This window comes from Streptomyces sp. NPDC044704 (assembly GCF_056433525.1).
The window spans coordinates 419,045-475,032 of record NZ_JBWKGY010000005.1 but is presented as its reverse complement, the minus strand read 5'-3'; the positions used below and the strand labels follow the sequence as shown (position 1 = coordinate 475,032).

At 73.1% G+C, this 55,988-nt stretch carries 55 protein-coding genes (2 of these 55 running past the window's edge); 23 read left to right on the top strand and 32 right to left on the bottom strand.

Features of this window, described 5'->3' with window-relative positions; all coding sequences use genetic code 11:
• The 3 genes in view from AC07B0_RS16085 to AC07B0_RS16075 are tightly spaced (at most 14 nt apart) and all read left to right on the top strand, a layout consistent with a single transcriptional unit that may run on beyond the window.
• Positions 1-288, top strand: the final stretch of a protein-coding gene (locus tag AC07B0_RS16085) for a transketolase family protein (RefSeq protein WP_356872825.1). The gene continues 702 nt to the left of window position 1, outside the view; the window shows 288 of its 990 coding nt (coding positions 703-990); its start codon lies beyond the left edge, outside the window; the stop codon is at positions 286-288.
• A complete protein-coding gene (locus AC07B0_RS16080) occupies positions 285-1,433 on the top strand; it encodes a DMT family transporter (RefSeq protein ID WP_469382881.1) in 1,149 nt (382 codons plus the stop codon). Before AC07B0_RS16085 ends, AC07B0_RS16080 begins: the two co-directional genes overlap by 4 nt.
• A gap of 14 nt (positions 1,434-1,447) precedes the next feature.
• Positions 1,448-2,728 (top strand): aspartate kinase, encoded by a 1,281-nt coding sequence (locus AC07B0_RS16075; RefSeq protein WP_469382879.1) that lies wholly within the window; start codon positions 1,448-1,450, stop codon positions 2,726-2,728.
• A gap of 171 nt (positions 2,729-2,899) precedes the next feature.
• Here AC07B0_RS16075 and AC07B0_RS16070 read toward each other — a convergent pair whose 3' ends face one another.
• The 3 genes from AC07B0_RS16070 to AC07B0_RS16060 form a co-directional block, all read right to left on the bottom strand.
• Positions 2,900-3,493 (bottom strand): HD domain-containing protein, encoded by a 594-nt coding sequence (locus AC07B0_RS16070; RefSeq protein ID WP_478898440.1) that lies wholly within the window; start codon positions 3,491-3,493, stop codon positions 2,900-2,902.
• Positions 3,494-3,529: 36 nt separating this feature from the next.
• Positions 3,530-4,873, bottom strand: coding sequence for a cytosine deaminase (gene codA, locus AC07B0_RS16065; protein WP_356872833.1), 1,344 nt, complete (start codon positions 4,871-4,873; stop codon positions 3,530-3,532).
• A gap of 63 nt (positions 4,874-4,936) precedes the next feature.
• Entirely contained in the window at positions 4,937-5,104 is a 168-nt protein-coding gene (locus AC07B0_RS16060; RefSeq protein ID WP_356872835.1) for a hypothetical protein, read from the bottom strand.
• 109 nt (positions 5,105-5,213) lie between these two features.
• Here AC07B0_RS16060 and AC07B0_RS16055 point away from each other — a divergent pair, with 109 nt between their 5' ends.
• Together AC07B0_RS16055 and AC07B0_RS16050 are read left to right on the top strand one after the other, a co-directional pair.
• A complete protein-coding gene (locus AC07B0_RS16055; protein ID WP_356872836.1) occupies positions 5,214-7,037 on the top strand; it encodes a S9 family peptidase in 1,824 nt (607 codons plus the stop codon).
• 102 nt (positions 7,038-7,139) lie between these two features.
• Positions 7,140-7,967, top strand: a complete 828-nt coding sequence (locus tag AC07B0_RS16050; protein ID WP_478898438.1) for an SURF1 family protein — start codon at positions 7,140-7,142, stop codon at positions 7,965-7,967.
• Here the strand turns inward: AC07B0_RS16050 and AC07B0_RS16045 are convergent.
• From AC07B0_RS16045 to AC07B0_RS16015, 7 genes are all read right to left on the bottom strand, one after another.
• A complete protein-coding gene (locus AC07B0_RS16045; protein ID WP_478898436.1) occupies positions 7,945-9,090 on the bottom strand; it encodes a hypothetical protein in 1,146 nt (381 codons plus the stop codon). The genes AC07B0_RS16050 and AC07B0_RS16045 overlap by 23 nt on opposite strands.
• Positions 9,087-9,821 (bottom strand): SigE family RNA polymerase sigma factor, encoded by a 735-nt coding sequence (locus AC07B0_RS16040; RefSeq protein ID WP_467295771.1) that lies wholly within the window; start codon positions 9,819-9,821, stop codon positions 9,087-9,089. Before AC07B0_RS16040 ends, AC07B0_RS16045 begins: the two co-directional genes overlap by 4 nt.
• Positions 9,822-10,002: 181 nt before the next feature.
• Positions 10,003-11,076, bottom strand: coding sequence for an aspartate-semialdehyde dehydrogenase (locus AC07B0_RS16035; RefSeq protein WP_356872844.1), 1,074 nt, complete (start codon positions 11,074-11,076; stop codon positions 10,003-10,005).
• The gene (locus AC07B0_RS16030) at positions 11,073-12,347 is read right to left on the bottom strand and encodes an aspartate kinase (RefSeq protein WP_356872846.1); all 1,275 of its coding nucleotides are present in this window, start codon (positions 12,345-12,347) and stop codon (positions 11,073-11,075) included. The genes AC07B0_RS16035 and AC07B0_RS16030 overlap by 4 nt, the downstream gene beginning before the upstream one ends.
• Before the next feature lie 133 nt (positions 12,348-12,480).
• Positions 12,481-13,128, bottom strand: a complete 648-nt coding sequence (locus AC07B0_RS16025) for a DUF5063 domain-containing protein (RefSeq protein ID WP_356872848.1) — start codon at positions 13,126-13,128, stop codon at positions 12,481-12,483.
• Entirely contained in the window at positions 13,121-13,720 is a 600-nt protein-coding gene (recR, locus tag AC07B0_RS16020; RefSeq protein WP_356872850.1) for a recombination mediator RecR, read from the bottom strand. The genes AC07B0_RS16025 and recR overlap by 8 nt, the downstream gene beginning before the upstream one ends.
• Positions 13,721-13,783: 63 nt before the next feature.
• Positions 13,784-14,128: a YbaB/EbfC family nucleoid-associated protein gene (locus AC07B0_RS16015; RefSeq protein ID WP_356872852.1), complete on the bottom strand. Its 345-nt coding sequence runs from the start codon at positions 14,126-14,128 to the stop codon at positions 13,784-13,786.
• A gap of 256 nt (positions 14,129-14,384) precedes the next feature.
• Here AC07B0_RS16015 and AC07B0_RS16010 point away from each other — a divergent pair, with 256 nt between their 5' ends.
• The gene (locus AC07B0_RS16010; protein WP_467295702.1) at positions 14,385-15,116 is read left to right on the top strand and encodes an SLATT domain-containing protein; all 732 of its coding nucleotides are present in this window, start codon (positions 14,385-14,387) and stop codon (positions 15,114-15,116) included.
• A 652-nt stretch (positions 15,117-15,768) separates the two neighbouring features.
• On the opposite strand, the gene AC07B0_RS16005 is transcribed toward AC07B0_RS16010, so the two are convergent.
• From AC07B0_RS16005 to AC07B0_RS15995, 3 genes are all read right to left on the bottom strand, one after another.
• A complete protein-coding gene (locus tag AC07B0_RS16005; RefSeq protein ID WP_356884248.1) occupies positions 15,769-16,419 on the bottom strand; it encodes a hypothetical protein in 651 nt (216 codons plus the stop codon).
• Positions 16,420-16,542: 123 nt separating this feature from the next.
• Positions 16,543-17,208 carry a GntR family transcriptional regulator gene (locus AC07B0_RS16000; protein WP_356884250.1) on the bottom strand — a complete coding sequence of 222 codons (666 nt, stop codon included), beginning with the start codon at positions 17,206-17,208 and terminating at the stop codon, positions 16,543-16,545.
• Positions 17,209-17,316: 108 nt separating this feature from the next.
• Positions 17,317-18,669 (bottom strand): aminotransferase class III-fold pyridoxal phosphate-dependent enzyme, encoded by a 1,353-nt coding sequence (locus AC07B0_RS15995; RefSeq protein WP_478898434.1) that lies wholly within the window; start codon positions 18,667-18,669, stop codon positions 17,317-17,319.
• A gap of 194 nt (positions 18,670-18,863) precedes the next feature.
• On the opposite strand from AC07B0_RS15995, the gene AC07B0_RS15990 reads away from it, so the two are divergent.
• From AC07B0_RS15990 to AC07B0_RS15970, 5 genes are all read left to right on the top strand, one after another.
• A complete protein-coding gene (locus AC07B0_RS15990; protein ID WP_356884254.1) occupies positions 18,864-19,493 on the top strand; it encodes a type 1 glutamine amidotransferase family protein in 630 nt (209 codons plus the stop codon).
• Positions 19,486-19,992 (top strand): MarR family winged helix-turn-helix transcriptional regulator, encoded by a 507-nt coding sequence (locus AC07B0_RS15985; protein ID WP_478898432.1) that lies wholly within the window; start codon positions 19,486-19,488, stop codon positions 19,990-19,992. Before AC07B0_RS15990 ends, AC07B0_RS15985 begins: the two co-directional genes overlap by 8 nt.
• A 596-nt stretch (positions 19,993-20,588) precedes the next feature.
• Complete coding sequence (locus tag AC07B0_RS15980; protein ID WP_478898430.1) at positions 20,589-22,184, top strand: serine/threonine-protein kinase; 1,596 nt, start codon at positions 20,589-20,591, stop codon at positions 22,182-22,184.
• Positions 22,185-22,265: 81 nt separating this feature from the next.
• Positions 22,266-22,676, top strand: coding sequence for a nuclear transport factor 2 family protein (locus tag AC07B0_RS15975; protein ID WP_478898428.1), 411 nt, complete (start codon positions 22,266-22,268; stop codon positions 22,674-22,676).
• A gap of 5 nt (positions 22,677-22,681) precedes the next feature.
• Positions 22,682-23,356: a LysE family translocator gene (locus AC07B0_RS15970; RefSeq protein WP_478898426.1), complete on the top strand. Its 675-nt coding sequence runs from the start codon at positions 22,682-22,684 to the stop codon at positions 23,354-23,356.
• 32 nt (positions 23,357-23,388) lie between these two features.
• Here the strand turns inward: AC07B0_RS15970 and AC07B0_RS15965 are convergent, their stop codons facing one another.
• Positions 23,389-23,868, bottom strand: coding sequence for an HIT family protein (locus AC07B0_RS15965; protein ID WP_467295713.1), 480 nt, complete (start codon positions 23,866-23,868; stop codon positions 23,389-23,391).
• Positions 23,869-24,087: 219 nt separating this feature from the next.
• On the opposite strand from AC07B0_RS15965, the gene AC07B0_RS15960 reads away from it, so the two are divergent.
• The 7 genes from AC07B0_RS15960 to AC07B0_RS15930 all read left to right on the top strand — a co-directional run bounded on the left by AC07B0_RS15960 (position 24,088) and on the right by AC07B0_RS15930 (position 32,611).
• Entirely contained in the window at positions 24,088-25,083 is a 996-nt protein-coding gene (locus AC07B0_RS15960; protein ID WP_478898424.1) for an alpha/beta hydrolase, read from the top strand.
• A complete protein-coding gene (locus AC07B0_RS15955) occupies positions 25,076-26,335 on the top strand; it encodes an acyltransferase family protein (protein ID WP_478898422.1) in 1,260 nt (419 codons plus the stop codon). Before AC07B0_RS15960 ends, AC07B0_RS15955 begins: the two co-directional genes overlap by 8 nt.
• A gap of 507 nt (positions 26,336-26,842) precedes the next feature.
• Positions 26,843-28,162 carry a sensor histidine kinase gene (locus AC07B0_RS15950; RefSeq protein WP_478898420.1) on the top strand — a complete coding sequence of 440 codons (1,320 nt, stop codon included), beginning with the start codon at positions 26,843-26,845 and terminating at the stop codon, positions 28,160-28,162.
• Entirely contained in the window at positions 28,159-28,830 is a 672-nt protein-coding gene (locus AC07B0_RS15945; RefSeq protein ID WP_478898418.1) for a response regulator, read from the top strand. The genes AC07B0_RS15950 and AC07B0_RS15945 overlap by 4 nt, the downstream gene beginning before the upstream one ends.
• 87 nt (positions 28,831-28,917) lie before the next feature.
• Complete coding sequence (locus AC07B0_RS15940; protein WP_356881808.1) at positions 28,918-30,243, top strand: sensor histidine kinase; 1,326 nt, start codon at positions 28,918-28,920, stop codon at positions 30,241-30,243.
• The gene (locus AC07B0_RS15935) at positions 30,240-30,899 is read left to right on the top strand and encodes a response regulator transcription factor (protein WP_356881810.1); all 660 of its coding nucleotides are present in this window, start codon (positions 30,240-30,242) and stop codon (positions 30,897-30,899) included. Before AC07B0_RS15940 ends, AC07B0_RS15935 begins: the two co-directional genes overlap by 4 nt.
• Positions 30,900-31,393: 494 nt before the next feature.
• Positions 31,394-32,611, top strand: coding sequence for a cytochrome P450 (locus AC07B0_RS15930; protein WP_478898416.1), 1,218 nt, complete (start codon positions 31,394-31,396; stop codon positions 32,609-32,611).
• 50 nt (positions 32,612-32,661) lie between these two features.
• Here the strand turns inward: AC07B0_RS15930 and AC07B0_RS15925 are convergent, their stop codons facing one another.
• Positions 32,662-33,252 (bottom strand): hypothetical protein, encoded by a 591-nt coding sequence (locus AC07B0_RS15925; RefSeq protein WP_478864137.1) that lies wholly within the window; start codon positions 33,250-33,252, stop codon positions 32,662-32,664.
• 183 nt (positions 33,253-33,435) lie between these two features.
• Positions 33,436-33,840: an Mth938-like domain-containing protein gene (locus AC07B0_RS15920; protein WP_478898414.1), complete on the bottom strand. Its 405-nt coding sequence runs from the start codon at positions 33,838-33,840 to the stop codon at positions 33,436-33,438.
• A gap of 127 nt (positions 33,841-33,967) precedes the next feature.
• On the opposite strand from AC07B0_RS15920, the gene AC07B0_RS15915 reads away from it, so the two are divergent.
• Positions 33,968-34,342, top strand: a complete 375-nt coding sequence (locus AC07B0_RS15915) for a VOC family protein (protein ID WP_356881820.1) — start codon at positions 33,968-33,970, stop codon at positions 34,340-34,342.
• A 133-nt stretch (positions 34,343-34,475) separates the two neighbouring features.
• Here the strand turns inward: AC07B0_RS15915 and AC07B0_RS15910 are convergent, their stop codons facing one another.
• Positions 34,476-35,288, bottom strand: a complete 813-nt coding sequence (locus tag AC07B0_RS15910) for a diacylglycerol kinase family protein (protein WP_356881886.1) — start codon at positions 35,286-35,288, stop codon at positions 34,476-34,478.
• A gap of 184 nt (positions 35,289-35,472) precedes the next feature.
• Between AC07B0_RS15910 and AC07B0_RS15905 the strand changes: the two genes are divergently transcribed.
• Both AC07B0_RS15905 and AC07B0_RS15900 read left to right on the top strand, forming a co-directional pair.
• A complete protein-coding gene (locus AC07B0_RS15905; RefSeq protein WP_356881822.1) occupies positions 35,473-36,756 on the top strand; it encodes an adenylosuccinate synthase in 1,284 nt (427 codons plus the stop codon).
• Between the two features lie 263 nt (positions 36,757-37,019).
• On the top strand, positions 37,020-37,613 hold the full coding sequence (locus AC07B0_RS15900; RefSeq protein WP_478864134.1) for a hypothetical protein: 594 nt from the start codon (positions 37,020-37,022) through the stop codon (positions 37,611-37,613).
• A 45-nt stretch (positions 37,614-37,658) separates the two neighbouring features.
• On the opposite strand, the gene AC07B0_RS15895 is transcribed toward AC07B0_RS15900, so the two are convergent.
• On the bottom strand, positions 37,659-38,150 hold the full coding sequence (locus tag AC07B0_RS15895) for a hypothetical protein (protein ID WP_478898412.1): 492 nt from the start codon (positions 38,148-38,150) through the stop codon (positions 37,659-37,661).
• 181 nt (positions 38,151-38,331) lie between these two features.
• Positions 38,332-39,099, bottom strand: a complete 768-nt coding sequence (locus AC07B0_RS15890; protein ID WP_478898410.1) for a hypothetical protein — start codon at positions 39,097-39,099, stop codon at positions 38,332-38,334.
• A 184-nt stretch (positions 39,100-39,283) separates the two neighbouring features.
• Between AC07B0_RS15890 and AC07B0_RS15885 the strand changes: the two genes are divergently transcribed.
• Complete coding sequence (locus AC07B0_RS15885) at positions 39,284-39,814, top strand: carboxymuconolactone decarboxylase family protein (protein WP_356881830.1); 531 nt, start codon at positions 39,284-39,286, stop codon at positions 39,812-39,814.
• Between the two features lie 996 nt (positions 39,815-40,810).
• Here the strand turns inward: AC07B0_RS15885 and AC07B0_RS15880 are convergent.
• From AC07B0_RS15880 to AC07B0_RS15860, 5 genes are all read right to left on the bottom strand, one after another.
• Complete coding sequence (locus tag AC07B0_RS15880) at positions 40,811-41,692, bottom strand: alpha/beta hydrolase family protein (protein ID WP_478898408.1); 882 nt, start codon at positions 41,690-41,692, stop codon at positions 40,811-40,813.
• Between the two features lie 172 nt (positions 41,693-41,864).
• The gene (kynU, locus tag AC07B0_RS15875; protein ID WP_356881834.1) at positions 41,865-43,097 is read right to left on the bottom strand and encodes a kynureninase; all 1,233 of its coding nucleotides are present in this window, start codon (positions 43,095-43,097) and stop codon (positions 41,865-41,867) included.
• Positions 43,090-43,938, bottom strand: a complete 849-nt coding sequence (locus AC07B0_RS15870) for a tryptophan 2,3-dioxygenase family protein (RefSeq protein ID WP_356881836.1) — start codon at positions 43,936-43,938, stop codon at positions 43,090-43,092. The genes kynU and AC07B0_RS15870 overlap by 8 nt, the downstream gene beginning before the upstream one ends.
• A gap of 128 nt (positions 43,939-44,066) precedes the next feature.
• Positions 44,067-44,480 (bottom strand): DUF3151 domain-containing protein, encoded by a 414-nt coding sequence (locus AC07B0_RS15865; RefSeq protein ID WP_356881838.1) that lies wholly within the window; start codon positions 44,478-44,480, stop codon positions 44,067-44,069.
• Between the two features lie 55 nt (positions 44,481-44,535).
• Positions 44,536-45,696 carry a CE1758 family FMN-dependent luciferase-like monooxygenase gene (locus tag AC07B0_RS15860; RefSeq protein ID WP_356881888.1) on the bottom strand — a complete coding sequence of 387 codons (1,161 nt, stop codon included), beginning with the start codon at positions 45,694-45,696 and terminating at the stop codon, positions 44,536-44,538.
• Between the two features lie 538 nt (positions 45,697-46,234).
• Between AC07B0_RS15860 and AC07B0_RS15855 the strand changes: the two genes are divergently transcribed.
• Positions 46,235-47,332, top strand: coding sequence for an IS701 family transposase (locus AC07B0_RS15855; RefSeq protein WP_356881840.1), 1,098 nt, complete (start codon positions 46,235-46,237; stop codon positions 47,330-47,332).
• 60 nt (positions 47,333-47,392) lie between these two features.
• On the opposite strand, the gene AC07B0_RS15850 is transcribed toward AC07B0_RS15855, so the two are convergent.
• From AC07B0_RS15850 to AC07B0_RS15815, 8 genes are all read right to left on the bottom strand, one after another.
• A complete protein-coding gene (locus tag AC07B0_RS15850) occupies positions 47,393-49,333 on the bottom strand; it encodes a helix-turn-helix domain-containing protein (RefSeq protein ID WP_356881842.1) in 1,941 nt (646 codons plus the stop codon).
• A 107-nt stretch (positions 49,334-49,440) separates the two neighbouring features.
• Positions 49,441-50,211: an AfsR/SARP family transcriptional regulator gene (locus AC07B0_RS15845; protein WP_478898405.1), complete on the bottom strand. Its 771-nt coding sequence runs from the start codon at positions 50,209-50,211 to the stop codon at positions 49,441-49,443.
• Positions 50,212-50,381: 170 nt separating this feature from the next.
• Complete coding sequence (locus AC07B0_RS15840; RefSeq protein ID WP_356881846.1) at positions 50,382-51,104, bottom strand: ScbR family autoregulator-binding transcription factor; 723 nt, start codon at positions 51,102-51,104, stop codon at positions 50,382-50,384.
• A gap of 207 nt (positions 51,105-51,311) precedes the next feature.
• Complete coding sequence (gene fbaA, locus AC07B0_RS15835; RefSeq protein ID WP_356881848.1) at positions 51,312-52,334, bottom strand: class II fructose-bisphosphate aldolase; 1,023 nt, start codon at positions 52,332-52,334, stop codon at positions 51,312-51,314.
• A gap of 276 nt (positions 52,335-52,610) precedes the next feature.
• On the bottom strand, positions 52,611-53,150 hold the full coding sequence (gene pyrE / locus AC07B0_RS15830) for an orotate phosphoribosyltransferase (protein WP_356881850.1): 540 nt from the start codon (positions 53,148-53,150) through the stop codon (positions 52,611-52,613).
• 21 nt (positions 53,151-53,171) lie between these two features.
• A complete protein-coding gene (locus AC07B0_RS15825) occupies positions 53,172-53,960 on the bottom strand; it encodes an aldose epimerase family protein (protein WP_356881852.1) in 789 nt (262 codons plus the stop codon).
• 19 nt (positions 53,961-53,979) lie between these two features.
• Positions 53,980-54,855 (bottom strand): SRPBCC family protein, encoded by an 876-nt coding sequence (locus tag AC07B0_RS15820; protein ID WP_469382830.1) that lies wholly within the window; start codon positions 54,853-54,855, stop codon positions 53,980-53,982.
• A gap of 58 nt (positions 54,856-54,913) precedes the next feature.
• Positions 54,914-55,988: the 3' portion of a polyamine aminopropyltransferase gene (locus tag AC07B0_RS15815; protein ID WP_356881855.1), read on the bottom strand. Its footprint extends 566 nt past the window's final position; only the last 1,075 of its 1,641 coding nucleotides appear in the window; its start codon lies off the right edge, out of view — the gene reads right to left on this strand; its stop codon occupies positions 54,914-54,916.

Genomic DNA, 55,988 nt, shown 5'->3' with positions numbered 1-55,988 from the left:
AGCGCCGGACACCTGAACATGCACACGGTCAAGCCCCTCGACCGGGCAGCCCTCCTCGACGCGAGCGCCGTCGCGGAGGTCGTCGTCACCATCGAGGACCACCGCGCCGTCGGCGGCCTCGGCGGGGCCGTCTGCGAGGTCGTCGCCGAGATCGGCGGCCCGCCCGTGCGGCGGATCGGCGTCCCCGACATCCACTACGACCTCGTCGGCGGCGAGCAGTACCTGCTGGACCACGCCGGGATCAACGTCAGCAACGCGATCACCCAGGCACTGGACGTCCTGGCATGACGAACGCCGACGCGCACGTTCCCGCATCGGCCGCGTCCCGGCGTCCCATGCTCGCCGTACTGGCCGGAGCCGGCTTCATCGCCGCGTCCGCGCCCATGGTCCGGCTCGCCGACACGACCGCGGGCATGGCCGCCTTCTTCCGCTGCGCCCTCGCCGTACCGGTCCTCTGGGCCCTGATGGTCGCCGACCGCAAGCGGGCCGGCCGCCGGCCGCTCCCCCGCAAGGCGCGCTGGCTCGCCCGTCTCGCGGGCCTCGCGCTCGCGGGCGACCTCATGATGTGGAGCCACACCATCAACGCCGTCGGCGCCGGCCTGGCCACCGTCCTCGGCAACCTCCAGGTGCTGTTCGTCGCCCTCATCGCCTGGGCGGTGCTCGGCGAACGGCCCGCCCGGTCCCTGATGATCGCCCTGCCGCCGATGCTGGTGGGCGTGGCGCTCATCGCCGGAGTGTTCGGCAGCGACACCTACGGTGCCAGCCCGGCACTCGGAGTGCTCCTCGGCACCGGCACGTCCCTCTTCTACGCCGGCTACATCCTGATCCTGCGCGCCGCCGGGAAGACCACCGCGAAGAGCGGCGACGTCGGAATCATCGCGCCCCTCTACGAAGCGACCCTCGGCGCGGCCGTCGGCGCCGGGGTCGTCTCCCTCCTCATCGGCGACGCCCACATCGAGTCACCGTGGCCGTCCCTGGGCTGGCTGCTCCTGCTGGCCCTGTCCTCCCAGGTGGTCGGCTGGCTGCTGATATCCCGTTCCCTGTCCGCCCTGCCCGCCGCGCTGACCAGCACCCTGCTCCTCGTCCAGCCCGTCGGCGCGGTCGCGCTCGGCGCGGCCGTCTTCGGCGAGGACCCCTCCGCCGAGCAGCTCGTCGGCGTCGCGATCCTGCTGGCCGGGGTTCTGATGGCGACCCGGGGCAGCGCGGGCCCGTCCGCACGCGGAGCGCGTACCCGGCGCGCACGGCGCGGCGCCGGGGCCACCCGGACCACGGCTCCCGCGGCGGCGCCGGACGCCCCGCCCGCGCCGGAGCCCGCGCCGGAACCCGCATCAGCGGCCGCGGCGCCTCCGGCCGGCCTTCCCGTACAGCGCGAACGTCCCCAGCTCCCCGACGACGCCGCGGCGCAGCCCAGCGGTGTCGCCTCGACGGCCTGAGAAGGAGAAGCCCGGTGCACAGCCCAGTAGCACCCGTACCCGCGCCCGAGCAGACGATCCGCGTCCTGAAGTTCGGCGGCACCTCGATGGGCACCACACCCGCGCGCATGCGGACGGTGGCCGAGCGGATCGCCCGCATCCACGCCGCGGGACACCCGGTCGTCGTCGTGGTCTCGGCACGCGGCTCCACCACCGACGAACTCGTGGCGGACGCACGGTCGACCTCGACCGCGCCGGCGGCCCGGGAGATGGACCAACTGCTCTCCACCGGCGAGGTCGCCTCGGCGGCCCTCCTCGCCATCGCCCTGCACGGCATGGACGTACCCGCCACCTCCCTGACGGGCGCACAGGCCGGGATCGCCGCCTTCGGCCACCACGGGGACGGCCGCATCTCCGACATCGAGTGCACCCGGCTCCGTGACGTGCTCCGCAGCGGAACGGTCGCGGTCGTCGCCGGCTTCCAGGCCGTCGACGCCGCGGGCAACGTGGTCACCCTCGGCCGCGGCGGATCCGACACGACGGCCGTCGCGCTCGCCGCCGCGCTCGGGGCGACGACCTGCGAGATCTACACCGACGTGGACGGCGTCTACAACGCCGATCCGCGGATCGCCCCGGACGCCCGGCTGCTGCGCACGATCGGCAGCGGCGTCATGGCCGAGATGGCCTACTCCGGGGCGCGCGTGCTCCACCCGCGGTCCGTCGAACTCGCGGCGCGGGCGGGCGTGAGCATCCACGTGCGTTCGGCGTTCTCCGACGCGCCCGGCACCACCGTCATTTCCGATGAAACTGGAGGAGAAGTGCTCGAGAACGCCCAGCCCGTCACCGGCATCGCCCATGACACCGACGTGGCCCGCGTGGTGATCCACCCGGGCAGCCTGGCCCACCGCGGGCTGGAGCTCTTCGCCGCCCTCGCCGAGGCCTCCGTCGCCGTGGACCTCGTCGCCCGCGTCGGCGACCGGGACATCGGCTACGGATGGGACTTCACCATCGCGCGCGGCCACGTGGAGGCGCTCCGCGAGGTGCTCGCCCGGCTGGAGTGCGAGGCCGACATCCACGAGCGCGTCGCGAAGGTGTCCCTCGTCGGAGCCGGCCTGCTGAGCCAGCCCCGGACCACGGGCCGCATGCTGGCCGCGCTGGGCGAGGCGGGCATCGAGGCCTACTCGGTGTCGACCTCCCAGGTCCGTACGTCGTTCACGCTGGCCAAGGCCCACTGCGGGCGGGCCGTGGACCTGCTGCACCGCGAGTTCCAGCTGGACCGGCCCCTGGAAGCGGTCGAGCACGCCGTAGCCGTGTAGCCCGGGCGGCCGCGGTGACCTCCTCCCGGCGCTCCGACACCGCACGATGAAGGCCCAGGTCGGTGACCTGGGCCTTCGCCATGGGCCGTCGCGATGGGTTTTCGCCCTGGGCCTTCGCCCCGGGCCTTCGCGACGGGCCGGGGCCGGGGCGGATCGGGTCCGGCCGGGGCCTCAGTGGTCCAGGGGGTTCGCCGCGATGCGCTTCGCCGCGCCGCCGGCGACGTAGGCCGCGGCGGCGCACTGCGGCTTGCGCACGGCCTGGTCCTCGACCAGCCCGAGGAAGGCCGCGCCGAAACCGAGGCGCGGGTACGCGGCCAGCAGCCCGGCCGTGAACCCCGGGTCGAAGTCGGTGACGCGCAGCCCCGAGACGTCGGCGCTGGTGCCCACCTGGAGGAGGTGGCTCTCGGCGTCCTCGGCGGCGTCGACGTCGTCCCGCATGTGCAGGACGATCACCTCTTCCGCCCGTGCCCGCCGGGCCGGCGCCCAGCCCAGCCCGGCCGTGAACATCCGGGCCACGTGCCCGCCCGCCTCCTCGAAGGGCAGGGTGTGGCTGTCGAACGGCGCGGTCAGGCCCAGGTCGTGCAGCAGGGCGCTGACGTAGAGGAGTTCCGCGTCGTACGCGATGCCGTGCACGCGCGCGTGCTCGGCGGCGAAGGCGTAGGAGCGGACGGAGTGGTTGAGCAGGGCCGCGTCCGCGTACTCCGAGGCGATCTCGAAGGCGGAACGGGCCGGGCCGGAGTCAAGGTTGTGAAGGGTCCACGTCATGGCCGCACCCTAGGCGGTGTCGTCGACGTCGTGTCGTCACCCGTGCGCCCGGGGTGCCTGGGGTGTCCGGGGTGCCTGGGGTGCCCGGGTGAAGTCCACTTCCGACGGGGGCTCCCCCGGCCAGTTCAGCCGGGCCGGCTGCGGCCGGGTCTCGGCGAGGACGCTGCCGCGCGAGACGACGTACCGGGGCCGGACCTGACGGCGGACGGCTTCCTCGGGCGTCGGGGCGGGAAGCAGCACGAAGGACGCGGGGGCGCCCTCCCGGATCCCGTACTCGGAGGCGTCGAGCCCCAGGACCCGCGCCGCACGGTCCGTCACCATCGAGAAGGCGAGCGGGATCTCGTCCGCGCCGGTCAGCTGGGCGGCGTAGACGCCGACGAGGGCGGTCTGGAGCGGGTTGGCCGTGCCCAGCGCGTTCCAGGGGTCCATCACGTCGTCGTGGCCGAAGGCGACGTTGACCCCGGCCGCCAGCATCTCCTTGACCTGGGTGAGGCCGCGCCGCTTGGGATAGGCGTCGAACCGGCCCTGGAGGTTGAGGTTGGCGAACGGGTTGGCGACGAGGCTGATGCCCGAACGCGACAGCAGCCGCTGGAGCTTGAAGGCGTAGGCGCCGTTGTAGGAGCCCATGGCGGTCGTGTGCGAGGCGGTCGCGCGGTCGCGCAGGCCCGAGCGCAGGGCCAGGGTCGCCAGCGTCTCCACGAAACGGGACTGCTCGTCGTCGATCTCGTCGCAGTGGACGTCGACGCGCAGCCCGTGTTCCTCGGCCAGCGAGAAGGCGGTCCGCAGCGAGGCGATCCCGTCCTCGCGGGTGTCCTCGAAGTGCGGGATCGCGCCGACCACGTCCGCGCCGCGGGCCACCGCCTCGCGCAACAGCGCCGCACCGCCCGGGAAGGAGACGATGCCCTCCTGGGGGAAGGCGACGATCTGCACGGTCATGACGTCCCGGACCCGGTCGCGGACCTCCAGCAGCGCGTCGAGCGCGGTGAGGGAGGGGTCGGTGACGTCGCAGTGGGTGCGTACGTGCAGCACGCCGTTGGCGGCCTGCCAGCGCAGCACCTCGGTCGCCCGGCCGATCACGTCCTCGCGGCTCAGGGTCTTCTTGCGCTCGCTCCAGCAGGCGATGCCCTCCCAGAGGGTGCCGGAGGCGTTCGCGCGCGGCTGCCCGGCCGTCAGGGCGGTGTCCAGGTGGATGTGGGGCTCGACGAAGGGGGCGGTGAGCAGACCGCCGTGCGCCTCGATCAGCACGCCGGTCGCGGGCGGTTCCTTCTGGTCGTCGTACGGGACCACGCGCGCGATCCGGCCGTCCTCACCGACCTCCACGTCGGAGAGGCCGTCACCTGGTGTGTGGAGCAGCCGGGCACCCCGGACGATCATCCGCATGCGGCCAGCGTACGCACGCGTCGTCGTGTTTCACGTGAAACAAGCATGCGGGAGCGGAGGGCTTCAGCCACGCTTCGCCTGGGCCTTCTGCTGCATGCCCCGCGTCTTCGCGGCGATCGACTGGACGTCCCTGACCGCCGCCTTGGCACGTGCCTCGGCCGCCGTGTTCTTCGCCATCGCACGCTCGGAATCCTGGTGGCCGTGGTGACCGGTGCGCGCCTTCTTCGCCATGATCAACACCCTCTCGAAAGCGATCGGCGTACGCCCACCACCTTGCGCCCGTTCCAGCCGCTCGGCATCTCGACGCGTCACCACCGCCGGTACGGCAAGAATGGAGGGCATGACCAGCGACAGCGACCTGACCCCCGGCGACGCCCACGGAACGCGAGAGATGCCCGACTGGGAGAAGCGGTTCCGGGCCCCGCGCGTCGGCCTGCCCGACTGGGCCGAGGACGCCCCGGACCGCTCGCTCTTCGTCTCGAACGCGACCGGCACCTACGAGCTCTACGCCTGGGACCGCGCCACCGGCTCCCAGCGGCAGGCCACGGACCGGCCCAACGGCACCACCGACGGCACCCTCTCCCCCGACGGCGAGTGGATCTGGTGGTTCTCCGACACCGACGGCGACGAGTTCGGCACCTGGGTCCGGCAGCCCTTCGCGGGCGGCCCCGACGAACCCGCCACCCCCGGCCTGGAGCCCTCCTATCCCGCGGGCCTCGCCATCGGCCGGGACGGCACCGCCGTGGTCGGCCGGTCCACGGACGAGGACGGATCGACGATCCACGTCGTACGGCCCGACGGCAGCGCCCCCGCCGTCATCTACCGGCACCGCGAATCGGCCGGCGTCGGCGACCTCTCCCGCGACGGCACCCTGATCGCCATCGAGCACACCGAGCACGGCGACGCCATGCACTCGGCGCTGCGCGTGGTCACCCTCGACGGAGCCACCGTCGCCGAGCTCGACGACTCGCGGGACGGCACGCAGGAGCTGGGCCTGGAGGTCCTCGGCTTCGCACCCGTCGCCGGGGACACCCGCCTCCTCGTCGGCCACCAGCGGCGCGGCCGCTGGGAACCGATGGTCTGGAACGTGACCACCGGCACCCAGGAGGACCTCGCGATCGATCTGCCCGGCGACGTCAGCGCCGAGTGGTACCCGGACGGGTCCGCCCTGCTCATCGCGCACAGCTTCGAGGCGCGCAGTGAGCTGTGGCGCTACGACCTGGCCGCGCGGGAACTCGTCCGGGTGGACACGCCCCCGGGATCGGTGTCCGGAGCGACGGCCCGCCCGGACGGCACCGTCGAGTACCAGTGGTCCTCGGCCGCCGAACCGGCCTCCGTACGCTCCACCGCGGGCGGCGTCGTCCTCGACCCGCCCGGCTTCCGGCCGCCCGGCTCTGTCGCGGTGGAGGACGTGTGGGTGGAGGGCCCCGGCGGGCGGATCCACGCCCTCGCCCAGCGCCCCGTCGGCCACGGCGACGGACCCTTCCCCACCGTGTTCGAGATCCACGGCGGGCCCACCTGGCACGACAGCGACTCCTTCCTCGCCACCCCGGCCGCCTGGCTGGACCACGGCTTCGCGGTGGTCCGCGTCAACTACCGCGGCTCCACCGGCTACGGCCGGGAATGGACCGACGCCCTCAAGCACCGCGTCGGCCTGATCGAGCTGGAGGACATCGCCGCCGTCCGGGAATGGGCCGTGACCTCCGGCCTCGCCGACCCGGCCCGCCTCGTCCTGTCCGGCGGTTCCTGGGGCGGGTACCTGACCCTGCTCGGGCTCGGCACCCAGCCCGACGCCTGGGCCGTGGGCCTGGCGGGCGTACCCGTCGCGGACTACGTCACGGCCTACCACGACGAGATGGAAGCCCTGAAGTCCCTCGACCGCACCCTCTTCGGCGGCACCCCGGAGGAAGTCCCCGAGCGTTTCGAGGCCTCCTCCCCGCTGACGTACGTCGACGCCGTCAAGGCTCCCGTCCACATCGCCGCCGGGGTCAACGACCCGCGCTGCCCGATCCGCCAGATCGACAACTACGTCGACCGCCTCGCCGCCCGCGGCGCGGTCCACGAGGTGTACCGCTACGACGCGGGACACGGCTCGCTGGTCGTCGAGGAGCGCATCAAGCAGGTCCGCATGGACCTGGAGTTCGCCCTGAAGCACCTCGGGTGAGGAGCTCCGCCTGAGGGGCTCCCCGCCCCCGGGGCCGCCGGGACCGGGTCCGGCCCGAGCCCCGGGGGCCGGGCGGGACCCGGCCCCCCGTACCGTGGTGGCGTGCACCGGTTTCTCCTGACCCCGCGCTGGTGGGGGATCAACGTCTTCGTCGCGCTCGCCATCCCCTTCTGCCTGTTCATGGGGTCCTGGCAGCTCGGCCGCTTCGAGGACCGCGTCGGCAGCCACCGGGAGGCGACCGCGGAGCGGCCCGCCGACCAGGCGCCCGCCCCGCTGGACTCGCTGCTGCCGGTGGACACGGAGACCTCCGGACGCCTGGCGTCCACCGCCGGGGAGTACGGCCGCCAGCTCCTGGTCCCCGAGCGCAGGCTTGACGGCCGCGACGGCTTCTACGTACTGACCCTGCTGCGCACCGACTCCGGCAAGAGCGTCCCCGTAGTACGGGGCTGGCTGCCGGGGGCGGCGGACCCGGCGAAGGCCCCCGCACCGCCGGCCGGCCGGGTCGAGGTGACCGGCGCCCTGCAGTCCTCGGAGAACTCCGGGACCAAGGGCGTGCACTCCCAGGGCGGGCTGCCGGAAGGGCAGCTCGGGGTGATCGGGTCGGCCACGCTGGTCAACCTGGTGTCCGACCCCCTCTACGACGCCTGGCTGACGGTGCAGACGCCCGTGGGCGGGATGGCGCCGGTGCCCGCGAAGGCGCCGAACAACACCGGTCTGGACCTGAAGGCCTTCCAGAACCTCGGCTACACCGGCGAGTGGTTCGTCTTCGTCGCCTTCGTGCTCTTCATGTGGTTCCGGCTGTACCGCCGCGAGGTGGAGACCCTGCGGGACGCCGAGGCCGGCCTGCTGCCGCAGGAAGCCGCGGCCTCGGACGCCGCCGCCCCCGACGTGCCGGCCACCGCCTCCGCTACGGCGCGGCCTGCGGAATGATGCCCGTCCGGTAGACCGTCCCGCCGCAGGCCGCCGGGATCGTGGTCTGCGTGACCGGGGCCCCCGCCACCGGCGTGCCGGGCGTGTGGGACACCTCCACGCCGGCCGGGTCCGGTGCCGTCGTACCGCTCAGCGGGTCCACCGCCGCGTCCGTACCGGCCGCCGCCCGCTCCTGGTCCGCCGCGCCCGCCGGGGCCTGCGCCGGGCCGCCCTGTTCCGCGGGCTTGGCGGAGGGGCCGGGAGTCGCGGCCGGGCAGGACTGCGCCGAGGGCACCCAGGCGAAGCGCACCTCGTAGGCGGCGTTCGGCTGGAGCACCACCATCGGCGTCTCGGCCGACGGGTCGGGGAGCAGCCCGCTCGCCGGGTCCCCCTCCGTGTGGGACGTCACCGCCACCGCGGGCCCCTGCGCCGGCGGGGTCGTGGCCAGCGAGGCCGCCGTCACCGTGTCCGGGCCGGTGACCGTGCACCCGCGCGCCGAGACGTTGGTGACCTGGAAGCTGCCGTACACCTTGCCGTCGCTCTCGGGGGCGCGGGCGCTGCCCCGCACACCCAGTTGCTCGCCGGTGCAGGCGGGCGCGCCGGGAGCCGCCACCGGGGGCTGCTGGGCCGGGCCCGGGCCGGTGCCCGTCGTCGCGCCGGCGGTGGCTCCGGTACCGTCCGGGCCGGCCGTGACGCCACCGGACGGGGAGCCGCCTGCCTGGGGGGCCGGCCGGTCTCCGGTGCCGTCCTGCGGGGCCTGGCCGACGGACCGGGTCGACTCAGGCTGGGCCCCGGCTCCGGCGCCGTTGTGGCGCGGCTCCGAGGGGTCTCCGCTCTTGCCCTTCTGCGCCTCGCCGTGCCCGGCCATGGCCGGGCGGTCGGTGGTGGTTCCCTGCTCGCCGCCGAGGTGCAGGGCCGCCGGAATCGCGGTCCCTGCCAGCAGGGCCGCCGCGGCCGCCGCGACGAGGGCCTGCCGTTTGCGGGCCCGGCGGGCCGGCACGGCGTGGCGCAGCCGCTCCAGCGCGCCCTCGGCGGGTTCCAGGCCCTGTACGGCCCCGGCCAGCAGGCTGCGTAGCGCCTGTTCCTCACCGGCCGGCCCGGCCTGCCCGGCCGGGTCCGTGGGATTGTTCCGGTCGTCCGTCATGACTGCGCAGCCTCCATCGCCACCCTCAGCGCGGCAATGCCCCGCGAACCGTACGCCTTGACCGAGCCGAGCGATATGCCGAGCGTCTCGGCCACCTGGACCTCCGTCATGTCCGCGAAGTAGCGCAGCACCAGGACCTCGCGCTGGCGGCGCTGGAGTCCGCGCATCGACTTGATCAGGTCGTCGCGCTCCAGCTGGTCGTACGCGCCCTCCTCCGCGCTCGCCATGTCCGGCATGGGCTTCGACAGCAGCTTCAGCCCGAGGATGCGGCGGCGCAGCGCGGAGCGCGAGAGGTTCACGACGGTCTGGCGGAGATAGGCCAGGGTCTTGTCCCGATCCCGGACCCTGTTGCGGGCCGAGTGCACGCGGATGAAGGCCTCCTGGACCACGTCCTCGCAGGAGGCCGTGTCGTCGAGGAGCAGGGCCGCCAGGCCGAGGAGCGAGCGGTAGTGGGCCTGGTAGGTCTCGGTGAGGTGGTCGACCGTGGTCCCGGCTACGACCGGCTGCGCGGCGGCCGCCTCGGCTCCCGCGGCTCCCGCGGCAGCCGTGTCCGCCGCGCCGTCACGCGGCGAGGGCACGCGGCCGCCCGGGGTCGGCAGGGCGGAGGGCGTGGCGGGCGGGGCGCCGGCGGGCGGGACGGGAACGATCACGGGGAAGCCGCCGGGTGTGCCGGTGCGCCGCCGCGACGGGACGATTCCGGTGCGTGCGGGTACGACGGCGAAGTCGAGCAATGCCTCTGCCACGCCCGTATGACACGCGTCCCCCCGTCAGGGTTGTACGCGTGGGGCAGAGTCCTTCGCGATTTTCCCGTTGCCCTCATGCGTACCCGCTCTTCCCGGTTGCCCCGTTTGTCCAGGCGGCAGTCGGGCCATCACCTTGATCAAGGGATCGCCACCGATCCTACAAAGCGATTTACGCGAATTCACCTGCGATCAGTTCCGAGATCTGGGCGGCGTTCAGGGCGGCGCCCTTGCGCAGGTTGTCGGCGCACACGAAGAACTCCAGCGAGCGGGTGTCGTCGAGCGAGCGCCGCACCCGTCCCACCCAGGCCGGATCCGTTCCGGCCGCGTCCGCCGGGGTCGGGAACTCCCCCGCCGCCGGCTCGTCGACGAGGACCACCCCGGGCGCGGCCTCCAGGATCTCCCGGGCGTGCACCGCGTCCACCTCCCGCTCGAAGCGGGCCCGTACGGTCAGGGAATGCGCGGTGACGACGGGAACCTGTACGCAGGTCACCGCGACCGGCAGCGCCTCCAGGTCCAGGATCCGCCGGGTCTCCGCCCGTACGGCCAGCTCGTGCGAGGACCAGCCGTCCTCGCGCAGCTCACCGGACCAGGGCACGACGTTCAGCGCGAGCGGGGCCGCGAAGGGGCCGGTGTCCTCACCGACGGCCCGGCGGACGTCCCCGGGCTGCTCCCCGAGGGAGCTTCCGGCGACGAGCGCCAGCTGGCGGCGCAGGGCCTCGGTGCCGGCCCGGCCGGCCGCGCTGGCGGCCTGGTACGAGGAGACGGCCAGGTCGGCCAGCCCGTACTCGGCGTGCAGCGCGCCCAGCGCGGCGATCATCGCGGCGGTCACGCAGTCGGGGCCGGCGACGATGCCGCGCGGCCGGATCCGTACGGCGCGGCCGTTCACCTCGGGCACCACCAGGGGCACCTCGGGGTCGTCCCGGAAGGCGGCGGACTGGTCCACCACGACGGCGCCGCGCGCGGTCACCACGGGGGCCCAGCGCGCCGAGACCTCGTCCGGGGTCAGGAAGAGCACGACGTCGCCCGGCCCGAGGCCGTCGAAGGCGTCCTCGGTGAGGGCGATCACCTCGGTCTCCTCCCCGCGCACGGCCAGCACGCGGCCGGCCGAGCGGGAGGAGGCGATCAGGCGTATGTCGCCCCAGACGTCCGCCCGCTGGGACAGGATCTGGAGCAGGACCGAACCGACCGCTCCGGTCGCCCCGACCACGGCGAGCGCCGGGCCGGAGGACCGGGGCTGGTTCATCGTCCGGTGCCGCCGTAGACGACGGCTTCGTCGCTGTCGGAGTCGAGTCCGAAGGCCGTGTGCACGGCGCGGACGGCCTCGTTGACGTCGTCCTGGCGGGTCACGACCGAGATGCGGATCTCGGAGGTGGAGATCAGCTCGATGTTGACGCCCGCGTCGGACAGCGCCTGGAAGAACGACGCGGTGACGCCCGGGTTCGTCTTCATGCCCGCGCCGACCAGCGAGATCTTGCCGATCTGGTCGTCGTAGCGCAGCGAGTCGAAGCCGATCTGGCCCTTCGCCTTCTCCAGGGCGTCGATGGCCTTGTGGCCCTCGGCCTTGGGGAGGGTGAAGGAGATGTCCGTGAGGCCCGTGGAGGCCGCCGACACGTTCTGGACGATCATGTCGATGTTGATCTCGGCGTCCGCGATGGCGCGGAAGATCGCCGCGGCCTCGCCCGGCTTGTCCGGGACCCCGACGACCGTGATCTTGGCTTCGGAGACGTCGTGCGCGACTCCGGAGATGATGGCGTGCTCCACCTGCGCGTCCCCTTGCGGATTCTCGTTGCTGACCCAGGTGCCCGGCAGTCCGGAGAAGGACGAGCGGACGTGGATCGGGATGTTGTAGCGGCGCGCGTACTCGACGCAGCGGTGCAGCAGCACCTTGGAGCCGGAGGCCGCGAGCTCCAGCATGTCCTCGGAGGAGATCCAGTCGATCTTCTTGGCCTTCTTCACGACGCGGGGGTCCGCGGTGAAGACGCCGTCGACGTCGGTGTAGATCTCGCAGACCTCGGCGTCCAGCGCCGCGGCCAGCGCCACGGCGGTGGTGTCCGAGCCGCCGCGGCCCAGGGTGGTGATGTCCTTGGAGTCCGCGGACACGCCCTGGAAACCGGCGACGATGGCGATGTTGCCCTCGTCCAGCGCGGTGCGGATACGGCCCGGCGTCACATCGATGATGCGCGCTTTGTTGTGGACCGAGTCGGTGATCACGCCCGCCTGGCTGCCGGTGAACGACTGGGCCTCGTGGCCCAGGTTTTTGATCGCCATGGCCAGCAGGGCCATGGAGATCCGCTCTCCGGCGGTCAGCAGCATGTCGAACTCACGCCCGGCAGGCATCGGTGATACCTGCTCGGCGAGATCGATCAGCTCGTCCGTAGTGTCGCCCATCGCGGAAACCACGACGACCACCTGGTGGCCGTTCTTCTTGGCATCCACGATCCGCTTGGCGACGCGCTTGATGCCCTCGGCATCGGCTACGGAGGAGCCTCCGTACTTCTGCACGACAAGGCCCACGTGCGCTCCTCGCTCGGTCCGTCTCATTTCCGGTGCAGTCTAACGAGCGGCCGGGATACGACCGCTCCGTGCCACATCATGAGACGAAAAGATCATCGGACCGGTTGCCCCGCGGGCGCCGCGGGGCACCGTCTCAGGTACGTCCCAGCCCGCCGAGTTCCTCCGCCATGACCCGCCCGGCCTGCTCCGCGAGGTCGTCCTCGGTCAGGTCCTCGTCCGTGTCCAGCCCGTCCAGGGCGGCCAGCGGCTGGTCGAGCCGGACGTGCGAGATCAGCGACTGGAGGGCCCGGAGCGTGGCCGAGGCCGTCGGACCCCAGTTGGTGAAGTACGAGAACTGCCACCACCACAGCGCCTCGGTGATCCGGCCCGCCTGGTGGTGGATGAGGCCGTGCCGCAGGTCGGCGACCACGTCCGCCAGGTCGTCGGAGATCCGGTGCGGGACCGGGGCCTTGCGCGGCTCGTACGGGTCGAACACCTCGGAGTAGACGTCGACCGGCTCCAGCATGATCGCGAACCGCTCGCGCAGGTCGTCCACGTCCGGCTCCGGGCCCAGGTCGGGCTCGTAGCGCTCCTCGGGCAGGACGTCCTGGTACGCGCCCAGCCGGCCGCCCGCCAGCAGCAGCTGGGACACCTCCAGCAGGAGGAAGGGAACGGCGCTGTCCGGGTCCTCGCCCTTGGCCACCTCGGTGACCGCGACGATGAACGACTCGATCTGGTCCGCGATCGAGGCGGCGAAGTCGTCCGGGTCCTGACCCAGGGCGTGCAGCGTTGCGTCAGACATCGAGAAGTCGCCTTCCTTCAAAGGCCCGCCCCAGCGTGACCTCGTCCGCGTACTCCAGATCTCCCCCGACGGGGAGCCCGCTGGCCAGGCGGGTGACCTTGAGGCCCATGGGCTTGATCATGCGGGCGAGGTAGGTGGCGGTCGCCTCGCCCTCCAGGTTCGGGTCGGTCGCCAGGATCAGCTCGGTGACCGTGCCGTCCGCCAGGCGCGTCAGCAGCTCGCGGATCCGCAGGTCGTCCGGGCCGACGCCCTCGATCGGGCTGATCGCGCCGCCGAGGACGTGGTACTTGCCCCGGAACTCACGGGTCCGCTCGATCGCGACGACGTCCTTCGGCTCCTCGACCACGCAGATGACCGTGGTGTCGCGGCGCGGATCGCGGCAGATGCCACACCGCTCCTCCTGCGCCACGTTCCCGCACACCGCGCAGAACCGGACCTTGTCCTTGACCTCCAGCAGCGCGTGCGCGAGGCGGCGGACGTCGGTGGGCTCGGCCTGCAGGATGTGGAAGGCGATCCGCTGCGCGCTCTTGGGCCCGACGCCGGGCAGCCTGCCCAGTTCGTCGATCAGCTCCTGGACCACGCCTTCGTACAACGGACTGCCTTCTCTCGGTCGGGTTTCTCGGTATGGGGGATGTGCCGGACTGCGGAGGAACGGCTAGAACGGCAGGCCGGGGATGCCGCTGCCGCCGCCCAGCATCTGGGCGAGCGGGCCCATCCTCTGCTCCTGGAGCGCCTGCGCGTTCTCGTTGGCCGCCTGCACCGCGGCGACGACCAGGTCGGCCAGGGTCTCGGTGTCCTCCGGGTCCACGGCCTTCGGGTCGATCACCAGGGCCAGCAGTTCACCGGAACCGGTGACGGTCGCCTTGACCAGCCCGCCGCCGGACTGGCCCTCGACCTCGGCCCGGGCCAGCTCCTCCTGGGCCGCGGCGAGGTCCTGCTGCATCTTCTGGGCTTGCTGGAGCAGCTGCTGCATGTCGGGCTGGCCACCACCGGGAATCACTGGGCACTCACTCCGTCACCGTAGGAACGCTTGGTCAATCCGAGCCTACGTGCTCCCCGCGCGCCGCGCCCTACGCCGGGAGGACCAACTCTTTCGAGTGAGAGACGGGACGTGCACGGACCTGATGGGGCCCTCCTTGCGGGCGGAAAACCGGGGATTCGTCGTCCATCGCGTGTCATTCGAAGGTAGGAAGAGCATGCGCACCATTACGCACACGCGCACCACCACACGTCAGCGCAGGCAGAGGGAGTGCCGGGTGAGTCAGCCGGAGATGCAGCCCGAGGGGCCACCCCGGGATCCCGCAGAGGACGGCGACGGCGACCTGACCGGCCGACCGTTCCCGCTCGGGGACTGGGGCGAACCCGCGGAGCGGCTCGACGAGCTCTACCGGCGGGTGGAGGCGGACGCGCTGCGCACCGCCGAGTGGTACCTGTCCGACCGGGCGTGGAAGCGCCGGGGCGCGCGGGCCCTGCGCGCGGGCGCGGCCGCGGGCGCCGTCACGGGCGCCGCGATGCCGCTGCTGGAGCTGACGGGCTCGATCCCGGGAGCGGCCTCCTACGGGTACCTGTGCCTGCTGCTCGCGGCCGCCTGCCTGGCCTGCGACCGGTTCTTCGGGCTCACCTCGGGGTGGATGCGGGACGTGGCGACGGCGCAGGCGGTGCAGAGGCGCCTCCAGACGCTGCAGTTCGACTGGGCATCCGAGAACGTACGGGAGGTCCTGGGCCCGACCGAGGGCACCGCGAGCGAGGCCGCCGAGCGCTGCCTGACCGTGCTGCGGCGCTTCTCGGAGGACGTGACGGAGCTCGTGCGCTCGGAGACCGCGGACTGGATGGTCGAGTTCCGCGCGGGCCCGGCCCCGCTGGTGATGCAGTCCCTGGCCGGCTCCCCGGGCCGCCCCGACCCCGGCATCCCCCCGACCCGCTTCCCCCTCCCCCCGGGCACCCGCCCGAACATGCCCCGCCAACGCCCCCCGGAACAACCCCGCTGAACCCCGCCCCACCACTGCCAGTACGAGCGGGCTCTGGCCTGCCCCGCCCCACCACTGCCGGTACGGGCGGCTCCGGCCTGCCTTGCCCCGCCGGCACATGCGTGCCCCGGGCTCGCCGCCCACCCCCACCGGTGCCGGCACGTGCGTGCTCCGGCCCGCCTTGCCACTCCGGCCCCACCGGTGCAGGCGGGCCGGCCTCGCCGCCGGCGCGCGGGCTCCGGCTTCGCCGCCCCATCCCAGCCCCTCCGGCACAGGCGGGTCCCGGGCTCGCCGCCCACCGCAGGCCCCGCAGGGCGCGGACTCCGGGCTCGCCGCCCGCCGCAGGCCCCGCCGGCGCGCGGGCTGCGGCTTCGCCGCCGACCCCAGCCCCGCCGGCACAGGCGGGTCCCGGGCTCGCCGCCCCATCCCAGCCTCGCCGGCGTTTGAGGCGCGGGGGTCCGGGGGCGGAGCCCCCGGCAGCGGCGCCGCACCCGCACGGGTCCGGGCGGAGCCCGGGGAACGGAGGAAGGGCGGGGCGGGGAGCTGCACCGCGCAGCGGCACCACCCCCCGCACCCGCCCCACCGACCCAGCGGCCCACAGCCACCGGCACCGGGCCGGCCCGGCCCGGGAACAACACCCACCCCCACCCCCACCCGCCACCGGAACCCGGCGTCAGCTGAAGATGATCATCGACCCCTGCCCCAGACTCCGCGTAGCCGCCGCATGCAGCCCCAGCCACACGTGCCGCTCCCGCGCGAAGGGACTCTCGTCGTACGGGATCGGCCCCGCCGACTCCTCCAGCGACGTCGGCCGCCCCGGCGGCGCCGGCGCGGCGGGCGGGTTCCCCGGGTCTATCCCGATCGCCGGGGCGACCACCACGAGCTCCCGCAGCAGCCCCTGCGCCGACCCCAGCGGCCCGCCCCCGGCCAGCAGCTCCTCGTTGGCCAGCGGAGCCGCGAAGTCCACCGGAACGTAGGCCCCCGCGTGGTCGTAGTGCCACACCAGGTGCGACTGCTGGGCCGTGGGCTCGAACATCTCCAGCAGCTGCTCGTAGTCCCCGCCCAGCTCGTCCACCGGCGTCACCGGCAGCCCGCAGATCTGGAGCAGGTACGCCCGCCGCAGGAAGTGCAGGGCGTCGTAGTCGAAGCCGGCCACCGGGGCCACGTCCCCGCTCAGGCCCGGCATGTACGCGAACACGGGCACGGACGGCAGCCCCGCCTCGCCCAGCGCCTTGTCGTACGAGGCGATTTCCTCCGCGAAGGGATTGTCGGGGCTGTGGCACAGCACATCGACAAGGGGGACCAGCCACAGGTCACAGGCCACGCGGGCTCCGATCAGTCGGATCAGTCGTGTCGATTGCCACTGATCCGGTCAGCGTAGTGTGCCGGACACGCTCCGCGAAGGGGTGCGCAAAGACCGGGGCCCCGACGTGACGCGACGCCGCGCTCAGAGCCCGGCGGCCCAGTCCAGCCCGTGCTGGTTGTACGCGCGCACGATGCGCCGCACCTCGTCGGCGTCCGCCAGCGTCACCGCGTCGACGAGCTCGTTGTGCCCGTCCCACAGCGCGGTCCGCAGCTCCGGCGCACCCTGGAGGTACGGCACGGAGAAGACCCAGCACTGCACCCTGATCCGGTGCAGGAACTCGGAGATGTACGTGTTGCCGACGAGCCCGCTCAGCTCCCGCCAGAACCGCAGGTCGTAGCCGATCAGCACTTCGAGCGAACCGCTCTGCGCGGCCCGGCGGGCCTCCTCGGCCCGGCGCCGCACGGACACCAGCATTTCGCCGGACCCGTGCGCGGTACCGCGTTCGACGAGCCGGCGGAAGATGCCGTCCAGTATCAGCGTCCGCGCCTCGATCATGCCCCGGAAGTCGTCGACGGAGTAGACGCGGACCCGGAACCCCCGGTGCGTGGCGGACTCCAGCAGCCCCTGTGCGGCGAGGTCCACGAGTGCCTCGCGCACCGGGGTCGCGGAGACCTCGTACTGCTCGGCGATCTGCTTGACCGTGAACTCGGTGCCCGGCGGGAGACGTCCCGCGAGCACCTCGTCACGCAGTGCGTCCGCGATCTGCTGCCGAAGGGTGTTGCGGGTGACACCTCCGCTGCCTGGCATAGGGGTCCGTCTCCTCCATAGAACTTCGGACACCTTAGGCCAGGCAGCGCGGCCGAAACCGAACGGTTCGTGGCCGGTATGCGGATATACCGACCGTTATACGGACGCTCAGCCTCCGGTGGTGTGCCGGTCGGCGACGGTCAGCGCCTCGTCGAGCAGCGCGAGGCCCTCCTTGGCCTCGGCCTCCGTGACCGTGCACGGGGGAACGACGTGCGTCCGGTTCATGTTGACGAAGGGCCACAGGCCGGACGCCTTGCAGGCCGCCGCGAACTCGGCCATCGGCGCGTTCGCCGCGCCCGCCGCGTTGTACGGCACGAGCGGCTCGCGCGTCTCCTTGTCCCGTACGAGTTCCAGGGCCCAGAAGGTCCCCAGGCCCCGGACCTCACCGACCGACGGGTGCCGCTCGGCGATCTCGGCGAGCGCCGGACCGATCACGTTCTCCCCGATGTGGGCGGCGTTCGCGACGATGCCCTCCTCCTCCATCGTGTTGATCGTCGCGACGGCGGCGGCGCAGGCCAGCGGATGCCCGGAGTACGTCAGTCCGCCCGGGTAGGGGCGGGTGGCGAAGGTCTCGGCGATGGCGGCGGAGACGGCGACGCCGCCGAGCGGGACGTACCCGCTGTTGACCCCCTTGGCGAAGGTGATCAGGTCCGGGGTGACGTCCCAGTGCTCGGCGGCGAACCACTTGCCGGTGCGGCCGAAGCCCGACATGACCTCGTCCAGGATGAAGACGATGCCGTGGCGGTCGCAGAGCTCGCGCACGCCGGCCAGGTAGCCGGGGGGCGGGGTCATGATCCCGGCGGTGCCGGGCACCGACTCCAGGATGATCGCGGCGACGGTCTGCGGGCCCTCGAAGGCGAGGGTGTCGGCGAGGTGGGCGAGGGCGCGCTCGCACTCCTCGGCCTCCGTGGCGGCGTGGAAGGGGGAGCGGTAGAGGAAGGGACCCCAGAAGTGCACGACTCCGGCCGAGGCGGTGTCCGAGGGCCAGCGGCGCGGGTCGCCGGTCAGGTTGATCGCGGCGGCGGTGGCCCCGTGGTAGGAGCGGTAGGTGGACAGCACCTTCTGGCGGCCGGTGTGCAGACGGGCCATCCGTACGGCGTTCTCCACGGCCTCGGCGCCGCCGTTGGTGAAGAAGATCTTGTCGAGGTCCCCGGGGGTCCGCTCGGCGATGAGGCGTGCGGCCTCGGAGCGGACGTCCACGGCGAAGCCGGGGGCGAGGGTGCAGAGCCGGCCGGCCTGCTCCTGCACGGCCGCGACCACCTTGGGGTGCTGGTGGCCGATGTTGGTGTTGACGAGCTGGGAGGAGAAGTCGAGGAAGCGGTTCCCGTCGTAGTCCCAGAAGTACGACCCCTCGGCACCGGCGACGGCGAGCGGGTCGATCAGGGCCTGGGCGGACCACGAGTGGAAGACGTGAGCGCGGTCGGCGGCCTTCACGGTCGCGCCGGTGACATGAGGGATCATGCGGTCACGCTAGAAGTGCGCAGGTGGGAAGGGACATCGGCGGACTGTATGGGGGTGGGGGGCCGCCCTCGGCAGTCTGTCTGCCGACCGCGTCCGCCCGCCGCCCACCACTCCCCCCATTGACAGCACACTGTCGAAATGACAGTCTCTTGTCATCGGCCCGGTACGGCCCTACACAGCTGGAGGCGAGCACCATGAGCGAGACCCCCCGCAAGCCCGTCCACCTCGCGGTCTACGACACCTACGCGGACTGGGAGACCGGCCACACCACCGCGCACCTCACCCAGCGCGGCCACGAGGTCCGTACGGTCGGCCCCGCCGCCGGACTGCCGGTCACCACCATGGGCGGCCTCCGCGTCCAGCCCGACCTCTCCCTCGCCGAACTGCGGCCCGAAGACTCCTCGCTGCTGATCCTCACGGGCGCCTCGCTGTGGGACACCGGTGACGACCTGGCCCCCTTCGCGGCGAAGGCCCGCGAGTTCCTGGCGGCCGGAGTACCGGTCGCGGCGATCTGCGGAGCCACGGCGGGGCTCGCCCGGGAAGGCCTGCTGGACGACCGCCGGCACACCAGCGCGGTCTCCTTCTACCTGGCGGAACAGCCCGGCTACGGCGGCGCAGGGCAGTACGTCGACGCGGACGCCGTCACCGACGGCGACCTGATCACGGCGGGCCCGACGGAGCCGGTGGCCTTCGCCCGCGAGGTCTTCGCCCGCCTCGACGTGTACAAGCCGGACGTACTCGACGCCTGGTACCGGCTCTTCCACCACTCCGACGAGAGCGCGTACCCGGTGCTGATGGCGGCGGGCGAGGCCGGCGATGCCTGAACCACTGCCCCTCGGGGAGGCGGCCGGACCGTCCCCCGCGTCCCCCCTCTCCCCTCGGGAGCGGCAGGACCTGCTGAGCCGCACCGCGCTCGGGGTGTTCCAGCTGAACGGCCAGTTCCTCGCCATCTCGGAGGAACTGGCCCGCCCGGCCGGGCTGACGGCCGCGTGGTGGCAGGTGCTGGGCGCCGTACTGCGGGAACCGCTGCCGGTCGCGGGCATCGCCCGGTCCATGGGCATCACCCGCCAGAGCGTGCAGCGCATCGCGGACCTGCTCGCCGCGAAGGGACTCGCCGAGTACGTCCCGAACCCGGCCCACCGGCGCGCGAAGCTGCTGCGCCCGACCGAGGAGGGCCGCGCCGCGATCGCCCGCATCAACCCCGGCCACGCCGCACTCGCCACCCGCCTCGCCGAGGAACTGGGCGAAACCGCCTTCGCGGAAACGGCCCGAACCCTGGAACGCCTCGCGACGGCCCTGACGACCATCACCTCACGCCCCTGACCCCGGCTTCCCGACACCACCGGCCCTCCCACACACCTGGTTTCCTGACCCCCCGGCCCTCCCGCACACCCGGCTTCCCGACCCCATCGGACCTCCCGCACACCCGGCCTCGCGACCTCACCGGACCTCCCGCACACCCGGTCTCGCGCCAGCGGCACGTCCGGCCCCGCCGGGCCCCGACCCCGCACAGCCTGCTCGCGCCTGGAGCCCCGCCGCACCACCCAGCCCCGCCGGCGTTTGAGGCGCGGGGGTCCGGGGGCAGCGCCCCCGGCAACGGCGCCCCACCCGCATCCGCAGGCGCGGACGCAGCCCGGCCCATCCAGCCCCACCCCTCCGGGCTCCGGCCCGCCGGGCTCCGGCCACGCACAGCCCGCTCGCGCCTGGAGCCCCGCCGCACCACCCAGCCCCGCCGGCGTTTGAGGCACGGGGGTCCGGGGGCAGCGCCACCCGGCAACGGCGCCGCACCCGCATCCGGATCCCGGCCGGCCAGGCCAACCGCAACCGCCCCCACGGCCGGAACCGTCCCTCCCCCTGCGGAGCCCACCGCATTACGCTCGGCCCGTCCGGCCAGTGTCAGGGGGAAGGACCACCCGGCGATGGAACAGCTGCACCCCGCCGACCCGCACCACATCGGCCCCTACCGTCTCCTGTCCCGCCTCGGCGCCGGCGGCATGGGCCAGGTGTACCTCGCCCGGTCCGACCGGGGCCGTACCGTCGCCGTGAAGCTCGTCCACCCCGCCCTGGCCCTCCGCGAGGAGTTCCGCAGCAGGTTCCGCCACGAGGTCGCCGCCGCCCGCCGCGTCGGCGGGGCCTGGACGGCCCCCGTCCTCGAAGCCGACACCGAGGCCGAGGTCCCCTGGTTCGCCACCGGCTACATCGCCGGTCCCAGCCTGCGCCAGGCCGTCGCGCACGACTTCGGTCCCCTCCCCGCCCGCACCGTGCGGATCCTCGCCTCCGGTCTGGCCCGCGCCCTCCAGGACATCCACCGCGCCGGACTCATCCACCGGGACCTGAAGCCGTCCAACGTCCTGCTGACCGTCGACGGCCCCCGCGTCATCGACTTCGGCATCGCCCGGCCCCCGCAGCGACCCCCGGGAAGCCCCGACGCGGGCCTCACCCGGACCGGCGAACTCATCGGCTCCCCCGGCTTCATGGCCCCGGAACAGGTGCTCGGCGGGCCCGTCACCCCCGCCGTCGACGTGTTCTGCCTCGGCGCCGTCCTGGCCTACGCCGCCACCGGCCGGCTGCCCTTCGGGGACGCGGAGCACCCCGGCGGCGGCGCCGGCCTCCTGCTCCGCGTCATCGAAGCGGAACCGGATCTGGACGGCGTGCCGGCGGACCTGCGCGCACTCGTCGCGGACTGCCTGCACAAGGATCCCGCCGCGCGACCGGATCCGGCGGCGATCCTGGCGCGGATCGGCGCGGGGGACACCGTCGCCGACGAACGGACCTCGGAGCCCTGGCTTCCCGCGCCGCTGGTGGCACAGCTCGGGCGGCACGCCGCCCAGCTCCTCCAGCGCGAGGACGGCGGCCCGGACCGCGCACCCGACCCCGCACCGGCACCGCCGCCCCCGCCCACACCCGCACCGGCTCCCGCCCGCCGGCCCCAGCCCGCCACGTACGCCTACGCGCCGGCCGCCCCCGAAGCTTCGTCCCGCCCGCACACGGCGTCGACGGTGTTCCTGCTGGTGGTCGCCGTCGTCGTCGCCATAGCGGCCGGCGGCACGGTGTACGCCGTCATGAGCACCGACCCGGCGCCGCGCTCCCCCGTGCCGTCCCCGGCCGTCGGCGTGGGCGGCCCGCAGTCCGACGTCCCTTCGGCCGGGAGCCGGAGCGCGCCTCCCACCGGAAGCCCCGCCGGAACCTCCCCCGGCGTACTGCCCGAGGCGTACACCGGTACCTGGCGTGCCACCTCCGGAACCTCGACCTGGCGCCTTACCCTCGCTCCCGGCTCCGTCGGCGACCCCGTCATGACCCTGCGCGTCGAGAACCCGGGCTACGTCTGCTCCTGGCGAGCGCCCCTGCGCAAGGCCCCCGATCCCGTGGAACTCGACGCCTCCGCCGTCGTCTCCGGCCACCCTCCGACCTGCACGTCCGGCAGCCCGAGCCGACTGCGCCTGCTGCCCGACGGCACCCTCCGGCGCGAGCTGGAGGAGGCATCGATTCCCCCTCTCACGTATCACCGGGAGTAGCCACCGGTCGATTGTGTCGAAGTCAATAAGCCTGCAAGCAAAGCTTGTTGCGTGCGAGCGGCCCGTCGCACACTGCGGCACATGGAGCCGTTGAGGGTAGTGGCACAACTGTGGGAGCGGATCGAGGCACGCGACTGGGACGGCGTGACCGGGCTCATCGCCGAGGACGCCGTCATCGAATGGCCGGTCAGCGGCGAACGCATCGTCGGCCGGGCCAACTTCATCGCCGTCCTCCGTGACGAAGGCGTCGCGGACGGCGGCGCGGACGAGAGGACCACCGGACCGGTGGAGGTCCTGCGCATCCTCGCGGACGGGGATCTCGTCGTCACCGAGGTGGAGATACCCGAGGACCACGTCCTCTACCGGGCCGTGTCCCTGTGGACCGTGCGGGACGGGGAGATCGTCGGCGCCCGCGAGTACTGGACCAGCCCCGGCCAGGACCCGGCACCCCGCTGGAGAGCCGGATACGTCGAGCCGCTGGTGGCAGACTGAGCCGCGTGCTCACACAACTCGTCGCCGCGACCGGGGTACTGGCCCTGCTGACCGTCGTACCCGGACCGGACATGGCGATCGTGACCAGGCGGGCCGTCTCGCGCGGGCGGGCCGACGGGCTGCGCACGGTCGGCGGGATCGCCGTCGGGCTGCTGCTCTGGGGCGCCCTGACCGTCGCCGGGCTCGCCGCACTGCTCGCCGCCTCGGCCGAGGTGTACCTGGTGGTGAAGCTCGCGGGGGCCGCGTACCTGTGCTTCCTCGGCATCCAGTCCCTGCGCCGGCCGGGCGCGGGCACGGAACCGGCAGCGGACATGGGTACCGAGCCGGGCACCAGCAGCGAGCCGGGCACGGGCGGCGCCGCCGGCGGGGGCGAGCGCGGCGGAACGGCCGGCGCCTGGCGGACCGGGCTGGTCGCCAACGCCCTCAACCCGAAGATCGCCGTGTTCTACACCGGCCTGCTGCCCACCCTCGCCCCGGAGGGCCTGCCCCCGGCGGCGGGAATGGCGCTCCTGGTCCTGGTCCACGTCCTGCTGACCGTGGCCTGGCTGAGCACCTACGTCTACGTGCTGTCCCGCGCCCGGCAGTACTTCGCGCGCCCGCGCGTCCGCCGGACGATGGACCGGGTGACGGGCATCGTCCTGATCGGCTTCGGCGTGCGCGTGGCGACGTCGACGACGTAGCTCCCGCGTAGGGCCCTCCCCCAACAGGCGGGCTACCCCACGAGCCGGTCGAGCTCCTCGGCGATGGCGGCGCGTACCGCGTCGTGGCGGGGAGCCAGCGCGTACCGGTCTCCGCGCCAGAACTCCTCGTCCTCGTAGAGCCAGACCGGCCGCCGGACGATGTCGTCGGGCTCCCAGTCGTAGCGCGGCCAGATGTGGGCGTGCAGGTACGGGTCGGTGTTGCCCAGGATCTCGATGTTCACGCGGCGAAAGGCCGGGTCGAGGCGCGCGCAGGCCCGCTCGACGGCCTCGGCGAGCCGCTCCAGGTCGGTGAGGTATGCGATCCGGCGCGCCGGCGGCAGTTCGGAGAGCCGGGTCACGGTGGGGTCGTCGGTGAGCAGCACGGTGTACCCGGGCAGGAACTGCCGGTCTCCGATGGCCGCGAAGCCCGAGTCGAGGCGGCGCAGGACGGTGGGGTTCTCCCCCCGGTGCGCGCTGCCGATGCGGTCTTTTCGCCAGTCGATCTTGGTCATTCCCGGACCCTAACGGACGGCCCGGCGGGCGCGGCAGCCTCGGCAGACGCTCGACACGGGCCTGCGGATGGCTCTCGGGTAGGGCTCGTCATACCTGAGAGCTACGCGCGAAGGCGGCTCCGTAGCGTGACGCCGACGAGGGTCCTTGATCCCTAACTTCGGTACCAGAGCGGGTGCTTGCCCGGTCAAGACCGCAGGACAGGGAAGAGGGAACGCGTCATGAGCAAGGGCAGCCGCATCCGCCGTACTCTGCTGGCCGGCCTCGTCGCCGCGGCCGTCGCGTTCCCCGTGTCCGCCGCCGCGTCCCCGCTGGTGCCCGCTCCCGGGCCCCTGGCCTTCGCGGACTCCGCGAGCGCGCAGGAGAGGTACGCCGCCAACCTCGGCAACCTGGCGGAGGCGGCCCGGATGGCGCAGGACGCGGGCCGCGGGGACCGGGCCGCGAAACTCCGGGCCATGGCCGTGACTTCAGCCGACGGGGCGGAGCGGGCCGGTTCCGCGTCCCGGTTCCTCGCCTTCGACGGCAGGGGGCGGGGGCTCGCCGTCGAGGTGCTCGGCGACCTGGACACCGCCGACCGGATAGCGGTCCTGGTACCCGGCTCCGACACCACCCTGGACACCTACCAGCGCTTCCGTGAGGGGGCGTTCGCCCTCCAGCAGCGCCTCCAGGCCGATCATCCGCGTTCCGCCGTGATCGCCTGGCTCGGGTATGACACCCCGGGCACGGTCAGCACCACCGTCCTGACCGCCCGGCGCGCCGACCGGGCCGCCCACGAACTGGGCCCCTTCCTCTCCCGGTTGCGGACCCTGACCGCCGACGGGGCCCGGATCTCGCTCCTCTGCCACTCCTACGGCTCCGTCGTCTGCGCCCGCACCGAGACCGGACCCGGCGTGACCGACATGGCCCTGTTCGGCAGCCCGGGCACGGGGGCCGGGGCCGCCGCCGACCTGCCGACCGGGGCCCGGGTCTGGGCCGGGCGGGGCAGCGAGGACTGGATCGGCGGGGTCCCCCACGTGCGGCTCGGACCGCTCGGGTTCGGTACCGATCCCGTGGACCCGGCGTTCGGGGCGCAGGCCTTCGACGCGGGCTCCGCCGGTCACAGCGACTACCTGAAGCCGGGCACCGCTTCCCTCGACGCCCTGGCCCGCATCGTCCTCGGCCCCCCGTCTCCCGCCGGCCCTTCTCCGGCCACCCCCGTGGAGGCCCGCCGTGCGTAGGCTCTCCGCCCGCTGGTCCGCCCTCGTGGACCGCGTCGACCGGGCCACCCCCGACCACCGGGACCGGTCCGTGGACGCCCTGCGGGCCCTCGCGATCCTCGGGGTGGTCCTCGGACACTGGCTGGTCACCGCGCTGACCACCACCGCCGAGGGTGGCCTCAAGACCGGCAGCCCGCTGGCTCACATGCCCTGGCTGGCCCCGGTCTCCTGGGTGTTCCAGACCCTGGCCGTGTTCTTCCTGGTCGGCGGTCACGTCGCGGCCCGGAGCCTCGCCTCGGCGCGAGCACGCGAGGTCCCGTACGGCACCTGGGTCGGGCAGCGCCTCGGCCGGCTGTTCCGGCCGGTGGCCGCGGTGCTCGGCCTGTGGGCCCTCGCCGCGGGCGGGATGCTGCTCGGCGGGGCTCAGTTGGACACCGTTACGACGCTGCTCAAGCTGGTGTGGTCGCCGCTGTGGTTCCTGCTGGTGTTCGCCGCGCTCACCGCGGCCACCCCGCTCGTCGCACGGCTCTCCCCGGTGGTCCCGCTGGCCGTGGTGGTGGGCGTGGACGTGTGGCGGTTCGGCTTCGGCGGGCCCGAGTGGACCGGCTGGATCAACCTCGCGGCCGGCTGGCTCGTCCCCTACACCGCAGGGATCGCCTGGTCCCGGGGCCTGCTCACCGGACTCCGTCGGGCCGTGCTCCTGGCTGTCGGTGGGGCGGCCACCACGGCGGCCCTGGTCCTGTGGTGCGGATACCCGGCGTCCATGGTGGGGGTCCCCGGGGCGGCGGTCTCCAATCTGAACCCGCCCACGCTGGCCGCCGTCACCTTCGGTCTCGCCCAGTGCGGCCTGGCCCTGCTCCTCCGCGCACCGCTGGCGCGGGCCCTGAGCCGGCCCCGGAGTTGGGCTGTGGTGGCGCTGCTGAACATGTCGGCGATGACCGTCTTCCTCTGGCACCAGACCGCCATGATGGCCGTCACCGCCGTCGGGTTGTCGTTCTCCTCCGGACTGCCCGGGCTGCACACCGTGCCGGGCTCGGTGTCCTGGATCGGGGCCCGGCTGCTGTGGCTCCCGGTGTTCGCGGCGGCGCTGGCCGTCTGCTGGGCCGCGTTCCGCGCCCATGAGCGACCCCGGCCCCCGCGCACGGCGCCGCCCGGCAGCACCTTGCCGCGCACGTCCGGGCCCGCTCGCACAACCCCGCGCCCCGTCCGAACCGTGCCGATACCCACGCCCCCGCCGATACCCGTACCGACTGCGACCACCCCCCGCCCCTAACCCAAACCATGACCCCGCCCCGTCCCCGTACCGCTCCGGCCCGTCCCAGCCCGGCCCAGCCCGGGCCTGGCCCCGACCCCGCGTTTGCCCCGAGCTCAGCCCTGTGCCTGGGCCCGCACCCGTCCCTGAACCCGACCCCAGCCCTGTCGCCAAGACCGACCCCCGAGCACACGCCCGGCCCAGTCCTCAGCTCAAGGCCCAGCCCCAACGCTGGCCCTGACCCCGGATCCGGGCCCCGGCTCGGCCCCAAGCCCGGGTCGAAAACGGCCCCAAGCCCGGGACCAGCCCCCGAGCCCCGGACCGAGTCCGGATCCCAGATCCAGGTCCAGGTCCGGATCCCCGGTCCGCATCCCGAGTCCAGGCCCGGACCCCGGGCCGTCCGAATCCCGGGCCCGGGTCCGGGCCCTGGGTCCGGGCCCTGAGTTCGGGCCCTGAGTTCGGGTCTGAAGAACGTTCAGGTCCGCCCTGCCCCCGTCGAGGAGATCGCCCATGCCTAGGCTGACCCGCGTGAGCAAGCAGCCCGCGTCCTTGGACGCGCCTCCGCCCGCTGTCCCCGCGAAGGGCGGGAGTCTGGCCTCCGAGCTCTTCACCCTGCGACGCGACCCACTGCCCCGGATGTCCCGGCCGCGGTGGCTGGCCCGGCTGCCCCACGGGCTGGTCCTGGTCCTGGCCGCCTTCCTCGGGTACAGCACCAGCTTCGAGCTGACCCAGGCCTACCGCTTCAGCGGTGTGCTCCCGGTGCTGGCCTGGATCATGGCCTGGGGACCGATCGCCGTCGCGCTCTTCCGCCCGATAGCTGGCTGGTGGCTGGGCCTGGCCACGGCCGGTCTGATCTCCTGGATGACCCACGACCACGTGCGGCAGGGTGAGTCGTGGCCCTGGCTGCCCAGCGAGATGGTGGCCTTCGCCCTCGTCATCCTGCTGGTGGCACTGCGCGTGCCGGCCCGCGTCACCGCCTCGGTCGTCGCCCTCACCGCCGCCTTCTCGGGCCTGGCGCAGACCCTGTTCATGCCTGTCCAGGCCGGGAACAACCTCCCCGCCACGACCCTCGTCTTCGGGTTCGTCGGACTCCTCGGATCCGTACTGCGCGCGCTGCGGCTGGCCCGCAGGCAGCTGGTCGTGCAGGAGAACGTGGCCGTGGAGGAGCGGGCCCGGCGGACCCTGCTGGAGGAGCGCAGCCGGATCGCCCGGGAACTGCACGACGTGGTCGCGCACCACATGTCGGTGATCTCCATCCAGGCGCAGGTCGCCCCGCACTTGGTGGAGAGCCCCTCCGAGGAGCTGAAGGAGAACCTGGCGGGCATCCGGGAGAACGCTCTGGAAGCGCTCACCGAACTGCGGCGCGTGCTGGGCGTCCTGCGGTCCGAACAGTCGGCGGATCCGGCCAATCCGCATCACCCGCAGCCGACCCTCGCCGACCTGGACGGCCTCGTCGACAACGTGCGGGGCGCCGGCTTGCAGGTCACCTCGGAGACGGCGGGCATACGCCGCCCGCTGACGCCGGGGGTCGAGCTGACCGCGTACCGGATCGTGCAGGAGGCGCTGAGCAACTGCCTGCGGCACGCGCCGGGTTCGCGGGTGGAGGTCGGTATCGCGTACGGGCCGCGCGACCTGCACGTGTGCGTGGCCAACACCGCTCCGACCCGGGCCGCCCCGCCCTCTCCGGGGACCGGACACGGGCTGCTCGGCATGCGCGAGCGGGCGGGCATGCTGGGCGGCGAACTGGCCGCGGGCCCGCGGCCCGACGGCGGTTACGAGGTGAGCGCCGTGCTCCCCATGGATCCGCCGGGCGGGTCCTCCTCCGAGACGAAGAAGAAGGACGCATGAGCACTCCGATCAGGGTGATGATCGCCGATGATCAGATGATGGTCCGGCAGGGCTTCACCGTGCTCCTCAACGCCCAGCCCGACATCGAGGTCGTCGGCCAGGCCGTGGACGGTGCGGACGCCGTGGCGAAGGTCGCCGAGCTGGGTCCGGACGTGGTGCTGATGGACATCCGCATGCCGGGGATGGGCGGGATCGAGGCCACCTCGGTCATCACCGGCTCTCCCGGCTCGGCGGTGAAGGTGCTGGTCCTGACCACCTTCGACCTCGACGAGTACGTGTACGAGGCGCTGCGCGCGGGCGCCTCCGGGTTCCTGCTCAAGGACGCCTCGGCGGATCAGCTCGCCGAGGCGGTACGGGTGGTAGCCGGCGGTGAGGCGCTGCTGTCGCCGAACATCACGAAGCGGCTGATCACCGAGTTCTCCCGGCTGGGGGCGCCGCGGGCCCCGTCGAAGGCGCGGATCGACGCGCTGACGGAACGGGAGACGGAGGTGCTGTCGCTGATCGCGCAGGGGCTGTCGAACGCGGAGATCGCGGAGCATCTGATCGTGGCGGAGCAGACGGTGAAGACGCATGTGAGCCGGGTCCTGGTGAAGCTGGGCCTGCGGGACCGCACCCAGGCGGCGGTGTTCGCGTACGAGACGGGTCTGGTCCGTCCGTCGGGCTACTGACGGACCGGTGTAGTACCTGAGGGGGACCCGGAGAAATCCCCTTCACTGGCGACGCGGACGACGGTGGCCCCCACCTACGGTTTGTGTATGACCGACACGACCACCGGGGCCACCCCCCGGCCGCCCGAATTGCGGATGGCTTCGGGAATCATGCAGAGCCTGCGTGAGGACCTGATCACCGACGCCTTCGTCTACCGGCCGCTTCCGCCGATGCCCACGGACGGGCCGCTGACCCGCCGGCTGTCGAAGGGGCTGGCCGCGAAGGCGGCCTTCCTGCCCCATACGGCGATATGCGCGACGGCGTTCTTCGTGGTCCTGATGGCGAGTGCCGACGGCGGCGGCGGGATGCCCGTGGGGCACCTGGTGATGGGTTTGATAGCGGCGACGCCGCTGCTGATGACCCTGGTGCGGCCGGTGGGTGCGTTCTGGGTGGCGCTGGCCGGCACGGCCGTCCTGTCGGTCTTCCAGGACCGGGATCTGACCTGGCCGTGGTCGCCGAGCACGTTCGTCGCCTATCTCGCCACGATCACCGCCGTGGCGATGCGGACCCGTCCCCGGGTCGCCGGCTGGATGTGGGTCATCACGCTTCTGTTCGGGACGATCCTGCCGATCCTGGTCGGATCCTCCGATTCGGGGGAGGTCGCCCCGATGGCCTTCGCGTCGGCGGTGACCTTGCTGATCGTCACCGTGCGCAACACCCGTAGGGAGGCGCGGCAGGAGGTCACCGCGCAGCAGGAGGTCACGGCTGTCGAGCGGGACCGGCGGACGCTGCTGGAGGAGCGGACGACCATCGCCCGGGAGCTGCACGACGTGGTCGCCCACCACATGTCGGTGGTGGCGATCCAGGCGGAGGCGGCTCCGTACCGGGTGAAGAATCCGCCGCCGGAGCTGGAGGCGGCGTTCGTCACGATCCGGGAGAACGCGGTGTCGGCGCTGACGGAGCTGCGCCGGGTGCTGGGGGTGGTCCGTTCCGCGGACTACGAGGCGCCGGACGCCCCGCAGCCGACGCTGGCTTCGCTGGACGGGTTGCTGGCCAATGTGCGGGAGGCCGGTCTGAGCGTCGACAAGACGGTCACGGGTGCGGTGCGGGATCTGCCGCAGGGTGTGGAGCTGTCGGCGTACCGGATCATCCAGGAGGCCCTGAGCAACAGCCTGCGGCACGCGCCGGGTGCGGTGGCCGGGGTGGAGGTGTCCTACGTGCTGGGCGGCCTCGGGGTCCGGGTCGTGAACGGTCCGCCGGTCGGCGATGTCCGCCCTTCGCCCGGGGCGGGGCACGGGATCACCGGGATGCGGGAGCGGGTGGCGATGCTGGAGGGTGAGATGACGGCCGGGGAGACCACCGCCGGCGGGTACGAGGTCGCGGTGTTCATACCGGTGCGGAGCCGTCCGGAGCCCGAGGCGGAGTCGGCATGACGATCAAGGTTCTGATCGTCGATGACCAGATGATGGTGCGGGAGGGCTTCTCGGTTCTGCTGAACGCCATGGACGGCATCGAGGTGGTCGGCGAGGCCGTCGACGGCCGGCAGGCCATCGCCCAGGTCGCGGCCCTGCGGCCGGACGTGGTGCTGATGGACATCCGGATGCCGGAGATGAACGGCCTGGAGGCGACCCGGCAGATCGTGGCCGCCGACACGGACGCGAAGGTCCTGGTGCTGACCACCTTCGACCTCGACGAGTACGTGTACCAAGCGCTGCGGGCGGGCGCGTCCGGGTTCCTGCTGAAGGACGCGTCCGCCCGGCAGCTCGCGGACGGGGTGCGGGTCGTCGCCGCCGGGGAGGCGCTGTTGGCCCCCTCGGTGACGAAGCGTCTGATCGTGGAGTTCTCCAAGCTGTCGGAGGCTCCCCGGCTCGCCGACCCGGCTGGGGTGACGGAACTGACGGAGCGGGAGACGGAGGTGCTGGTCCTCATCGCCCAGGGCCTGTCCAACGCCGAGATTGCGGACCGGCTGATGGTCGCGGAGTCCACGATCAAGACGCATGTCAGCCGGATCCTGGTGAAGCTGGGTCTCCGGGACCGGACTCAGGCGGCGGTGTTCGCCTACGAGACGCGACTGGTGACTCCGGCGTAGTGCTCACTGGCAGGTGAGGGTGAACTTCACGTCTCCCGACTTCACGCCCGTCTCGCCGGCCTGCTGGGGAACGGAGAGCTGGGCGGTGACCGTGGATGCCGAGGCGTTGGATTCGGATTCGCACAGTTCACCGCGCCGGGGTTCGCTGCTCGAATTTGCTGGGGATTCGCGTGGGGTGCCGCCACCAGCTTGCGAAGGCTGCGGGGCAGTGCAGCCACCAGGACGGACGGCGGGAACGACGCTGCGAAGGTGCGCGGACGCGGACCGGTCCCGAACCGGCCCGGCATGCCCGCCCGGTGTGGGCTGTCCGCGCGTCACCGCCGACGGGGGATCGTCGCGACGGCCCGCGCGGCCCCCGAGCCCACGCGGGCGAGAGCGTCCTCTCCCAGCCGGTACCAGACCCGCGGGCCGGACCCGGCAGGTGCAGTACGGGAGACCTGGCCGCGGTGGGATTTCGCCGGTCCTCGACGGGGGAAACGACCTAGTCTTCGAGGATGGGATTCGATCCGTGGGACGCCGCGTTCGTAGCCGATCCGTACCCCGCCTACCGGGAGTTGCGGGAGCGGGGCCGGGCCGTGTGGTCCGAGGCGACCGGGCAGTGGCTGGTGCCGCACTACGCCGATGTGAACGGGCTGCTGCGGGACCGCAGGCTGGGCCGGACATACCTGCACCGTTTCTCCCACGAGGAGTTCGGGCGGCAGGCTCCGCCGCCTGAGCACGAGCCGTTCCACGTGCTCAACGACAACGGCCTGTTGGACCTGGAGGATCCCGCGCACGGACGGGTCCGGCGGCTGGTCGCGAAGGCCTTCACACCGCGCACGGTGGAGCGGCTCGCACCGGAGGTGGAGCGGCTGGCCCGGGAACTGGTGGGCGGACTGCGGGAGGCCGGAGGCGGGGACCTGCTGACGGCCGTCGCCGAACCGCTGCCGGTGGCGGTGATCGCGGAGTTGCTCGGGATCCCGCCGGCGGACCGGGGGCTGCTGCGCCCCTGGTCGGCGGACATCTGCGGGATGTACGAGCTGCGGCCGGACGAGGAGACCGCGCGGCGGGCCGTGGCGGCGAGCGTGGAGTTCAGCGCGTACCTGAGGGAGCTCATCGCGGAGCGCCGCGAACGCCCCGGGACGGATTTGATCTCCGGACTGATCGCCGCCCACGATGAGGAGGGCCGGCTCAGCGAGCAGGAAATGATCTCCACCTGCGTGCTGCTGCTGAACGCCGGGCACGAGGCGACCGTCAATACGACGGTGAACGGCTGGTGGGCCCTGTTCCGCCATCCGGATCAGCTCGCGGCCCTCCGTGCGGGCTCCGGAGCGGCCGATCCGAAAAAGTTGTCCACAGCTGTGGATGAACTCATGCGCTACGACACGCCCCTCCAGCTGTTCGAGCGCTGGGTTCTCGAAGACATCCAGGTCGGAGGCACTCTCATCCCCCGCGGGGCCGAGGTCGCACTGCTCTTCGGGTCCGCGAACCGGGACCCCGCACGGTTCACAAACCCGGAGGAACTGGACCTCGAACGGGTCGACAACCCGCATCTCAGCTTCGGGGCGGGTATCCACTACTGCCTGGGGGCACCGCTGGCCCGGCTGGAGCTGGCGGCCTCGTTCGGGGCGCTGCTGGAGCCGGGCCTGCCGCCACTGAGGCTGGTGCGGGAGCCCCAGTGGCAGGACGGGTACGTGATCCGCGGCCTGCGCGAGCTGCTCGTGGAGTTCTGAGAGCACGGCCCTCGGCACACACCCCTCAGCCGCGCCCGCCCGCCGGCCGGTTAGTCGCCTATGTCGACGTGCATGTTGAACCGCACTCCGTTGATCTTGACGAGGAGGTTCCCCTGGACCTTGCGCCGGGCCAGGGTCCCGCCGACGGCGCCCTTGCCGAGCGCGGCCTTGTCCTGCGGCTCGTGACTGACGAACGCGGTGAAGATCCCGCCCCCGGCGAGCCCGGAGGCCCGGCGCCACTCGTCGCGCAGCTCGGCGTACGCGTCCCGGTCCATCGCGGAGCCGCCGAGGCCGAGGTTGACGCGTTCCCCGCCCACGTAGGCGGCGGCGCACTGCTTGAGGATGGTCGGTACGAGGGTGTCCTTCAGGCTGTAGTGCGACGCGACGGCGGCCAGCAGACCGCTCGGGTCCCCCGCCAGCTTGGCCTTGCGGGCGTCCTTCGCGCCCGCCTTGACCATGTCCTCCCGGTCGCTGTCGATGGTCTTGCGCGCCTGTTCGAAGCCGAGTTCGGGATCCTGGGCGATCCCGACCGACAGGTCCCACTTGCCGACGGGAACCCATTCGGGGTCGAACCCGATCTCCTCGCAGTAGTCCTTGAGGTTCTGGTCGGCTTCTTCCGCGGACTTGGCGTACTTGGGCACGGGTCCCCCTCGGGTGTCGGTCGTGGCGGGCGCGGTCCACGCTGCCACGCACCGGACGGTCCGTCAGCCGTTCGGCACAGACGGTGAACGGGGCCTACGGATGGGGCCACTGAGGTGCGCCACCAGGGCCGGGCGGCCCGCCCGGTTCGCCCGTACCGCCGAATTCCGAACGGCCGTCCCGTGTCAGCAGGTCGAGTGGAAGAGCCCGCCGACCCGCCGCGCGCCGACCCGCCGCCCGCCGGTCAGGGCGTTGTACAGGGCAACGGCCTCGCGGGTCTCCGCCAGGTGCACCTCGGCCCCGGCCTCCCGCAGCACGGCCAGCGTCTGCGGGGGCACCCGCAGCCGCAGGTCCATGCCGAGGCTGAGGACGATCACCTCGGCGCCCCGGTCGAGCAGGTCGCGTACGTCTCCCGGCTGGATCCCGGGGTCGTGCCGGGTGCCGTGTTCGGCCCAGTCCCAGGGGCGGCCGCCGCCCGGGTACAGGGCGAAGTCCTTCCTCGGGGCCAGCCCGTCGACCTCCATCCGGCCCCACTCCAGGGCGGTGATCCGCGGGGAGACCGCGCCGTCGGACGCAACAAGATCTGTCATGCACACCAGCATCGCAGGACCGCCCCCACACCCGCCCCCGGACCGCACCCCGGTCCCCGCACGGCGGGCCGCCGCCTCCGGAGGGACGATGGGAAGGGGATCCGGCACGTCTACGAACGGACTGATCATGTTCCAGGACACCAAGGCGTTCAGCGGATTCGCGGTCGACGACATCGCCAAGGCCAAGGAGTTCTACGGCGGCACGCTCGGCCTGCGCGTATCCGAGGAGAACGGCATGCTCTTCCTGCACCTCGCGGGCGACACCAGCGTGCTGGTCTACCCGAAGGAGGACCACGAGCCCGCCGGCTTCACGATCCTCAATTTCCCCGTACCCGACGTCGAGCGGGCCGTCGACGAGCTCACGGCCGCCGGAGTCACCTTCGAGCGCTACCCCGGCTTCGACGCCGACGACAAGGGCATCGTCCGCGCCGAGGAGGGGCCGCCCATCGCCTGGTTCAGGGACCCGGCCGGCAACGTCCTCTCGGTGCTCGAACCGATGTGAGTGAGCTGGTACGAGCTGATGTGAACCGTTACGTCCCGAGGTGACGGCTGGGCGGCGCCCACCCAGCCCGCCCAGCCCACTCAGCCCACCCCACCCAGCCCACCCCACCCAGCCCACCCGGCGGGGGACCCCGCTACCCCCGCGGCAGGGTCAGGTGCCAGGCCGCCGTCCGCAGGGTCCATGTGCGCCGCCGGACCGGGCCCGACAGGACGTGGTTGGCCCGGTACCGGAAGTCCGCCCCGGACACCGTCACCGTCCGGGCCCGGCCCGTCAGCGGCGGCGCGCCCGACAGCCGGACCACCACCTCCGCCGGCCCGCCCGGTTCGGGCGTGCGCACGCAGACGTCCTCCACGGGCTGGTCCAGGTCCACGAGCAGCACCCCGTCGACCTCCACCCGCAGCCGGTGCACCCGCCGGGCCGCGGGCGCCGCCGGGCTCGGCAGCAGCGTCCGCAGGAGCGAACGGTACGTACCGCCCCACCGCGTCACCGGCACCGTCCGCGGCGGGGACGGGATCCGCAGCCCGCCCAGCACCACCCCGTCGCTGTCGTCGACGAGGAGGTCCCGCGGCCGCGTCACCCCGTCCAGGGCCGCCCGCGCCGCCGGCACCGCCGACAGCGGCACGCCCAGCGCCCCGGCCAGTGCCAGCGACCCCGGCGGGCCCACCGGAACCAGCGAGAGCGCGCCGTCCCCGAGCCCCCGCTCCCGGTGCAGCAGCCCCACGGCACGCACCAGCGCACCGTCGTCACCCACGATCACGGGCCGCCGATGGCCCCGGCGGGCGAGTGCCCGCGCAAATTCCTCCTGCGAATCCGGGAGGCAGATTTTCGCCGCCGCTCCCGCTGACAACACATCCTTCGCGATTCGCACGGACTCGCCGTCAAGACGGCGGGCGACCGGGTCGACGAGCACGAGCAGGCCGCCTACCGGCGCGCCCGCGTGGCTCATGGTGGGCTCTGGAGCCGACACCTCGGTCCTTCCTCGGGTAGCATCTTTGTGCAAGAGGCCCTTGCGCTATTGCGCCAGGGCCTTCGTCTATTCCGGGGTACCGGTCCGACGGCTCAGCCTGCGGTGTACATCGTCGTACGCCCCCTGACCTTGGACATGCCCCATCCGGAAGAGGTGTACGCCTGTGCCCGCTCTTGTGCTGCTCGGAGCTCAGTGGGGTGACGAGGGCAAGGGAAAGGCCACCGACCTGCTCGGTGGATCCGTTGACTATGTGGTGCGCTACCAGGGTGGCAACAACGCCGGCCACACGGTCGTCGTAGGCGACCAGAAGTATGCACTGCACCTTCTCCCCTCCGGCATCCTCTCCCCCGGATGCACCCCGGTCATCGGCAACGGTGTCGTCGTCGACCCGGCCGTCCTGCTCTCCGAGCTGCGCGGCCTGAACGAGCGCGGCATCGATACCTCCAAGCTGCTCATCAGCGGCAACGCGCACCTGATCACGCCGTACAACGTCACCCTCGACAAGGTCGGCGAGCGCTTCCTCGGAAAGCGCAAGATCGGTACGACCGGCCGCGGCATCGGTCCGACCTACGCGGACAAGATCAACCGCATCGGCATCCGCGTCCAGGACCTGTACGACGAGTCGATCCTCACCCAGAAGGTCGAAGCGGCGCTGGAGGGCAAGAACCAGCTCCTCGCGAAGCTGTACAACCGCCGCGCGATCGAGGCCTCGGCGATCGTCGAGGAGATGCTCCAGTACGCGGACCAGATCAAGGGCTACGTCGCCGACACCACCCTGATCCTCAACAACGCGCTGGACGAGGACAAGGTCGTGCTCTTCGAGGGCGGCCAGGGCACCCTGCTCGACGTCGACCACGGCACGTACCCCTTCGTCACCTCCTCGAACCCGACCGCCGGCGGCGCCTGCACCGGCACCGGCGTGGGCCCGACGAAGATCAGCCGCGTCATCGGCATCCTCAAGGCCTACACGACCCGTGTCGGCGCCGGCCCGTTCCCGACGGAGCTCTTCGACGAGGACGGCGAGGCCCTGCGCCGCATCGGTGGCGAGCGCGGTGTCACCACCGGCCGTGACCGCCGCTGCGGCTGGTTCGACGCCCCGATCGCCCGTTACGCGACCCGCGTGAACGGCCTGACGGACTTCTTCCTCACCAAGCTGGACGTCCTGACCGGCTGGGAGGAGATCCCGGTCTGCGTCGCGTACGAGATCGACGGCAAGCGCGTCGAGGAGCTCCCGTACTCGCAGACCGACTTCCACCACGCGAAGCCGATCTACGAAACCCTCCCCGGCTGGTCCGAGGACATCACCAAGGCCAAGACCTTCGCGGACCTCCCGAAGAACGCCCAGGCGTACGTCAAGGCCCTGGAGGAGATGTCGGGCGCCCCGATCTCCGCGATCGGCGTCGGCCCCGGCCGCACCGAGACGATCGAGATCAACTCGTTCCTGTAGGCCCCGCCCGCACGAACACCGCACCACCCCCGAGCGGGGCAGCCGCGACGTCCGCGACTGCCCCGCTCGGGCGTTCCCCCGCGACCGACCGCGACCGACGGCGCCGGACCCCCGGTCGACACCACCGGCGCGCAGCGGGACGATGGGAACGGAGCGACGCGCCCCGGCGTCCCCCTTCACCGGCCGCCGCCAAGCGGCGCGAAGGATGCGGACACGCCCGCTCCAGGTAGCCACGGTCGCCGACGACACCCACGGGAACGGCCATGACCGGTAGCAGCACAGCACGTCTCACCGCCCTCGGCGCGGCACCGATCGCCGCCCTGCTCGCGCTCGCTCCGGCCGCCGCGGCCGCCGCCCCGGCCGCTCCGGCCGCCCCGGCCATCTGTCACCTCCTGAGCCAGCCCGCGGACCCGTACCACCTGGGCTGCCGGGAGGGCTTCAGGCTGGGGGTGGCGGCCGGCTACGCGAACGGCAAGCAGTGCCAGAAGCTCCCGCCCCCGCTGTCGCCGGTGAACCCCAACGCGTTCGAGCAGGGGAAGCGGCAGGGATACGTGGACGGCTACGAACAGGCCTACAAGCACACCTACGACCGGAACTGCGACCTGCCGCAGCTGCCCCCGGCGCAGAAGCAGCCGCCCCCGCAGACGCAGACACCGCAGAGCATGGCCGCCGCGGGCCAGGCGGCGGGAACCACCTGGGGCAAGGAGGACGCCAGGCTGACCTGCACCCGGGAGCACGCGAACCTGGTCCCGCCGGCGACGCCGAACGTGCTGATCACCGCGTACCAGAACGGCTACCGCGTCGGCTACGACGTCGCGTACGACGAGGCCTACCGCCAGATGTGCCCGAAGAAGTGACAGCGGTCCCTGAGGAAGAGACCGCGTTCAGCAGGTTCAGCAGGTTCAGCAGAAGGCTTCCTTCGCCACCGCCGCGCCCTTGTTCCAGCCCTGGCTGAACTGCTGGTTGGACTGCGGCGGGGCCTTCGCGTCGCAGTTGCCCTTGACGGCGTCCCAGCCGGCGACGATGCCGGCCTTGAGGGTGGTGCCGCCGGCCTGCACGGCCGCCACGCTGCCGCCGCTGCACTTGGTGACCGTCGAGCCCTGCTGGACCGAGTACTGGCCGTCCTTCGCCTTGGCGATGTTGAAGGTGCCGTCCGGATTCATGCTGAACCCGGCACCGTCACCCGTGGACGACTGCAGGAAGGCGGGCCCCGGCTGGAACCCGCCGCCGGAGATGTTCACCGTGCCGTCGGCCAGGACGCCCGACGTGGAGCAGGTGGCGGCGGGAACGGCCGCGGGGACCGCGGCCCCCGCGAGGGCGGCGGATCCGAGGGCGAGGGAACCCGCCATCACGGGCGCGAGGAGGATCAGGCGCGTACGTCGGTTCAGGTTCATGGTGCTTCCTCCCGTAAGGGAGAGACGGAAAGACGGGGGTCGCGGAGGACCGGGAGAACGTCCCGAAGAGGTGCGGGCCCTCACGGGCCGCACGGCACCGGCCCGGCGACCGAGGGGCCGGAAACGTCCGTCGTTCCCATCGTCTCCCGCCCGGCCGCCCGTGTCGACCCAGGTCGAGCGGCTACGAGGTCCACCGGCGCGGAGCCGAGTAGGTGCGCAACGTGATGCCGTGCCGGGTGTGGAGCCGGAACAGCTCGAAGGCGGCCACGGCCGTCGTCGCCACCGCACCCCCGACGGGCAGCGTCCAGGCGTCGGCGGGCCAGCTCCCGACGGAGTAGAACACGCTCTGGATGACGAACTCCCAGGCCAGGACGACCGTCAGCAGCGCGGGCAGCGCCTGGTGGACCTCCACCGTGCGGAACATGTGCCGGGACACCGCGGGCACCGCGAACCAGATGAAGGCGACGCCCCGCGCGGCCATGCCGATGCCCACGACGATGGCCGCGGCCATGAACACGAACGACCACGCCGACCAGCTGCCGACGGTCTGCGGCACCAGGACGATGAGCACGACCCCCGCCGCCACCAGCACGACGTGCCCCAGCAGCGCCCCGACGGCGGTCAGCGGCCCGCGGAGCTTCGCCCGCATCGGCCCCCGGTGCCCGGGCCGGGCGGCGCCGATGAACAGGCCCACGACCAGCGGCACGCTGACCAGCAGCAGCACCGGCGTCAGCGCCACTTTGAGCAGCCCGTCCAGCGCCCAGACGGCGAGGTACTTGTTCTCGTTCGCGGCGATCGGCACCTTCACCAGCAGCGCCGTCGCGAGCCCGCCCCAGAACCGGACCGCCTGGAGGGTCCGTACGTACGGGTCGTCCAGCACGGACGCGCCGTCCGGCTCCATGTACCGCCGGACGAGCATCCGGTCACGGTTGACACTGATTTCTCCCAAGTCCCCCTGCATACCCAGATGTTGGCAGGCCACAGAGGCGGAGGACAGGCTTCCTCAGGGCGCTTCCAGGGCGTTCCCCGGGCACTTTCCGCCACTCCGGAAAAATGTCTTTCCCGGAGCTGTCACACTCCTGCCGCGCCGTCCGTCAGTGCTGTGTAGACGACGACGAAGGAGAGCAGCAGCCATGACGAACACCTCCAGCTCCGCATCCGCCTCCACTCCCGCCCCCACCTCCGCCTCCATTTCGCGGATGCCCAATCCCGGCGATTTCGTCCCGGAGCTGAACGACGTCAGCGCCGCCCTGTTCCGCGCCACGGGCAACCGCTCGGTCCCCCGCGCCACGATGAGCCTGGTCCACCTGCGCGCGGGCCAGATCGTGGGCAACACCTACCTCACCGTCCTGAACACCGGTTTCCTCCGCAAGGCCGGGGAGTCCGAGGAGCGCATCACGGCCGTGTCGTCCTGGCAGGACGCCCCGTACTTCACCGAGGCCGAGCGGGCCGCGCTGGCCCTGGTGGAGGCCGTCCTCCAGCCGGCCCCGACCGGCAAGGAGCGCGTCCCGGACGAGCTGTACGCGCGGGCGGCCGAGCACTACGACGAGAAGGCGCTGGCCACCCTCACCATCGCGATCGGCCAGATCAACTTCTTCATCGCCCTGGCCCTGATCGGCAAGCCCCAGCCGGTCACCTCCCTCGCCGACGAGCAGTGGGGCTGAGGGGGGAGTCGGGGGGCGGGATCCCGGTGGGACCCGGGGGCCTGAGGGCCGGGTACCACCTGGACGGGGCCGGTCAGCCCGGGTGTTGGGGCCGTCCACCAGACGAGGGTGTCACCGGTCCGGTCCGGCCCCTCAAGGGCGCTCACTACGTTCGCGTCGCTCCGCGATGGCCTACGGCCACCCTTGACCGACCGGCCCGGACCGGCAGGCATTTACTGCCTGGCGGACGGCCCCAACAAAAGGACGCCCAGGGGGACGCCTTCTCCCTCTTCCGGCCCGTCCCGCCCAACCCCCACCGGAGACCGGCTGCACCGCCTCCCCCGCAGTCATGCCGACCGGCCCTCCCCACGCAGCCGATCGCTACGCACCGCGAGTCGGCTCAGCGTCCGACGGCAGCCTGTGGCTGGACATAAACACGCACCGGATCGCTACGCACTGCGGCTCGGTTCGGCGTCCGCCGCCCGTCCGGGGCCGCGATGCGTCTGACCACAGATCACGCCGACCTGACCAACCTCAGGCGCAGTCAGAGGACCTGGACGGGGCCAAGAGGAGTCAGCAGGCAGATACGGATGACCTGGACGGGGTCAAGAGGGGGCAGTAGGCAGATGCGGCGGGGGTGGACGCCGAACCGAGCCGCAGTGCGTAGCGATCAGATGCGTGCGTGTGTGCGTGTCTGCGGCGGTCGGGGAGGTACGGGCCCCAGCCCGCCACGGTCCTGTCGCCAGGCCCCCTCCCCCCGGCGGCCCGGACAGTCTGTGTCGTTCCGGGACGGGGGCCGGGGTCAAGGGTGGCCGCAGGCCATCGCGTAGCGACGCGACCGCAGGGAGCGCCCTTGACGCCGGACCCCGGCCCGGGAGGACACTCGGACTGACCGGGCCGCCGGGGTCCCTCCCGAGGGCATCGGCCCCCGGCCCCTCCCGGCCGTCCGCCGCCCGGCCCGCGCAGCCCGCCCCGCGGTAGCCACCCGGGGCCCCGCCCCACCCGCAGCCTCCGCCCCTACCAAGCCAGTTGTGCGATCTCCTCCGAGACCACCGCGCAGGCGTCCGCCGCCGGGTCGATCAGGGGGAAGTGGCCCACCCCGTCCAGCAGGGTCAGTCCGACCATCTCCCCCGCCTTCGCGGCGGCGGCGACGTACGACTCCGCCACCGCGTGCGGGACCACGATGTCCTCCCGCCCGTGCACGACGGCGGTGGCGATGCCCGTCGGGAGCAGCGCCGCCGGGTCGGCGAAGGGCAGCCGCTCCGCCCAGTGTTCCGCGCCGCCCAGCAGCTGCGCGGACGCGCCCCCGCACACCTCCAGTTCCTCGGCCACCGCGAAGTCCGCGATCGGGGCCAGGGCCACCACGCCGCGCAGCAGCGGCGGGGAGGGGAGCCGCCACGGGGAGCCGGCGGGGAGCACGTGCCGGGCGGCCGCCCACAGGGCGAGCTGGCCGCCCGCCGAGTGGCCCGTCACGACGGTGCGGCGCGGGTCGGCTTCGGGGAGGGCGGCCGCGGTCAGGGCGGGCAGGGCGTCCATGGCGGCGGCGACGTCGTCGAAGGTCTCGGGCCAGCGGCCGGCGACGGCCGGTCCCGTCCCCTGGTGCGGGATCGAACTGCCGCGCCGGTACTCGACGTTGGCGACGGCGAAGCCCTGGCGGGCCAGGAATCCGGCGAGCGGGGTGATGTGCCGGCGGTCGTACGGGGCGCGCCAGGCGCCGCCGTGGAGGACGACGACCAGGGGGGCGGTGCCGGGTCCGGTGCCGTCGCCGTGCGGGGCGTAGAAGTCGATGACCTGGTCGGGGTGTTCCCCGTACGCGGCGGTGGCGTCGGGGTCGACCGGGGGGTGGGAGAAGGCCGAGGCGGCCTCGGCGGCGTCCCGTTCGACTGCGGGGTCCGTCATCGGCTCAACCTCTCGGTAACGCGTGTGACAGCGGGGACTGGTGTTCCGGTATTCCGGCAGAGCGGGACCGTATCAGGCTAGAACCCGCCGTCCAGTGGCCGGACAGCGCTTCGCTGGAGCGGGCGGGGCCGTAGCCCCGCCCGCCCGACTGCTGTGACGTTTCGCTACCGCGTCACCCGAAAATGTGACCCAGTGTGCGGGCGGCGCGCTCGGCGTCGGCGAATCCGACGTAGAGCGGGGTGAACCCGAAGCGCAGGACGTCGGGGGCGCGGAAGTCCCCGACGACGCCCCGCGCGATGAGTTCGGTCATGACCTCGCGCGCGTTCTCGGTGCGCAGCGAGACCTGGCTGCCGCGCTCCGCGTGTCCGGCCGGGGTGACCGCCTCGACGCGGCCCTCGGGGACGTACGCGGCGACGCATTCGAGGAAGAAGTCCGTCAGCGCGAGGGACTTGGCGCGGACGTCGTCGACGTCCACGCCCTCCCAGACGTCGAGGGCCGACTCCAGGGCGAGCATGGACAGGATGTCCGGGGTGCCGACCCGTGCGCGGGCCGCGCCCTGCGCCGGCTCGTAGGCCGGGTTCATCGCGAAGGGCTCCGCGTGGCTGTTCCAGCCGGGCAGCGGGGAGTCGAAGGCGCCCTGGTGGCGTTCGGCCACGTAGATGTATGCCGGGGCGCCGGGGCCGCCGTTGAGGTACTTGTACGTGCAGCCGACCGCGAGGTCGACGGAGTGGGCGTCGAGGCCCACGGGCAGGGCGCCCGCCGAGTGGCACAGGTCCCAGACGACGAGCGCGCCGGCCGCGTGCGCGGCGGCGGTGAGGGCGGGCAGGTCGTGGAGGCGGCCGGTGCGGTAGTCGACGTGGTTGAGGAGCACCACGGCGGTGTCGGGGGTCATCTGCGAGACGGCGTCGGCGGGGTCGACGGCGACGACGTCGAGGCCGGTCATCCGAGCGGCGGAGGCGGCGATGTAGCCGTCCGTCGGGAAGGTGGCGGCGTCGACGAGCATCCGGGTCCGGCCGGGCGCTGCCAGCCGGGCGGCGCCGACGAGCGCCTTGAAGAGGTTGACGCTGGTGGAGTCGCCGACGGTGACCTGGCCGGGGGCGGCGCCGATCAGCGGGGCGATGCGGTCGCCGATCCGCTCGGGGGCGGTCCACCAGCCGCTCTCGTCCCAGGAGCGGATGAGGAGCTCGCCCCACTGGCGCCGTACGACGTCGGTGACGGCGTCGGGGACTGCGGCGGGGAGGGCGCCGAGGGAGTTGCCGTCGAGGTAGACGACGCCTTCGGGGAGGGCGAAGCGGTCGCGGAGCTTGCCGAGCCCGTCGGCGGCGTCGAGGCCGGCGGCGCGTTCCCGGAGGGCGTCTTCCGCCGGATGGGGGACGGAGCCCGCTATCGGGTGCGTGTCAGACATGGCTGCGGGCCGTCCAGAGCTCGGGGAACACGTTCTTCGTCGCGCGCTTCTCCAGCCAGGCCACGCCGGCCGAGCCGCCCGTGCCCGTCTTCGCGCCCATCGCGCGCCGGGTCGCGACGAGGTGGTCGTTGCGCCAGCGCCAGACCAGCTCGGCGACGTCGGTGAGCACCTCGCCGAGGCGGTGCAGGTCGGCGTGCTCGCCGGCGGGCTCGTTGTACAGGGCCGTCCAGACGGCCTCGACCTCGGGGGACGGCTCGTAGCGCAGCGCCAGGTCGCGGTCCAGGACCTGCTGCGGGACCGGCAGGCCGCGGCGGGCGAGCAGGCGCAGGGTCTCGTCGTAGAGGCTGGGCTCGTGGAGGGCCTTCTCCAGCTCGCCGTGGACGCGCGGGGCGCCGCGGTGCGGGACGAGCATCGACGCGGACTTGTCGCCGAGCAGGAACTCCATCCGCCGGTACATCGCGGACTGGAAGCCGGAGCCCTCGCCGAGGGCGGAGCGGTACGCGTTGAACTGGCCGGGGGTGAGCTGTGCGAGGGGGCGCCAGGAGGCGTTCAGCGCCTCCAGCTCGCGGAGGGATCGTTTCAGCGCGTCCATCGCGACGGGGATGTCGTCCTCGCGCAGGGCGCGCGCGGCGGTTTCCCACTCGTGGACGATGACGGTGAACCACAGCTCCATGACCTGGGTCGTGACCAGGAAGACCATCTCGCCGGGGTCGTCCGAGCGGAGGTGCTGGAGGTGGGTGAGGACGTCGGCCTGGACGTAGTCCTCGTAGGGGGTGGTGCCGGCGAAGTCGAGGTTCGGGGTGTCCGAACCGGCTCCGGAGGCATCAAGGGCGTGCGACATTTCTGTCTCCTCGACACGTGCTTCCGGGTAGCGGTCCGCTCCTTCCGGTGAGGTAAGTGGAGCCCCGGTCCCCTGCTCGCATCATAAACAGGGGATCCGGAAGCCCTCTAGGGCAGTCGGGGTGCCCGTTATGCGAGCGTGTCCGCCGCGGTCTCGGAGGAGTCCCGCAGGAAGGTCGAGCAGCGCTCGTACTCCTCCTTCTCGCCGATCGCGCCGGCAGCGCGCGCCAGGGCGTTCAGGGCGCGCAGGAAGCCGCGGTTCGGCTCGTGCTCCCACGGCACCGGGCCGTGGCCCTTCCAGCCCGCGCGGCGCAGGGCGTCCAGGCCCCGGTGGTAGCCGGTGCGGGCGTAGGCGTACGACTCGACCGTGTTGCCGGCGGCGAAGGCCCGGTCGGCGAGGGCGGCCCAGGCGAGGGAGGACGTGGGGTGCGCGGCGGCCACCTCGGCCGGGTCGGTCCCGGCGGCGAGCGCCTCGCGGGGCGCGGGCTCGTCGGGCAGGTGGGTGGGGGCGGGGCCCCCGAGCAGGTTCTGGTGAATCGACATGGGATCAGTGTGGCCGATGGCCGGGCGGGCCGGGCGGCCCGTCACCGAGGGGCCGTCACAGCCCGGACAGGACCGCCGCCGCCGGGTGCGGCACCGCGGCCGCCACGGCCGCCGGGTCGGCCTGTGCCGCCGGGGCGCCCCCGTGCCGGGGCACCGCGGCCGCCGCCGGGTGTCGGGGCGCCGGGACGCAGGCCGGGGGGCGGGCCGAGGCCAGTTCCCGCCGCAGGACGGGGACGATCCGCTCCCCCAGCAGGTCGATCTGCTCCAGCACCGTCTCCCGCGGCAGCCCGGCGTGGTCCACGAGGAACAGCTGGCGCTGGTAGTCCCCGTAGGCCTCCCGGAAGGTGAGGATCTTCTCGATGACCTCGTCCGGGCTGCCCACGGCCAGCGGGGTCCGCGCCGTGCACTCCTCCAGGGACTCGCGGCCCCCGTACACGGGCGAATGGTCGAAGTACGGGCGGAACGCGCGCACCGCGTCCTGCGAGCGCGCCCGTACGAAGACCTGGCCGCCGATGCCGACGACGGCCTGCTCGGCGGTGCCGTGCCCGTGGTCGGCGTACCGGGTGCGGTACAGGTCCACCAGCCGGGCGTAGTGCGCGGCGGGGGCGAAGAGGTTGTTCGCGAAGAAGCCGTCGCCGTAGTGCGCGGCCTGCTCGGCGGTCTCGGGCGAGCGCACCGAGGCGTGCCAGACGAAGGGCGGTACGCCGTCCAGCGGGCGGGGCGTGGAGGTGAAGCCGTCGAGGCGGGCCCGGGAGCGGCCCCTCCAGTCGATGTCCTCCTCCCGCCAGAGGCGGTGCAGCAGGGCGTAGTTCTCGCGGGCGAGCGCGAGGCCCTCGCGGAGGTCCTGGCCGAACCACGGGTAGACGTTGGGGGTGTTGCCGCGGCCCAGCGTCAGGTCCACCCGGCCGTCGGCCAGGTGCTGGAGCAGGGCGAACTCCTCCGCGATCCGGACGGGGTCGTTGGTGGTGACGAGGGTGGTGGCGGTGGACAGGAGCAGCCGCTCGGTGCGGGCGGCGACGTACGCGAGGAGGGTCGCCGGCGAGGAGGGCACGTAGGGCGGGTTGTGGTGCTCCCCGGTGGCGAAGACGTCGAGGCCGGCCTCCTCCGCCCGGACGGCGATGGCCGTCATCGCCTTGATCCGCTCGTACTCGGTCGGCGTACGGCCGGTGAGCGGGTCGGGCGCGACATCGCCGATCGAGAAGACGCCGAACTGCACCACCCCGTCACCCCTCCGCCGTGGACGCCCCCGCCGGGCGCCCCGCGGCGCCGGTGCGGTGCCGGGGGGCAGGCCCCGGCACCGCGGCTCGTGGGGGGCCTGACCGGGGCCCCTCGTACAGGACCGTGCCGGATGCCGGGGGGAGCGGCCACGTCCGTTCCGGCAGTCCGTCAAGTCGCGGTGCGCCGGGGCGGTGGTGGTGGGGACCCCACCACGTTCCGCCCGAGTGCGGTGACGGGCGCACCTCCCCGCGCGCGGGGTCGAGGACGGACGGTGGGGGTGCAGTCGATGCACGTCTAGGGGGCATGTCGTGAAAGCGGTCATGAGCAGTACAGCCGTGAGGCCGGCAACCGGGCCGGCCGCGGTGACGAGGACGAGGACGGACGCGGGAACGGACACGGGAACGGACACGGGGACGAGAACGGCGACGGAGACACGGACGGGTACGGGTACGGGTACGGGCACGAAGACGGGAACGGGAACGCGGACGCAAGCGGGGACGGAAGCGGGGCCGCGCCGGCGGGACCCGGCCCGTGAGGTGGCCGACGACTTGTGCGCCGCCGTCCTGTCCTCGCTGCGCCGCAAGGACCAGCGGGAGAAGGGCCGGCAGTACGTCCAGGGGCTGCTCGCCCTCCAGGGCCGCAAGTCGATGCGCGGCATCGCCGGCCAGGTCGGGGGCGCGGCGGCGGAACAGAGCATGCACCACTTCATCTCCAGTTCCACCTGGGACTGGGAGCCCATCCGCGCCTCCCTCTCCGCGTTCCTGGAGGCGTCGACCCCGTTGACCGCGTGGGTGGCGCAGCCGATGGCGATCCCGAAGGGCGGCGACCGTTCGGTGGGCGCGGCGCACCGGTTCGACCCCCACCAGGGGCAGATGTTCCGGGGGCAGCAGGCCTTCGGGACCTGGTTCGCGTCGTCCGGGCTGGTGACGCCGGTCGGGTGGCGGATGTTCCTGCCCGACGCGGAAGGGCCGTCGGACGCGCTCGACGAGCACGCCGCGCAGGCCGCGTACGAGCAGTCCGCGGCGGCGGCCGTCATCGAGACGGTGCGGCGCGGCGGTGGCGGGGCGCGCCCGGTGGTGCTCGACATCCGGCAGATCGGCACCCGGTCCACGATGAACCGCTTCGCGGAGGCGGGACTGCCGGTCATCGCCCGGGCGGCGGCGGCGACCCCGCTGCTGGTCACGGATCCGGCCCTGCCGGGGTACGGCGCGGGGGTCCGTACCGCGAGGGAGATCCTCCAGTCGGTGAAGGGGCTGTGCACCCCGGTGGAGTGGACCGATCCCGATCCGGGGCACCCGGGGGGCCGCCACCGCAGCACCCTGGCCGTCGCGGTGCGGGTGATGATGCCCGACCCGTCGCCGGCCCGGCGCCGCCACCTGCTGCTCGTCGGCGAATGGACCGACCCGCGGCGGCCCCCGACGGATCTGTGGGTCACCGACCTCGTACGGCTCCCCGTGGGCCCGCTGCTGCGGCTGACGAAGCAGGGCCGCCGGGTGGACTTCGCGGCGGAGCACAGCGGTCAGGAGGCGGGTCTGCGCGACTTCGCCGGACGTGCCCTGCCCGGCTGGCACCGGCACGTCACCCTGGCGTCGGTGGCCCACGCGGCCCGTGCCCTGTCGGCGATGGACCACTGACGGGGACGGGGCGGTGACGGGAACACGGCTCCGCGGGAGCGCGTAGGAACGGGTGGCCGGCTACTCCGGCCGGCCACCCGCGACGCGGCGGTCGTGGAGGACCGTACGGGCCTTGCGCAGGCGCAGGGCCATCTGGATCTCCAGGGCCCGGCCGGGCTTCTGCCAGTCCGCGCCGAGGAGTTCGGCGATCCGCTCCAGACGCCGCGACACCGTGTTGGGGTGCACGTGCAGGGCCTCGGCCGCGTGCGTGGGGCTGCCCCCGGAGGCGAAGTACGCGTCCAGGGTGCGGGTGAGCCGCGTCATGCGGTCGGTGTCGTACTCCAGGACGGGGCCGATCGTCGAGGCGATGAAGGCCTCCACGTCGTGGTCGGCGGACAGCAGCAGCCCGAGAAAGCCCAGTTCGCGCAGGGAGGCCGTGCCGCCGGCCCCGTCGAGGGCGGTCAGCGCGTCGAGGCAGCGCACGGCCTCCGCGTACACGCGGGCCACCTCGCCCGGGCCGCCGGTCGGGCCGGCGGCGCCCGTGGAGACGGCGTGCCCGAGGAGCGGCGACAGTTCGCCGGAGGCCCGGTGCGCGGCCGCCGAGGCGTCGGTGCCGGGCAGGACGAGGACGATGCAGCCCCGGCGCACGCCCTTGAGCCCGCCCATCCGGTACGCGTAGGAGGAGGCCCAGGCGACGGCCTTGCCCAGTTCCCCGCCCTCGGGCCGGGCCACGATCACCACGTGCGGGCGGTCGAGGTCGATGCCGAGGCGGCGGGTGCGTTCGAGCAGGTGCAGGTCGACGGAGTGCGGCCGTTCCAGCAGGTCGGCGAGGAGTTCGTCGTGGACGGGCCCCTCGGCGGCGACCGTGCCGCGCTGGATCAGCATCAGCGAGGCCACCGACTGGGCGGCCAGCTGGAGCAGCCGTACGTCCTCGTCGGCGAGCGGCGCGGAGGCGCAGAGCAGCAGCACCCCGAGGTCCTCGGCGCCCGCCAGGACCGGGGCCAGCCACAGCTCTCCGGCCAGCCGTACGGGCCGCCGGTCGGTCAGGGCCTGCATGGACCCCTTGGCCACCGAATCCTCGTCCAGGCCGGGCAGCTCGCCGGTGGCGGTCAGCGGCCGGCCGCCCGGGTCGCGTACCTGGAGCACGCCGTCCAGCGCGTCGGCGGTGGCCCTGGCCAGGGTGGCCAGTCCGGCTCCGTCCAGCACCAGGCCGGCGAGCCGGGCGTGACACTCCCACAGGTACCGGACCCGGGTGAGCGCGGTGTTGGTGCGCGAGCCGAAGGCCTCCAGTTCGGTGACCTCGTCCCGGGTCTGTTCCAGCAGCCGGGCCTTCTCGATGGCGACGGCGGCCAGGTCGGCGAGGGAGAGCAGCATCCCGACCTCGTCCGGGGTGAACTGCCGTACGGAGCGGTCGGATCCGTACAGGGCGCCCAGGGTGGAGTCCCCACGCCTCAGCGGTACCGCGATGATGGCGTGCAGGCCCTCCGCCGCCACGACGGCGTCGATGCCGGGGGCGTGCACGATGCCGGGGTCGGCGAGGTAGTCGGCGGTCCACACCGGGCTCCGCCGCTCCTGTGCGATGCTGCCGAGCCCCCGGCCGGTGCCCAGTTCGAGCCCCGCGTTCAGTGCGGTGGTCTCGCCCTCGGAGGTGCGGACGTACGCGGATCCGTCCGGGCGGGACAGCGACAGCCAGGCCATGTCGAAGCCGAGGAGGCGCCGGGCCCGACGGGTGATCAGGCGCAGCAGCCCGTCGATGTCGTAGGGCGAGGTCAGGTCGTGCGCGGTGTCGACGAGGGCGGTGAGGGCGGCCTCGCGCTGCTTGCTGCGGCGCGCGTGCGCCCGTACGGCACGGGCCAGTTCCACCGCCCGGCCGAGTTCCGCGAGGTGTGCGTCCCCGGCGCCCGCACGGCGGGCCTCGTCGAGGAGGGTGTCGTACCGGCCCTGCGGGGCTTCCGCCGCGAGCAGTTCCAGTACGGCCAGTGGCCCCGGTGCTCCCCGTGCCCCTGCGTCGCCCCCGTGCATCTGCCGCCCCCCGTCCGACCAGCCAGTTTGTCCCGCGTCCCGAACCTAGGTTCCGTGCGGCGGAGGGTCAAGCAGGCGGTGGTCGGGCGGGGCGGGCCGGGCGCCGGTCAGCAGCGGGCGGCTCCGGCGAGGGTGAGGCGGGCAGCGGGACGGGCCAGGGTGAGGCGGGGGGCGGGGTGGGCCAGGGTGACCTGGGGGGCGAGGCACTCCGCGCGGAGTGCCTCGACGCGTTCCTCGGCGATGCGCAGCGCGTCCAGGTAGGGGCAGCCGGGGTACTCGCTGGCCCGGCGGCCCCGGCCGCGCATTCCGGCGAGTTCCAGGCGCAGTTCGCGGTGGCGGCCGAGGGCGAGTTCGGCTTCGACCCACTGGCCGAGGACGGAGAGGCGTTCGGTGTCGAGGACCTCGATGCGGGTGCCGAGCCAGGCGCCGGCGGGGATGCCGTCGAGGGCGGGGCCGGTCCACAGGCCGAGGGCGCGGCGCAGTCTGAGGGCCGCCCGCTCGAAGTCGCCGCTTTCCATGGCGCGGTAGCCGGCGCCCGCCTCGCGGGCGAATTCCTGGGCGTCGGAGCGGCCGCCGCCGGTGTCGAGAAGATACCCGCCGGATCTGGTGGAGAGCACGGTGTCGGGAGTGCGTACCGAACCGGCCCCGAGGGCCTCCTCGAACCGCTCGCGCAGGCGGCGTACGGCGGTGTGCAGGACGGCGCGGGCGTTCTCGGGAGGGGTGTGGCCGGCGAGTTCGTCCGCGAGGACGGAAACCGGCACCACCCGGTCGGGCCAGGCGGCGAGGACCGCCAGAACGTGCCGGGACTCCGGCGTGGGGGCCGTGATGGGCACACCGTTCTCGATGACCCGCGGCTCTCCGAGTACCTCAATGTCCACAGTGTTCCCCCTGGGCAGCTGAGCGACAAAAATAATACCCGGAAGGATCTTTTTTGGAAGGGGAAACACCGGATCGGGGGACATCCGCGGGCCGGGCGAGGGCGGTCCGGCCGGCCGAGCGAGGGCGGTCCGGCCCGGTCCGTCCCGGTCCGGCCCGGTCGGGTCCGGCCCTATGCGGGGATCTCCTCCAGGGGCGAGCCCCCGGACGGCACGCCGCCGGGGCAGCCCTTGCTGCACGCGTGCACGCCCTGCGGGCCGTACAGCGCCCGCGCGCCCCGGCGGGGAGCGGTGTCCAGCCGGATCGCCACGGCGGGGACCACCACGCTCGGCATCACGTACGTGTACAGCTCCGAGACCTGTTCCTCCAGGTCCAGGCCCAGGGTGTGGGACATGGTGTTCAGTCCCGCGAACGAGCCCACGATCATCCGCGAGGGAACCAGCGGGTCGACGTTCGGCAGCAGTTCGCCCCGCCGCTGGGCCTCCTCCAGCACGGCGACGTGCAGGTCGATCCACGCCGTGTACGGAGCCGCCTTGTCGAGGTTGCGGCCCGCCTGGTCCAGGGTGAGCCGGGCGCTCGCCCGCATCAGCACCTCGTGCCGCATCCGGTGCGAGAAGACCATGCCCATGTCCAGGAATTCCTGGGCCTTGTACTCCTGGGGCAGGACGGTGGGCTGCTGCTCGTTCTGCGCGTCGATGACGGCCTGGGCCAGGCCCTCCTTGGAGTCGAAGTGGAAGTAGAGCGCCCCCTTGGTGACCCGGGCGATGTTGACGATGTCCGAGAGCTTGGCCGCGTCGTACCCCTGCTCGTCGAAGACCACGGCCGCCGCTTCCAGGATCGCCTGACGGGTGCGCACCGCCCGGTCCTGCTTCACCTGGGGTCGCTCTGTCCTCATATGACGTGTCGCCTCTCCTGCCCCGACGGGTTACATAACCGCGGGTACGTTTCTCTGAGAGTAGATTTCACACCATCACGGGGCCGCAGTCCACCGCCGCATGTCACCTCGGGCACCTCGGACACGTCGGGCACGCAGGCGGGCGCGCACGCACGAAGGGGCCCGCCGGTCCGAGACGGACCGGCGGACCCCTTCAGGTCTTCGGTACTACTTCAGCCTGGTACCGGTGGAGCGCAGGTTCGCGCAGGCCTCGGTGACGCGCTTGGCCATGCCGGCCTCGGCCAGCTTGCCCCAGGTGCGCGGGTCGTAGGTGGACTTCTTGCCGACCTCGCCGTCGACCTTCAGGACACCGTCGTAGTTGCGGAACATGTGGTCCGCGACCGGGCGGGTGAAGGCGTACTGGGTGTCGGTGTCGAGGTTCATCTTCACGACGCCGTTCTCCAGCGCGGTGGCGATCTCCTCGGCCGTGGAGCCCGAGCCGCCGTGGAAGACGAAGTCGAACGGCGAGGACTTGCCGTACTTCTCGCCGACACCGGCCTGGAGGTCCTTCAGGAGCTCGGGGCGCAGGACGACGTTGCCCGGCTTGTAGACGCCGTGCACGTTGCCGAAGGAGGCGGCCAGCAGGTAGCGGCCCTTCTCGCCCAGGCCCAGGGCCTCGGCGGTGCGCAGCGCGTCGTCGACGCTGGTGTACAGCTCGTCGTTGATCTCGTGGGTGACGCCGTCCTCCTCGCCGCCGGTCGGGGTGATCTCGACCTCAAGGATGATCTTCGCGGCGGCGGCCTTGGCGAGCAGCTCCTGGCCGATGGCCAGGTTGTCGGCCAGGGTCTCGGCGGAGCCGTCCCACATGTGCGACTGGAAGAGCGGGTTCAGGCCGCGGGCCACGCGCTCGGCGGACACCTCCAGGAGCGGACGTACGTAGCCGTCCAGCTTGTCCTTCGGGCAGTGGTCGGTGTGCAGCGCGACCGTGATGTCGTACTTGGCGGCGACGACGTGCGCGAACTCCGCCAGGGCGACCGCGCCGGTGACCATGTCCTTGTTGTACTGGCCACCCAGGAACTCCGCACCACCGGTGGAGATCTGGATGATGCCGTCGCTCTCGGCCTCCGCGAAGCCGCGCAGGGCAGCGTGCAGGGTCTGGGTCGAGGTGACGTTGATGGCCGGGTAGGCGAACTTGCCTGCCTTCGCCCGGTCGAGCATCTCGTTGTAGACCTCGGGGGTTGCGATGGGCATCTGTCCGCTCCTTGGATGTGCGGGGAGTGTGCTTATTGCGGGCCCTGACCTGGGGGCGACGTCATCGTCGCGCCTATCTTTCCAGACTCGGCGCGACACTCCACCCCTCCGGTCACCCCGTGCGGGGTGAGCCGGGCGCAGTGTTTCACGTGAAACACCGCACCCGACCGCAAAGCAGCAGGTCAGGGCCCAGACGGGGACTTCTGAGGACCTTCGTCACCAGTTGTTCCGGTTCCGAGCGGGGCCCGACCACGATCCGAGATGCCCGGAACGTACTCAGGCGAGGCCGAGGTCCCCGAGCTGGTAGCCGGTGAGGTAGGGCAGGCCCGCCTCGGCGATCGCGTCCGCGGCGCCGCGGTCCACGATGGTGGCGACGGCGACGACCTCCCCGCCGGCCTCACGGACGGCCTCGACGGCGGTCAGCGGGGATCCGCCGGTGGTCGAGGTGTCCTCGACGACCAGGCAGCGCTTCCCCTTGACGTCGGTGCCCTCGATGCGGCGCTGCATGCCGTGGGCCTTCTGGGCCTTGCGGACGACGAAGGCGTCCAGGCGCTGGCCACGCGCGGCGGAGGCGTGGAGCATCGAGGTCGCGACCGGGTCGGCGCCCAGGGTCAGACCGCCGACGCAGTCGAATTCGAGGTCGGCGGTGAGGTCGAGCATGACCTGCCCGACCAGCGGGGCGGCCTGGCCGTCGAGGGTGATCCGGCGGAGGTCGATGTAGTAGTCGGCCTCCTTGCCGGAGGAGAGGGTCACCTTGCCGTGCACGACGGCCTTGTCCTTGATCTGCTGCAGAAGCGCATCGCGTACGTCAGTCATGCCCCCGAGCTTAAATGGGGCCTAGGCCAGCCGCCGCCAGGTCCAGGTCGTGGAGACCTCCAGCGGGTCGACCGGCGTGACCAGCAGCGGGGCGGTGTTCAGGCCGTTCGGCGGGCCGGACTGGGGCTCGACGCAGACGGCCTCGGGCTGCTCGTCGTAGACGACCACCCATTCGGTCCGGGCGGTGACCTTCAGTTCCAGCTCGCCGGGCCAGGTGAGGGTGACGTCCACGCCGTCGGGCATCCCGAAGCAGTCGTCCCAGGGCCCGGGGGTGGGCTCGACGCGGCGGCCCGTGGGGAGGTGGTCGGCGCCGCGCTCCTCCTGCCAGGCGGGCTCGAAGGCGATCTGCGCCTCCGCGCCGCCGGCCGTCAGGGTGCGGTTGAACCACGGGTGCCAGCCGGCCTGGGCGGGGAAGGAGTCCTGGTAGGTCTCCACGCCCATGGTGAGCGTCAGCGCGTCCTCGGACAGTTCGAAGACCTGCGTCACCCGGCCCGCGTACGGCCAGGGTTCGGCGAGGTCGAAGGTGAACGCCGCCCGGGTGCCGGTCACCCCGGCGCGGCGCCAGGACGTGTCGCGGCCGAGGCCGTGGATGGCGTGCGGCGGGTGGTTCAGGGGCAGCTGATGGACCGTCGCACCGTCGCGGAACCGGCCGTCCGCGGTGCGCCCGCACCAGGGGACCATCGGGAAGGCCCCGTAGTGCGCGCCCTGGCGCAGGAGCTCGGTCCCGTCGACGCGCAGACTGCTGATCCGGCAGCCGTTCTCCTGGTCGATGGTGATGTCGGCGCCGCCGGCGCTCAGTTGCGTGCTCATACGGCGACCCTACGGCGAGTCAGCGGCGGCGGCGCAACGCCCGTCCGACGACGACGGCCGAGGCGATGGCGAGGGCCGCGGCCGGGGCCACCCAGCGCAGGCCGCCGCCCGCGGTGACGGTGGAGGGGGCCGGGACGGGAGCGTAGCGGCCGCGCGGGGGCGCGTGGTCGACCTCCTCGGCGCTGCGGCCGATCATCGTGCGGCGGGCGTGGGCGGCTTCGGCCGGCGGGCGGGCGGCGGCCTGCGCCGGGCCGTCGGCGTCCCGGAAGTCGCCCGCGAGGAAGGGGTCGAGGGACGGGGGCGGCACGTCGGTGTCGAAGACGGACGCGGTGACCTCGTCCGCGGGCCCGTCGGCCTCGGCGCCGCCATCGGTGGCGTCGTCGTCGGCGGCCTCTTCCGCCTCGGCGACGGGATCGTGCGGGTCGGTCTCCGGCAGCCAGGTCTCGGGGGCCGCGGCCGGGGCCGGGGCGGCTTCGGCGGCCAGGTTCGCGGCGAGCCGGTCCAGCAGGCGGCGGGCGGCGACGGCGGTGGCCGCCGGTGCGAAGGCGGCGGCCCTCCCGTCGGCGGTGGCCGCGCCGGTGAAGTCCAGGCGGGTCCCGTCCGCGTCCGGGGTCAGCCGCAGCCCGAGGGAGAGCTTGACGGTGCCGTGGCCCCGTACTTCGGTGCCCTCGCCCTCGGCGGTGAACCGGTCCGGTCCCCCTTCGGTGACGGTGAGGGAACCCCGGTAGGTCACGGTGTGCCCGCCGACCCGTACCTTGAGCCGCCCGGCCGGCGGCCCGGCCGCGGTGTCGGCGTCCTGCTGGAGCCCGGGTACGCAGCGCGCCACCCGGGCGGGGTCGCGCAGCACGGCGCGGAGGTCTTCCGCCGGGACCGGAACGAACACCTGATGCTCCATGCGGTCGAGCCTACCGACGAGACCCGCCCGTGCACACGGACACGACAGTCCTCCCTGCTCAGGAGTAGCGCGGGTGCGGCAGCGTGGAGGGCGGCAGGCCGTGCACGCGGGTCCGGGCGGCGTCCCGGGCCGCGTCCCGCAGGGCCCGCGTGGACACCGCGCGCAGGGCCGGGGTGGCCTGGTCGACGCGCAGTTCCGGAGCCCGTTCGCGGGCGGCGAGGACGAAGCCCCAGTCCTGTGGCGGCGCGCCGGTGCCGCCGAGGGTGCGGTCGGGTCCGGCGGCGAAGCCGGAGAGGCGGCCGCCCGCGCCGTAGGGGGTGGTGAGCAGGCCGGCGGCGCGCAGTGTGGAGTCGACGGTCCAGTACGTGCGGGTCCGCGTGGTGAGGGCGCCCGCGTGGACGGCGATCCGCCCGCCGGGGTTCAGGGCCCGCGCGGCGAGCCCGTAGAACTCCTGTGAGTACAGCTTCGTGCTGGGGGTGATGCCGGGGTCGGGGAGGTCGGAGACGATGACGTCGAACCGGTCCCTGGCCGCGGGACCGCGCAGCCAGCGGAAGGCGTCCTGGGTGACGACGGCGAGGCGCGGGTCGTCGAGGGCCCGGGCGTTGAGCGCGGAGAGCATCGGATCGGTGCGGGCGAGCCGGACGACGCCGGGGTCCAGCTCGACGACGGTGACGGAGGCGACGTCCCGGTAGCGGAGCACCTCGCGGGCGGCCAGTCCGTCGCCGCCGCCCAGGATCAGGACGCGGGCGTGCGGGCCGGTCATCGCGGGGTGGACGAGCGCTTCGTGGTAGCGGTACTCGTCGTAGCCGCTGACCCGCAGCCGTCCGTCGAGGTACAGGTCGAGGGAGCGCGGGGATCCGGTGGGGGGCCCGGTCAGTACGAGTTCCTGCACCTCGGTCTGTACGGCGACCCGTACCTCCCCGCCGTAGACGGCGCGGCGGGCGACCCGCTCGAAGTCGTCGGCGAGGAGGGTCGCCGAGCCGAGGACGACGAGGACGGCCGCGTTCGCGGCGATCAGGAGCCAGCGGCAGCGGGGGCTGAGGTCGCGGTGGAACAGCCACAGGACGAGTCCGCCGCCGGCGAGGGCGTTGACGGTGCCCGTGAGCATGACGCCGGTGAGCTGGCCGAGCATC

Bases quoted from the DNA above. Each gene is read 5' to 3' on its own strand.
- AC07B0_RS16000 (WP_356884250.1), bottom strand. From the start codon at position 17,208: ATGCCAGGCAGCGGAGGTGTCACCCGCAACACCCTTCGGCAGCAGATC.
- AC07B0_RS16055 (WP_356872836.1), top strand. From the start codon at position 5,214: ATGACCAGCGACAGCGACCTGACCCCCGGCGACGCCCACGGAACGCGA.
- AC07B0_RS15870 (WP_356881836.1), bottom strand. From the start codon at position 43,938: ATGTCGCACGCCCTTGATGCCTCCGGAGCCGGTTCGGACACCCCGAAC.
- AC07B0_RS15920 (WP_478898414.1), bottom strand. From the start codon at position 33,840: ATGACAGATCTTGTTGCGTCCGACGGCGCGGTCTCCCCGCGGATCACC.
- AC07B0_RS16045 (WP_478898436.1), bottom strand. From the start codon at position 9,090: ATGACGGACGACCGGAACAATCCCACGGACCCGGCCGGGCAGGCCGGG.
- AC07B0_RS15995 (WP_478898434.1), bottom strand. From the start codon at position 18,669: ATGATCCCTCATGTCACCGGCGCGACCGTGAAGGCCGCCGACCGCGCT.
- fbaA (WP_356881848.1), bottom strand. From the start codon at position 52,334: ATGCCCATCGCAACCCCCGAGGTCTACAACGAGATGCTCGACCGGGCG.
- AC07B0_RS16080 (WP_469382881.1), top strand. From the start codon at position 285: ATGACGAACGCCGACGCGCACGTTCCCGCATCGGCCGCGTCCCGGCGT.
- pyrE (WP_356881850.1), bottom strand. From the start codon at position 53,150: ATGACTGACGTACGCGATGCGCTTCTGCAGCAGATCAAGGACAAGGCC.
- AC07B0_RS15865 (WP_356881838.1), bottom strand. From the start codon at position 44,480: ATGTCGATTCACCAGAACCTGCTCGGGGGCCCCGCCCCCACCCACCTG.
- AC07B0_RS15960 (WP_478898424.1), top strand. From the start codon at position 24,088: ATGAGCAAGGGCAGCCGCATCCGCCGTACTCTGCTGGCCGGCCTCGTC.
- AC07B0_RS15880 (WP_478898408.1), bottom strand. From the start codon at position 41,692: ATGACGGACCCCGCAGTCGAACGGGACGCCGCCGAGGCCGCCTCGGCC.
- AC07B0_RS15915 (WP_356881820.1), top strand. From the start codon at position 33,968: ATGTTCCAGGACACCAAGGCGTTCAGCGGATTCGCGGTCGACGACATC.
- AC07B0_RS15840 (WP_356881846.1), bottom strand. From the start codon at position 51,104: ATGAGGACAGAGCGACCCCAGGTGAAGCAGGACCGGGCGGTGCGCACC.
- AC07B0_RS15980 (WP_478898430.1), top strand. From the start codon at position 20,589: ATGGAACAGCTGCACCCCGCCGACCCGCACCACATCGGCCCCTACCGT.
- codA (WP_356872833.1), bottom strand. From the start codon at position 4,873: ATGCGGATGATCGTCCGGGGTGCCCGGCTGCTCCACACACCAGGTGAC.
- AC07B0_RS15820 (WP_469382830.1), bottom strand. From the start codon at position 54,855: ATGGAGCATCAGGTGTTCGTTCCGGTCCCGGCGGAAGACCTCCGCGCC.
- AC07B0_RS15930 (WP_478898416.1), top strand. From the start codon at position 31,394: ATGGGATTCGATCCGTGGGACGCCGCGTTCGTAGCCGATCCGTACCCC.
- AC07B0_RS15825 (WP_356881852.1), bottom strand. From the start codon at position 53,960: ATGAGCACGCAACTGAGCGCCGGCGGCGCCGACATCACCATCGACCAG.
- AC07B0_RS15935 (WP_356881810.1), top strand. From the start codon at position 30,240: ATGACGATCAAGGTTCTGATCGTCGATGACCAGATGATGGTGCGGGAG.
- AC07B0_RS16025 (WP_356872848.1), bottom strand. From the start codon at position 13,128: ATGTCTGACGCAACGCTGCACGCCCTGGGTCAGGACCCGGACGACTTC.
- AC07B0_RS15885 (WP_356881830.1), top strand. From the start codon at position 39,284: ATGACGAACACCTCCAGCTCCGCATCCGCCTCCACTCCCGCCCCCACC.
- AC07B0_RS16060 (WP_356872835.1), bottom strand. From the start codon at position 5,104: ATGGCGAAGAAGGCGCGCACCGGTCACCACGGCCACCAGGATTCCGAG.
- AC07B0_RS15850 (WP_356881842.1), bottom strand. From the start codon at position 49,333: ATGCACGGGGGCGACGCAGGGGCACGGGGAGCACCGGGGCCACTGGCC.
- AC07B0_RS15900 (WP_478864134.1), top strand. From the start codon at position 37,020: ATGACCGGTAGCAGCACAGCACGTCTCACCGCCCTCGGCGCGGCACCG.
- AC07B0_RS15965 (WP_467295713.1), bottom strand. From the start codon at position 23,868: ATGACCAAGATCGACTGGCGAAAAGACCGCATCGGCAGCGCGCACCGG.
- AC07B0_RS15910 (WP_356881886.1), bottom strand. From the start codon at position 35,288: ATGAGCCACGCGGGCGCGCCGGTAGGCGGCCTGCTCGTGCTCGTCGAC.
- AC07B0_RS15975 (WP_478898428.1), top strand. From the start codon at position 22,266: ATGGAGCCGTTGAGGGTAGTGGCACAACTGTGGGAGCGGATCGAGGCA.
- AC07B0_RS15990 (WP_356884254.1), top strand. From the start codon at position 18,864: ATGAGCGAGACCCCCCGCAAGCCCGTCCACCTCGCGGTCTACGACACC.
- AC07B0_RS15940 (WP_356881808.1), top strand. From the start codon at position 28,918: ATGACCGACACGACCACCGGGGCCACCCCCCGGCCGCCCGAATTGCGG.
- AC07B0_RS15945 (WP_478898418.1), top strand. From the start codon at position 28,159: ATGAGCACTCCGATCAGGGTGATGATCGCCGATGATCAGATGATGGTC.
- AC07B0_RS16035 (WP_356872844.1), bottom strand. From the start codon at position 11,076: ATGAACCAGCCCCGGTCCTCCGGCCCGGCGCTCGCCGTGGTCGGGGCG.
- AC07B0_RS15895 (WP_478898412.1), bottom strand. From the start codon at position 38,150: ATGAACCTGAACCGACGTACGCGCCTGATCCTCCTCGCGCCCGTGATG.
- kynU (WP_356881834.1), bottom strand. From the start codon at position 43,097: ATGTCTGACACGCACCCGATAGCGGGCTCCGTCCCCCATCCGGCGGAA.
- AC07B0_RS16070 (WP_478898440.1), bottom strand. From the start codon at position 3,493: ATGACGTGGACCCTTCACAACCTTGACTCCGGCCCGGCCCGTTCCGCC.
- AC07B0_RS15985 (WP_478898432.1), top strand. From the start codon at position 19,486: ATGCCTGAACCACTGCCCCTCGGGGAGGCGGCCGGACCGTCCCCCGCG.